Origin of the sequence: Corallococcus sp. AB045 (genome assembly GCF_003668895.1) — a bacterium.
Classification (GTDB): domain Bacteria; phylum Myxococcota; class Myxococcia; order Myxococcales; family Myxococcaceae; genus Corallococcus; species Corallococcus coralloides.
Window position 1 is genome coordinate 1 of sequence record NZ_RAWN01000063.1, and the last position, 48,101, is coordinate 48,101.

38 protein-coding genes are annotated in these 48,101 nt (G+C 69.9%); 17 read left to right on the forward strand and 21 right to left on the reverse strand.

Going from position 1 to position 48,101, the window contains the following annotated elements; all coding sequences use genetic code 11:
* The 4 genes from D7Y21_RS17200 to D7Y21_RS17215 form a co-directional block, all read right to left on the reverse strand.
* Positions 1–4,734 (reverse strand): hypothetical protein (locus tag D7Y21_RS17200; RefSeq protein WP_121714456.1); only part of this gene is annotated, 4,734 nt, incomplete at its 3' end.
* Positions 4,735–4,851: 117 nt separating this feature from the next.
* Positions 4,852–6,222: a peptidase MA family metallohydrolase gene (locus tag D7Y21_RS17205; RefSeq protein ID WP_121714458.1), complete on the reverse strand. Its 1,371-nt coding sequence runs from the start codon at positions 6,220–6,222 to the stop codon at positions 4,852–4,854.
* A gap of 52 nt (positions 6,223–6,274) precedes the next feature.
* The gene (locus tag D7Y21_RS17210) at positions 6,275–7,492 is read right to left on the reverse strand and encodes a threonine ammonia-lyase (RefSeq protein WP_120567669.1); all 1,218 of its coding nucleotides are present in this window, start codon (positions 7,490–7,492) and stop codon (positions 6,275–6,277) included.
* A gap of 87 nt (positions 7,493–7,579) precedes the next feature.
* The gene (locus D7Y21_RS17215; protein ID WP_120567581.1) at positions 7,580–8,809 is read right to left on the reverse strand and encodes a Glu/Leu/Phe/Val dehydrogenase; all 1,230 of its coding nucleotides are present in this window, start codon (positions 8,807–8,809) and stop codon (positions 7,580–7,582) included.
* 68 nt (positions 8,810–8,877) lie between these two features.
* Between D7Y21_RS17215 and D7Y21_RS17220 the strand changes: the two genes are divergently transcribed.
* Positions 8,878–9,372, forward strand: coding sequence for a helix-turn-helix domain-containing protein (locus tag D7Y21_RS17220; protein WP_120567580.1), 495 nt, complete (start codon positions 8,878–8,880; stop codon positions 9,370–9,372).
* A 33-nt stretch (positions 9,373–9,405) separates the two neighbouring features.
* Here D7Y21_RS17220 and D7Y21_RS17225 read toward each other — a convergent pair whose 3' ends face one another.
* Positions 9,406–11,832 carry a DEAD/DEAH box helicase gene (locus D7Y21_RS17225; protein WP_120567579.1) on the reverse strand — a complete coding sequence of 809 codons (2,427 nt, stop codon included), beginning with the start codon at positions 11,830–11,832 and terminating at the stop codon, positions 9,406–9,408.
* Between the two features lie 68 nt (positions 11,833–11,900).
* On the opposite strand from D7Y21_RS17225, the gene D7Y21_RS17230 reads away from it, so the two are divergent.
* On the forward strand, positions 11,901–13,034 hold the full coding sequence (locus D7Y21_RS17230; RefSeq protein WP_121714460.1) for an RNA polymerase sigma factor RpoD/SigA: 1,134 nt from the start codon (positions 11,901–11,903) through the stop codon (positions 13,032–13,034).
* Positions 13,035–13,083: 49 nt separating this feature from the next.
* Here the strand turns inward: D7Y21_RS17230 and D7Y21_RS17235 are convergent, their stop codons facing one another.
* The 4 genes from D7Y21_RS17235 to D7Y21_RS17250 form a co-directional block, all read right to left on the reverse strand.
* Positions 13,084–14,649: a beta-ketoacyl synthase N-terminal-like domain-containing protein gene (locus D7Y21_RS17235; protein ID WP_120567577.1), complete on the reverse strand. Its 1,566-nt coding sequence runs from the start codon at positions 14,647–14,649 to the stop codon at positions 13,084–13,086.
* A 29-nt stretch (positions 14,650–14,678) separates the two neighbouring features.
* Positions 14,679–16,154, reverse strand: coding sequence for a hypothetical protein (locus D7Y21_RS17240; protein ID WP_120567576.1), 1,476 nt, complete (start codon positions 16,152–16,154; stop codon positions 14,679–14,681).
* Between the two features lie 81 nt (positions 16,155–16,235).
* The gene (locus D7Y21_RS17245) at positions 16,236–16,943 is read right to left on the reverse strand and encodes a hypothetical protein (RefSeq protein ID WP_120567575.1); all 708 of its coding nucleotides are present in this window, start codon (positions 16,941–16,943) and stop codon (positions 16,236–16,238) included.
* A gap of 27 nt (positions 16,944–16,970) precedes the next feature.
* A complete protein-coding gene (locus D7Y21_RS17250) occupies positions 16,971–17,279 on the reverse strand; it encodes a molecular chaperone DnaJ (protein ID WP_120567574.1) in 309 nt (102 codons plus the stop codon).
* Between the two features lie 56 nt (positions 17,280–17,335).
* Here D7Y21_RS17250 and D7Y21_RS17255 point away from each other — a divergent pair, with 56 nt between their 5' ends.
* Genes D7Y21_RS17255 through D7Y21_RS17270 form a run of 4 tightly spaced genes read left to right on the forward strand, consistent with a single transcriptional unit; the run spans position 17,336 to position 21,545 of the window.
* A complete protein-coding gene (locus tag D7Y21_RS17255) occupies positions 17,336–18,094 on the forward strand; it encodes a DUF4159 domain-containing protein (RefSeq protein ID WP_121714462.1) in 759 nt (252 codons plus the stop codon).
* 28 nt (positions 18,095–18,122) lie between these two features.
* Positions 18,123–20,402, forward strand: a complete 2,280-nt coding sequence (locus tag D7Y21_RS17260) for a glutamine amidotransferase (protein WP_120567572.1) — start codon at positions 18,123–18,125, stop codon at positions 20,400–20,402.
* A gap of 37 nt (positions 20,403–20,439) precedes the next feature.
* Positions 20,440–20,916 carry a hypothetical protein gene (locus D7Y21_RS17265; protein WP_121714464.1) on the forward strand — a complete coding sequence of 159 codons (477 nt, stop codon included), beginning with the start codon at positions 20,440–20,442 and terminating at the stop codon, positions 20,914–20,916.
* The gene (locus D7Y21_RS17270) at positions 20,913–21,545 is read left to right on the forward strand and encodes a PIN domain-containing protein (protein WP_121714466.1); all 633 of its coding nucleotides are present in this window, start codon (positions 20,913–20,915) and stop codon (positions 21,543–21,545) included. Before D7Y21_RS17265 ends, D7Y21_RS17270 begins: the two co-directional genes overlap by 4 nt.
* Positions 21,546–21,590: 45 nt before the next feature.
* On the opposite strand, the gene D7Y21_RS17275 is transcribed toward D7Y21_RS17270, so the two are convergent.
* From D7Y21_RS17275 to D7Y21_RS17285, 3 genes are all read right to left on the reverse strand, one after another.
* On the reverse strand, positions 21,591–22,148 hold the full coding sequence (locus tag D7Y21_RS17275) for a superoxide dismutase family protein (protein ID WP_199735433.1): 558 nt from the start codon (positions 22,146–22,148) through the stop codon (positions 21,591–21,593).
* Between the two features lie 111 nt (positions 22,149–22,259).
* Entirely contained in the window at positions 22,260–23,837 is a 1,578-nt protein-coding gene (locus D7Y21_RS17280; RefSeq protein WP_121714468.1) for an N-6 DNA methylase, read from the reverse strand.
* 21 nt (positions 23,838–23,858) lie between these two features.
* Entirely contained in the window at positions 23,859–24,713 is an 855-nt protein-coding gene (locus D7Y21_RS17285) for an ion transporter (RefSeq protein WP_121714470.1), read from the reverse strand.
* Positions 24,714–24,903: 190 nt separating this feature from the next.
* On the opposite strand from D7Y21_RS17285, the gene D7Y21_RS17290 reads away from it, so the two are divergent.
* Entirely contained in the window at positions 24,904–26,106 is a 1,203-nt protein-coding gene (locus tag D7Y21_RS17290) for an AIPR family protein (RefSeq protein WP_121714472.1), read from the forward strand.
* A gap of 393 nt (positions 26,107–26,499) precedes the next feature.
* Complete coding sequence (locus tag D7Y21_RS17295) at positions 26,500–27,603, forward strand: alpha/beta fold hydrolase (protein ID WP_121714474.1); 1,104 nt, start codon at positions 26,500–26,502, stop codon at positions 27,601–27,603.
* A 101-nt stretch (positions 27,604–27,704) separates the two neighbouring features.
* On the opposite strand, the gene D7Y21_RS17300 is transcribed toward D7Y21_RS17295, so the two are convergent.
* From D7Y21_RS17300 to D7Y21_RS17330, 7 genes are all read right to left on the reverse strand, one after another.
* Positions 27,705–29,330: a sodium/solute symporter gene (locus D7Y21_RS17300; protein ID WP_121714476.1), complete on the reverse strand. Its 1,626-nt coding sequence runs from the start codon at positions 29,328–29,330 to the stop codon at positions 27,705–27,707.
* 10 nt (positions 29,331–29,340) lie between these two features.
* Positions 29,341–29,619, reverse strand: coding sequence for a DUF485 domain-containing protein (locus tag D7Y21_RS17305; protein WP_121714478.1), 279 nt, complete (start codon positions 29,617–29,619; stop codon positions 29,341–29,343).
* Between the two features lie 44 nt (positions 29,620–29,663).
* Complete coding sequence (gene acs / locus D7Y21_RS17310; RefSeq protein WP_121714480.1) at positions 29,664–31,628, reverse strand: acetate--CoA ligase; 1,965 nt, start codon at positions 31,626–31,628, stop codon at positions 29,664–29,666.
* An 11-nt stretch (positions 31,629–31,639) separates the two neighbouring features.
* Positions 31,640–32,743: a porin gene (locus tag D7Y21_RS17315; protein ID WP_121714483.1), complete on the reverse strand. Its 1,104-nt coding sequence runs from the start codon at positions 32,741–32,743 to the stop codon at positions 31,640–31,642.
* Between the two features lie 177 nt (positions 32,744–32,920).
* Complete coding sequence (locus tag D7Y21_RS17320) at positions 32,921–34,306, reverse strand: sigma-54 dependent transcriptional regulator (RefSeq protein WP_121714485.1); 1,386 nt, start codon at positions 34,304–34,306, stop codon at positions 32,921–32,923.
* Entirely contained in the window at positions 34,303–37,257 is a 2,955-nt protein-coding gene (locus D7Y21_RS17325) for an ATP-binding protein (RefSeq protein ID WP_121714486.1), read from the reverse strand. The genes D7Y21_RS17320 and D7Y21_RS17325 overlap by 4 nt, the downstream gene beginning before the upstream one ends.
* A complete protein-coding gene (locus D7Y21_RS17330; RefSeq protein WP_199724700.1) occupies positions 37,254–37,415 on the reverse strand; it encodes a hypothetical protein in 162 nt (53 codons plus the stop codon). Before D7Y21_RS17330 ends, D7Y21_RS17325 begins: the two co-directional genes overlap by 4 nt.
* 89 nt (positions 37,416–37,504) lie before the next feature.
* Here D7Y21_RS17330 and D7Y21_RS17335 point away from each other — a divergent pair, with 89 nt between their 5' ends.
* Positions 37,505–39,043, forward strand: coding sequence for a GspE/PulE family protein (locus tag D7Y21_RS17335; RefSeq protein ID WP_121714488.1), 1,539 nt, complete (start codon positions 37,505–37,507; stop codon positions 39,041–39,043).
* Here the strand turns inward: D7Y21_RS17335 and D7Y21_RS17340 are convergent.
* Both D7Y21_RS17340 and D7Y21_RS17345 read right to left on the reverse strand, forming a co-directional pair.
* Complete coding sequence (locus D7Y21_RS17340) at positions 39,009–40,610, reverse strand: PAS domain-containing sensor histidine kinase (protein WP_120568398.1); 1,602 nt, start codon at positions 40,608–40,610, stop codon at positions 39,009–39,011. The genes D7Y21_RS17335 and D7Y21_RS17340 overlap by 35 nt on opposite strands.
* Positions 40,611–40,819: 209 nt before the next feature.
* Complete coding sequence (locus D7Y21_RS17345) at positions 40,820–41,392, reverse strand: dihydrofolate reductase family protein (protein WP_120568399.1); 573 nt, start codon at positions 41,390–41,392, stop codon at positions 40,820–40,822.
* Between the two features lie 105 nt (positions 41,393–41,497).
* Between D7Y21_RS17345 and D7Y21_RS17350 the strand changes: the two genes are divergently transcribed.
* The 8 genes from D7Y21_RS17350 to D7Y21_RS17385 form a co-directional block, all read left to right on the forward strand.
* Positions 41,498–41,866 carry a hypothetical protein gene (locus D7Y21_RS17350; RefSeq protein ID WP_147443441.1) on the forward strand — a complete coding sequence of 123 codons (369 nt, stop codon included), beginning with the start codon at positions 41,498–41,500 and terminating at the stop codon, positions 41,864–41,866.
* 14 nt (positions 41,867–41,880) lie between these two features.
* Entirely contained in the window at positions 41,881–43,113 is a 1,233-nt protein-coding gene (locus D7Y21_RS17355; RefSeq protein WP_121714490.1) for an AHH domain-containing protein, read from the forward strand.
* 6 nt (positions 43,114–43,119) lie between these two features.
* The gene (locus tag D7Y21_RS17360) at positions 43,120–43,692 is read left to right on the forward strand and encodes an imm11 family protein (protein WP_121714492.1); all 573 of its coding nucleotides are present in this window, start codon (positions 43,120–43,122) and stop codon (positions 43,690–43,692) included.
* Between the two features lie 39 nt (positions 43,693–43,731).
* Positions 43,732–44,304: an imm11 family protein gene (locus D7Y21_RS17365; protein ID WP_121714494.1), complete on the forward strand. Its 573-nt coding sequence runs from the start codon at positions 43,732–43,734 to the stop codon at positions 44,302–44,304.
* Positions 44,305–44,315: 11 nt separating this feature from the next.
* Positions 44,316–45,521, forward strand: a complete 1,206-nt coding sequence (locus D7Y21_RS17370; protein WP_121714496.1) for a P1 family peptidase — start codon at positions 44,316–44,318, stop codon at positions 45,519–45,521.
* A gap of 80 nt (positions 45,522–45,601) precedes the next feature.
* Positions 45,602–46,789 carry an enhanced intracellular survival protein Eis gene (eis, locus tag D7Y21_RS17375; RefSeq protein WP_121714498.1) on the forward strand — a complete coding sequence of 396 codons (1,188 nt, stop codon included), beginning with the start codon at positions 45,602–45,604 and terminating at the stop codon, positions 46,787–46,789.
* 74 nt (positions 46,790–46,863) lie between these two features.
* Entirely contained in the window at positions 46,864–47,838 is a 975-nt protein-coding gene (locus D7Y21_RS17380; protein WP_120566244.1) for an NAD(P)-dependent oxidoreductase, read from the forward strand.
* A gap of 42 nt (positions 47,839–47,880) precedes the next feature.
* A partial coding sequence (locus D7Y21_RS17385; RefSeq protein WP_121714500.1) for a WGR domain-containing protein occupies positions 47,881–48,101 on the forward strand: 221 nt, incomplete at its 3' end.

Consider the following 48,101-nt stretch of genomic DNA (forward strand, 5'->3'; position numbering starts at 1 on the left):
TCTGCGCATGTCTCGTGGGCTCGGAGATGTGTATACGAGACAGGGGGGGGCCTGCCAGGTGGACGCCGCGGGGGCTGCGTCGGCCATCCACTCGGGCTGGGCCTCCTGGGGCGCGGCCCAGGCGGAGCGCGCGGCAGGGGCTTCAGGGGCGCCCCATTCCGGCGTGGAGGGAGCGGCGCTCCACTCAGGGGCGGCCTCCTCGACCGGGGCGTCCCAGGGCTGCTGGGCGTCGGTGGACGGCTGGGCCCAGGCGGAGCTCGCGGAGGAGTCCTCGGTGGCGGCCCACTCCGACTGCGCGGAGGCGTCCGTGGCGGCCCACGGCTGCTCCGCGCCCGGGGTCACGGCCTCCGGGGTCGCCCATTCGGGCTGAGCTTCGATGGGGGCCTCTTCAGCAGCGGCCCACTCGGGCTGCGCTTCGATCGGGGCCTCTTCGGCAGCGGCCCACTCGGGCTGCGCGGCGACGGGGGCGGCTTCCGTGGTGGCCCATTCGGGCTGCGCTTCGATGGGGGCCTCTTCAGCGGCCCACTCCGGCTGTGCGGCGACGGGGGAAGCTTCCGTGGTGGCCCACTCGGGCTGCGCTTCGATGGGGGCCTCTTCGGCGGCGGCCCACTCGGGCTGCGCGGCGACGGGCTCAGAGGCTTCCGTGGTCGCCCACTCGGGCTGCGCGGCGACGGGCTCAGAGGCTTCCGTGGTCGCCCACTCGGGCTGCGCTTCGATGGGCGCGGCTTCTTCCGTGGTCGCCCACTCGGGCTGCGCGGCGACGGGCTCAGAGGCTTCCGTGGTCGCCCACTCGGGCTGTGCTTCGACGGGCGCGGCTTCCTCGGTGGCCCACTCCGGCTGGGCCTCGATGGGAGCCTCTTCGGCGGCCCACTCGGGCTGTGCCGCGACGGGCGCGGCTTCCTCGGTGGCCCACTCCGGCTGCGCTTCGATGGGAGCCTCTTCGGCGGCCCACTCGGGCTGTGCAGCGACGGGCGCGGCTTCCTCCGTGGCCCACTCCGGCTGGGCCTCGATGGGAGCCTCTTCGGCGGCCCACTCGGGCTGCGCGGCGACGGGCGCGGCTTCCTCGGTGGCCCACTCCGGCTGGGCTTCGATGGGAGCCTCTTCGGCGGCCCACTCGGGCTGTGCAGCGACGGGCGCGGTGGCTTCTTCCGTGGCCCACTCAGGCTGCGCCGAGACAGGCGCGGCCTCTTCGGCGGCCCACTCGGGCTGCGCGGCGACGGGCTCGGAGGCTTCCGTGGTCGCCCACTCCGGCTGCGCTTCGATGGGCGCGGCTTCCTCGGTGGCCCACTCCGACTGCGGCGCCGTGGGCGCGGCAGCTTCCGTGCTCGCCCACTCGGACTGCGCGGCGACCGGTGTGGCGGCTTCTTCCGTGGCCCACTCCGGCTGGGCCTCGATCGGCGCGGCCTCCGTGGTGCTGTCGCTCGTCGCCCACTCCGGCTGGGCCTCGATCGGCGCGGCCTCCGTGGTGCTGTCGCTCGTCGTCCACTCAGGCTGGGCCTCGATCGGCGCAGCTTCACCCGTCGCCCACTCGGATTGCTCGGCGACCGGTGCGGACTCTTCGGTGGTCCACTCGGACTGCGCGGCGACGGGCGCGGTGTCTTCAGCCGTGGCCCACTCGGGCTGGGCCTCGACGGGCGCGCCCTCAGCGGTTCCCCACTGCGGCTGCGTGGGAACGGTGGCGCTGCCTTCAGGGGTGGTCCATTCCGGCTGGGCCTCGAGCGGCGCGGCTTCTTCAGCGGCGGCCCATTCGGGCTGCGCGGCAATGGGCGCGGCTTCTTCCGTGGCCCACTCCGGCTGCGCTTCGATGGGGGCCTCTTCAGCGGCCGCCCACTCGGGCTGCGCGGCGACGGGCGCGGCTTCCTCCGTGGCCCAGTCCGAATGGGCCTCGATGGGGGCGGCTTCTTCCGTGGCGTTCCAGTCGGACGTCTGTGCCGGCTGCGCGGCGTCAGCCTCCGGCGAGGCCCATTCGGACTGGGCCACGATCAGCGGAGCCTCTTCGGACGGGGGCGTCCATCCGCCCTGGGCATCCGCGACGGGCGCCGTCGTGGATGCGGCCCATGCGGATTCGGTGGCCGGGGCATCCCACGCGGGCGCGGCGTTCGCGGTGGGCTGTTCGGACGACGCGGTGCCTGACCACGCCTGCTCCGAACCGGTGCCCTCCGCCGTGTCAGCGGTGGCGGCCCACTCGGGCTGGAGCTCGATGGGGGCGGCGGGCTCCACGGCATCGGCGGCCCACTCGGGCTGGAGCTCGATGGCGGCGGACGTGTCCTGCAAGCCCACGGTGGCGGTGGAGTCCGAGGGCTCACCCTCGGCGGACCACGCCTGCGCATCCTGACCCGAGGTGTTCCACTCCGATGACTCGGTGGACTGCGCTTCGGCGAGCGACTCGGAGGCGGTGGCCAGCGGCACGGCGTCGTCGGCACTGCCGCTCAGCTCACCCCACTGTTCCGATGCAGGGGCCACTTCGGCCGCGGGCTCGACATCGTCCGAGCCGAGCTCCAGCGTGTCGGCTTCGATGTCCGGGCCGACCGGGATGCTGCGGATCCGCAGCGACGGAATGCCCGACTCATTCGCGAACGGGGAGGGCGGCGGAGTGAGCTGCTGCTCCTCTTCGGCTCCCAGGTCGGCCACGTCGAAGGTCTGCGCCTCCACACCGGCCGCGACCGCCGAAGCATCGCCGCCAACGGACCCATCCGCGGCGCCTTCGTAGGCGACATCGTTCGCGTCGAGCGCGATCTCCTCGGCGGGGACTTCCGCCTCAGGGGCGTCGCCGGACTGCCAGTCCGCCGAGACATCACTCGCGTCGAGCGCGATCTCTTCGGCGGGCGTCTCCGTGCCAGCCTGCCACGTCTCGGCGGCGACACCCGCCGGATCATTGGCCTGCCACTCCGTCGCGACGTCATCCGTGCCGAGCGTGATCTCCTCGGCGGAGGTCTGCACCGGAGCCGTGTTGTCGGCCTGCCACTCCGTCGCGACATCACTCGCGCCGAGCGCAATCTCCTCGCTGGCCGGGGCGTTGCCCGACTGCCAATCCGTGGCGACCTCGCTCGAATCGAGCGCGATCTCCTCGGCGGGAGCTTCCGTCGCGCCGGCCTGCCACTCCGTGGCGACATCCTCGGCTCCGAGGGCGATCTCCCCCGCGCCTTCCGGTGAAGCACTCGGATCGGCCTGCCACTCGGTGGCGACGTCATTCGTGCCGAGCGCGATCTCCTCCGCCGCGGCCTCGCCGCCGGTCTGCCAGTCCGAGGCGACGTCGTTCGTGCCGAGCGCAGTCGCATCGGCCGCCGGAGCCTCACCCTCAGCCTGCCAGTCCGTGGCGACGTCGCTCGTGCTGAGCGGGATCTCCTCCGCCTCCGCGGTTGCCTGCCACGCAGCCTCGACCTCGGTCGTGCCGGTCGCCAAGGCCTCTCCACCGGACTGCCAGGTCTCCGCGCTGGCCGTCTCCGGCTGCCACTCCGTGGCGACCTCGCCCGCGTCCAGGGCGATCTCCTCCGCGGGCACTTCCGTGGCCGCGGCGCCGTCGGTCCACGCCTCCGCGATGTCACCCGCGCCGAGCGCGATCTCTCCACCTTGCTCCGGCGCTCCAGCGACAGGGTCCGCATCCGTCCCCCACGCTCCCGCCGTCTCCGTCGCGACCGCCTGGGCCTCCTGCACGGCGGCTTCCACCGGCGCGGAGGACTCCGCCGTCGCGACGTCGCTCCAGTCCCACTCCGAAGCCGCGCCTTCGGCCGGCGCCGCCGGCTCCACCGCGAGCGGCGCGGTATCGAGCGCGCTGGCCCGGGACTCCTCGGACTCCACCGCCAGCGGCGCCGCGTCCCACGCCGCGTCCACGGGCGACAGGTCCTCGGCCATCACCGCCTCGGCGACGGGCTCGGCCTCCAGCAGCTCCGCCTCTCCGACCGCGTGCTCCGCGGAGGCAAGCGCCTCCGCCATCGGATCCAGACCGGACGTCGCCGGGGCCTGGGCCTCCGACTCGACCTCCATCGACAGGTCCGCGAACGAATCCTCCAGCGAGGGCTCCGGCTCGGCGGCGGCCACCGGGGGCGGCGTCTCCGTCGACAGACCGGAGAAGTCCTCTTCGGCGCTCGTGTCCCACGTCTCCGCCGGAGCAGGCGCCGTCGCCACGGGTGCCTGGGGCATCCACGGCGCGGGTTCACTCAGAGAGGGGATGTCGATGTCGTCCGTGCTGAGGTTCAGGCTGTCCGGCTCGGCGGGCGCCTGCGGGGCATAGGCCTGCGGATCCACCGGGGCCGCGTAGCCCGCCGCCGCGTTCGGGTCATACGCTGCGTTCGGGTCGTAACCCTGCTGCGCCCAGGCCGCCGCCGCGTTCGGATCATGGGCCGCGGTGTTCGGATCATACGCCGCAGCGTTGGGGTCGTAGCCGGCGGGGTAGGCGTACCACTGGCCATCCTCGCCGTAGTAGCCCTGGGCGTTGGGGTCGTAGCCGGCGGGGTAGGCGTACCACTGGCCATCCTCGCCGTAGTAGCCCTGGGCGTTGGGGTCGTAGCCGGCGGGGTAGGCGTACCACTGGCCATCCTCGCCGTAGTACCCCTGGGGCTGCTGCTCGGGCTGGGCCCACGCCTGAGCCGCCGCCGCGGTGTCCGCCGCGTCCTGGATGCCCAAAAGGCCGCGCAACTCGACCCAGCGAGCCTCCTCGACAGCGGACAGGCTTCCCAGCTTCCGCTTCTCATCCAGGAAGCGGAACTCTCTCATCGCGGCGCGCGTATCGGACATCCGTCACCTTGCTGCGCCAGCGTCTTGGGGGGACCGCCGCAGCGAAAATCTTGGAGGCCCGCGAGTGTAGGGGACTCCCGCCAGGGGGTAAACCAATCCGCCACGCCCGACCGGCCGCTACCTCCCCGAGAGGGCGGCACGCACCGCCAGATCCAGGCCCGCGAAGTCCTTCTCGTAGGCTGCCTTCAGGGCCTCCTGGAAGGACTCGGCCTGGCCCGCCTTCTGGATGAAGTCCAGGAGCTTCTCCTGTCCCCCCAGCCGCACCAGCTCCCGCACCGCCATGGCGGATGTTCCGTAGGCGACTTCCGGCTGGGACATGGAGATGGGCGCCTGCGAGTCCATGTCCGACAGCTTCGGCAGCCGCCCCTGCTTCGCCTGGCCCTTCATCACGTCGCGCAGGTAGCGCGGGGGGCCGTCCAGCCCCAGGTAGCGCCACTCGATGTACTCGGCCAGGCCCTCGTTGAACCAGCGGGGCAGGGCGCCGCCGCCGCGCGGGCAGATTTCGTCCACCGCCGCGTGCACGTACTCGTGCACCAGGGTGGCCTTCGTCGCCTGTGTCAGCTCCGCCGCGTCGTTCATGCGGATGGCGTTGTCGTGGTACAGGCCGGCCACCCGGGCCGCGTACGAGGGGCCCAGGTGCGTGGCGAACTCGTCGCGGGTGTAGAGCACCACGTTCAGCTGCCGCTCGCGGGCCCGGCCCAGCGTCCGCTGGGTGAAGTCATAGGCTTCATCGAGTGCGGACACGACCTTGCCCTCGTACTCCGCGCGCTGCCCGAAGTCCCGGTCGCTGTTGAAGTAGCGGATGGCGAAGCGGCTGTTCTGGCGCACGCGCATGCCGTCCTTGCCCACGCCGGATTCGTAGCTCAGGCTCGCCGGACGGACCTCTCCGCCCGCGGTCCCCTTCACCTGGCGCGTGTCCCCCGGGGAGGGCTCGCCATTCATCCGCTGCTCCAGGCGCTCCGCCTCGCGCCGCGCGGCCCCTTCCTCCGACACCTGAGCGCGCGCCTGCTGCATCAGCTTCTTCGCCTCCGCGGCCTCCTTCGACTTCGCGGGCACCTGCTGCAGCGTGGCCAGCGCCCCCGCCGAGTCCTTGTCCAGCAACTGCAACCTGCCCAGCTCCAGCGCGAACGCGCCGTCCTTGGGGAAGTTGGCCAGGCCCTTCTTCAGCGCCTCCTCCGCGGAGGCCCGTTGATCCGTCTTCAGCGCGGAGCGCGCCAGGCAGCGCAGGCCGCCCGCCGTCTCCTGGAAGGCCACGGCGCGCTCGCCCAGCGAGTACGCCATCACCGAGTCCTCCGCGAGCAGCGCCTCGCAGCCCTTGAGCAGCGGGCCCGCCACGGACGGCCGCTGCGCCTCCGGGTAGGAGGCTGGATCCGCGGCGGCGAACGCGAGGTACAGCTCCTCCCACTCCTTGTGGGCGGCCAGCTCCTTCGCCTTCTGCGCGGGAGGAGCGGCGGCGAGGAGCAGCAGGGCGATGAGGGGCGTGTTCATGGGTTTCCGGAGTATCGCCGAAGCCCCGAGCGCCCGCGCAAGCCTCCCCGCCCTACGTCCGTGCGACCTGCCAGCCCTGGGCCTCCAGCGCGGCCATCAGCTCCTGGATGTGCGCGTGCCCGGTGGTCTCCAGCATCACCTCCACCGTGGCCTCGCCCAGGCCCGCCTTGGAGAAGGCGCGGTCGTGGTGCAGGTCCACCACGTTGGCGCGCATCTCCGCGATCTGCGTGGTGAGCCGCGCGAGCACGCCGGGCCGGTCCGGCAGCCGCACCTCCAGCTGCACCAGGCGGCCCGCCTTCACGAGGCCCCGCTCGATGATGCGGCTGATGACGTTCATGTCGATGTTGCCGCCGCCCACGATGATGGCGACGCGCTTGCCCTTCGCCTGAGGAATCCGGCCGTTGACGAGCGCCGCCAGCCCCGCCGCGCCCGCGCCCTCCGCCACCGACTTCTCCTGCTCCAGCATCATCAGGATGGCGGCGGCGATCTCCTCCTCGTCCACCGTCACCATCGCGTCCACGTACTTGCGCACGTGCTCGAAGGTGAGCTCCCCCGGCACCTTCACCGCGATGCCGTCCGCGATGGTGGTGCCCGCGTTGGTGAGCTCCGTGCGCTTCCCGGCATCCAGCGACGCCTTCATGCTGGCGATGGTGGAGGCCTGCACGCCCACCACCTGGATGCGCGGGTTCGTCTGCTTCAGCGCCACGGCGATGCCGGAGATGAGCCCGCCGCCGCCCACCGGCACCACCACCAGCTCCAGGTCCGGGCACTGCTCCAACAGCTCCAGCGCGATGGTGCCCTGGCCCGCGATGACGTGCGGGTCGTTGAACGGGTGCACGAAGACCAGGTCCTCCGCGGCCTGGATGCGCAGGGCCTCCGCGTAGGCCTCGTCGTAGTTGGCGCCCTTGAGCACCACGCGCGCGCCGTAGTCGTCACGCGTGCGAGTCACCTTGATGAGCGGCGTGCGCTCCGGCATCACGATGGTGGCGCGGATGCCCAGCCGGCGCGCGTGGTACGCCACGCCCTGCGCGTGGTTGCCGGCGGAGGCCGCGATGACGCCGCGGCGCTTCTCCTCCTCCGTCAGCGTCAGCAGCTTGTTGAGCGCGCCGCGCTCCTTGAAGGCGCCGGTGCGCTGGAGGTTCTCCAGCTTGAAGTACACCACCGCGCAGTCGGTCTTCTCCGTGAAGTAGTCCGACGCGGGGCACGGCGTGGGGCGCAGCGCGGTGCGGATCCGTTCGCGCGCCGCCTGGATGTCCTGCAGGGTGACCATCATGGCCGGGCGTCTAGCGGAAGCGGGCCCCGCACGGAAGCGGCCCGGAGCCCCACGCCTGCCTGGCCGCGTGCGCGGCGGGGTGCGTCAGATGCCGCGCAGCACCGTGGCCTTGCCCACCCGGCCAATGGCCAGGATGTAAGCGGCCGTCCGCATGGAAACCTTACGAGACCGTGCAATCTGCGCCACCCGGTCGTAGGCCTCCTTCATCGTCTTCTCCAGCTCCGCGTTGACGCGGTCCTCTTCCCAGGAGACGTGCTGGAGGTTCTGCACCCACTCCAGGTAGCTCACCGTCACGCCACCCGCGCTGGCCAGGATGTCCGGCACCACGAAGATGCCGCGCTTCTCCAGGATGTCGTCCGCCTCCGGCTGGGTGGGGCCGTTGGCGCCCTCCACCACCAGGCGCGCGCGCACGCTGTTGGCGTTGTCGCGGGTGAGCACGTGGCCCAGCGCCGCGGGGATGAGCACCTCGCAGTCCGCCGCGAGCACGTCCTCGTTGGAGCACGGCGTGCCGCCGCTGAAGCCCGTCACGGTGCCGGTGCGCTTCACGTGCTCGAAGAGGGACGGCACGTCCAGGCCCATGGGGTTGTACATGCCGCCCAGCACGTCGGACGCGGCCACCACCACGCCGCCGTCGCCCCAGATGAGCTGCGCGATGTGGCTGCCCACGTTGCCGAAGCCCTGGATGGCGAAGCGCGTGCCCTTCACCGGCATGCCCAGGTCGCGCAGGATTTCACGGCACACGTAGAGCAGGCCGCGCCCGGTGGCGGCCTCGCGGCCCTTGGAGCCGTACAGCTCCAGGGGCTTGCCCGTCACCACCGCCGGGGAGTGGCCGTGGTAGCGCGAGTACTGGTCCATCACCCAGGCCATCACCTGGGGGTTGGTGTTGACGTCCGGCGCGGGGATGTCCCGCGTGGGCCCGATGACGTCCTGAATCTGATCCACGAACTTGCGCGTGAGCCGCTCCACTTCCTTGAGGCTCATCTGCGCGGGGTCGCACGCCACGCCGCCCTTGGCGCCGCCGTAGGGCACGTTCACCACGGCCGTCTTCCACGTCATCAGCGACGCGAGCGACACGCACTCGTCCTGGTCCAGGGCGGGGTGGTAGCGCAGGCCGCCCTTCATGGGGCCGCGGCTGTTGTCGTGCTGGATGCGGTAGCCCAGGAACGTGCGGATCTCGCCGGAGTCCATCTCGATGGACACCTGGACCTTCACCTCGCGCAGGGGCGTGGCCAGGAGCGTCTCGATGGGCGTGCCCACGTCCATCACCCGCGCGGCCTTGCGGAAGTAGTAGTTGGTGCCGTCGACGGCGTTCATGGTGGGCTTCACTCCTGAGGACAGACGGAAAACCTTAACAGAAGGGGTGCGCTACGATGAGGGCGTCCATGCGCCCCCATTCCCCGGACGACAGCGACGCCGGTTCGTCCCTGCAGGGACTGGCGCGGCGGATCCGCACGTTGCGCGAGCGCCGGGGCCTCACCCAGGAGGACTTCGCCGCCCGGTGCGACATCTCCGTGAGCTTCGTGTCCCTGCTGGAGCGCGGCGAGCGCAACCCCAGCTACGACACGCTCCTCCAGGTCGCGGCCGCGCTGGAGCTGCCGCTGGGGGAGCTGTTCCGGCTGGAGGACGCGGAGGACGCGGGGGCTCATCGGCTGGTGGAGTGGGTGCGGCTGAAGAAGCTGGGGCGCGACGACGTGGACCGCCTGCTGGCGGTGGCGGAGGCGATGTTCAGCGGCGGGCCGGGCGCTTCGACTCCTCCGGCGAAGGTGGGCGGCGAGGCCTGCGCTTCACCGGAGTGCGGCCGGCCCGTGCTGGCCCGGGGGCTGTGCGTGGCGCACTACCACCGGGCCCGCAGGAAGAAGACGGCTCCGGAGCCTTGAGGGAGCTGTGAGCCCCCCCGAGGCACGGAAGCACTACTTACGCTTGGCGCGCTCCACCTTGAGCGTCTTGCCCTCGCCGTGCGGCTTGCCGTGGGTGGACTCGAAGCCCGCCACGTCCTCCTCCGCCACGAAGACATACGCGTACGTGGGGCGCAGGTCGATGCGCAGCACCTTGCCCGCCGGAGCGCCCGCGGCCTCCAGCGCGGCGGTGACGCCCGCCTCGTCCAGGCCTTCCTGACGGCCCAGGCCCACCCACAGGCGCGCCTGGCCGGGGATGTCCTGCAGCGCCTCATGACGGGGGCGGCGCTCTTCACGCTGGCCGCGCGGACGGTGCCGCTCCAGCTTCAGCGGCTTGTCGTTGTGCGCCTTGCCGTTGAGCGACTCGAAGCCCTCGGCGTCACCTTCCGGCACGTAGACGTAGCCGTAGGTGGGGCGGGTGAGGGCCTTGATGACCTTGCCCGCCGGCGCGCCCAGGGACTCCAGCGTGGCGGGCAGCTTCGCCTCGTCCATGCCGTCGTCCATGCCCAGGTTCACCCAGAGCTTCACCTCGCCGGGGCCCGCGTCCGGGGACGGGGGCGGGCGGGTGCTGGTGGCGTCGCGCTCGCTGCGCGGCTTGCTCTTCTCCACGCGGAGCGTCTTGCCGCCGTGCTGCTTGCCGTTGAGCGCCTCGAAGCCCGCGGAGTCCTCCTCCGCCACGAAGACGTACGCGAACGTGGGGCGCAGTTCCGCGCGCACCATCTTGCCCAGCGGCGCGCCCGCGTCCTCCATGGCCGTGGCGATGCTGCCCGGCCCCAGGCCGTCCGCGGTGCCCAGGTTCACCCAGAGCTTCGTCTCGCCCGGGCCCGCCTCCAGCGCGGCGGAACCGGCACCCCGGCGCTCACCCCGGTCCTCGCGGCGCGGCTCGTCGCGGCGCGGACGGCGCTCGCGGTCCGGGTGCTCGTCGCGGCGCGGACGCTCGGTGCGCTCGCCGCGCTCCTCGCGGCGGGGACGCTCGCGGTCGCGCTCACGGTCGCGGTCCTTGCCCCGGCGCTCCATGGGCTTGCGCTCCGGCGCCGGCTCGCGCTTCTCCGTCTCACCGGCGGCCTGGGCCTTCTCCATGCGCAGGCGGCTGAAGTAGTACTTGATGAGGAAGGCGATGAGGTCGTCCGCGTCCGGCCGCTGCTTGAGCTGCGAGGCCAGGGGCAGGAAGCCCTCGAAGATGCTGGAGCCCATGCCCTCGCGCAGCTCGCGCAAGTGGCGCTCGGTCCACAGGTGCATCGCCTCTTCGGGGGCGGGCATCTCACGCATCTCGAACTTGATGCCGAACTTCTTCTCCAGCACGGTGAACGTCGCCAGCTCGCGCCCGGAGAAGAGGTTGATGGCCGTGCCCTTGTTGCCGATGCGGCCCGTGCGGCCCACGCGGTGCAGGTAGACGGCGGGGTCCTCCGGCAGGGAGTAGTTGATGACGTACTCCAGCCCGGAGATGTCGATGCCGCGCGCCGCGATGTCCGTGGCGACCATGAAGGCCACCTCGCCGCGCTTCACCTTGCCCATCACCCGCTCGCGCTCCTTCTGCGGCAGGTCTCCGTTGAGCAGCTCCGCGTCGAAGCCGTTGCGGTTGAGCACCGCGGTCACCAGCGCCGTGTCATCCCGCGTGTTGCAGAAGATGATGGCGTTGGAGGGCTCCTCCTTCTCCAGGATGTAGATGAGGTTGCGCGGCTTGGGGAACTGGTCCGACACGTCGTAGCGGATGTGGTGGATGTGCTCCACCGTGAAGACGTCGCCGGACAACAGCAGCGTCTCCGCGTTCGTCGTGTAGCGCGCGATGAGGTTCTGGATGTCCGTGGGGACGGTGGCGCTGAAGAGCAGCACCTGGCGCGTCTTCGGAAGGCGGTCGAGGATGCGCGTGACCTCCTCGTAGAAGCCCTGGTTCAGCATCTCGTCGGCTTCGTCGAGGATGGCGTGGTCGCAGCCGTCCAGCTTGAGGTTGCCACGGTTGATGTGGTCGAAGACGCGGCCGGGGGTGCCCACGATGATGGGCGTGCCCTCTTCCAGCGCGTCCTCCTGCTGCTTCATGGAGGCGCCGCCGTAGATGGCCGCCACCTTCACGCCCTTGTACTTGGCCAGGGTGGTGAGCTCCTCCGCCACCTGGAGCGCCAGTTCGCGCGTGGGGCAGAGGATGAGGGCGCGCACGCGCTTCTCGTCCGCGGGGATCTTCTCCAGCAGGGGCAGGCCGAAGGCGGCCGTCTTGCCCGTGCCCGTCTTGCTGCGGACGATGAGGTCCTTGCCCGCCATCGCGGGACCGAAGGCCTTGGCCTGGACGGGGGTGGGACTGGTGTAGCCGCGCTCCGCCAGCGCGCGGCGGAGGGGCTCGGAGAGGTTCATTTCTTCGAAGCTGATGTCCGCGATGTACTCGCCGGGACGCGTCGAGGCTTCGTCAGGTGCCGGGGCTCCCGGCGTGGGCTCTTGGATGTCGCTCATCGGGCATGGGCATAGCCCCTGCATTACCCTCTGGCAACAATCGCGGCACTTTGGGGTATGGAGCGCGCATGGCGAATGGGAGGAAGAGAACCAATGGTCCGGCCGCCCCCCGGCCCCGCGCGAAGCGCCCCGCGGCCTCCGCCCGGCCGGGGAAGGCCCGGGAATCCGCGCCTGAGGCTCCGGAGGAGGAGGGGGAGGAGGCCGCCCAGGACCCGGACGCCCTGGAGCCGGACCTGGCGGAGCTGAACGAAGCGGAGGCGGAAATCGAGGAGGTCCCCGCTCCGGCCCGCGCCGCCCGGCCGGCCGCCCTGGTGCGCGCGGAGGGCAGCAGCGCCCTCACCAGCCGGGACCCCCTCCAGGCCTACATGGCCGAGGTGACGAAGCACCCCCTGCTCACCCGGGAGGAGGAGCACCGGCTGGCCAAGGAGTACCAGTCCACGGGGGACGTGCGGGCGGCCTACCGCCTGGTGGCCTCCAACCTGAGACTCGTGGTGAAACTGGCCCACGAGTACCACCGCAACCCCCTGTCCCTGCTGGACCTGGTGCAGGAGGGCAACATCGGGCTGATGCAGGCCGTGAAGAAGTACGACCCGGACCGGGGCGTGAAGCTCAGCTCCTACGCCGCCTGGTGGATCCGCGCGTACATCCTTCGCTACATCATGGACAACTGGAAGATGGTGAAGCTGGGGACCACCGAGGCCCAGCGGAAGCTCTTCTTCAAGCTGCGCCAGGAGCAGGAGAAGCTCGTCTCCCAGGGCTTCGAGGCCAGCCCGCGCCTGTTGGCGGAGCGCCTCAACGTCACCGAGCAGGACGTGGTGGAGATGGACCAGCGGCTGGGGCACGACGAGGTGTCCATCGACGCGCCGCTGGGCAACGACGGGGACTCGGGCTCCACCCGGGCGGACCGCTACCTGCCGTCCAGCGCGGTGCCCGCCGACGAGCGCCTGGGCGGCGAGCAGCTCAAGGCCCTCTTCCGGGAGAACCTGGCCGCCTTCGCCCAGACGCTGGAGGGCAAGGAGCGCTACATCTTCGAGCACCGCCTCACCGCGGACGAACCGCTCACGCTCCAGGACATCGGCGACAAGTACGGCGTCAGCCGCGAGCGCGCCCGGCAGATTGAGGCGGCCCTCATCAACCGGATGCGCGAGTTCATGCGCGAACGCATCCCGGACTTCGACATGGTGGCGGTGCCCAAGGGCTGACCCGGGGGACGCGGGACAACGCGTCCACCGGTGGCCCGGCGCCTCCCGGCTACTTCCAGGGCCGGGAGATGACGCAGGCGTTGATGCCGCCCACGCCCATGGACAGCTTGCCCGAGCACCCCTCGGGCGCCGCCACTTCCTGGTTGAAGACGAAGCGGCCGTGCACCTTGGCGATCTGCTTGTTGAGCTCCGGGGCGGCCAGCGGCGTGGGGTACACCTTGCCCGCCGCCGCGCCCAGGTACTGCGCCGTGAGCTCCCAGCCGCCGCCCGCGGACATGCCGTGGCCGAAGGTTCCCTTGCGCGCGGTAATGAGCACGGACTCCGGCAGCACGTCGCGCAGGTTCTGCACCTCCAGGAAGTCACCAGGGGTGGCGGTGGCGTGCAGGTCCCAGCTGCCCACGTCCTGGGGCTGACAACCGGCGGCGCCCAGCGCCTCGCGGATGGCCAGCGTGGGGCCTTCCTTGGACGGGGTGATGATGTGGTCCGCGTCCGCGGTGACGCCCACGGCGACGGGCTCCAGGCCCAGCGCCTTGAAGCCCTTCTGCGTGAAGTGCTCGTAGTCGCCCACCACCCACACCACCGAGCCTCCGGCGATGTGCGTGCCGCGCAGCGCGGTGAGGGGCTTGGACACGGCGGCGTCCGCGGAGATGACGCGCGCGTTGTAGAATCCGCCCACCACCAGCGGGTTGGGCGCCGCGTCCGTCATGCCCAGCACCACGGCCTTCGCCTCACCCAGGCGGATGGCGTTCATGGCCAGCTTCAGCCCGTAGCCGAAGGACGAGCACGCGGCCACCGGCGCGAAGGTCATGCCGGTGATCTGCCCCAGCATGGACACCTGGGACGCGGGCGTGTTGTGGATGTTCCACAGCACGTTGGAGGACACGGCGTTCCACGGCGGCTCGGGCGCGCTCCACTTCTTCTGCAGGCGCCCGTTGCGCGTGCGCTTCTCCTTGATGACGGCCAGCTTGGCGGACTCCACGTCGCCCTCGTCGGGCACGCCAATGGCTTCAATCTCGCGCAGCTCCTCCAGGTACTCGCGCAGCTCCGGCGAGCGGCCCGCCCAGAAGTGCCACCAGTCGTCCTCCGCCTTGTCGCGCTCCACCTCCTCGATGGTGGAGGGCTCCGGAGGCAGGCCGGGCAGGGGCTCGCGCGTCTCACGCCACTGGCGAACGGCGCCGTTGCGCTCCGGGGAAGCCCAGAAGCGGTCCCACCGGCGCTGGGCGCGGTAGAGGTCCAGGGAGATGTGCTGGATGGTGGGCAGGTCGCCCAGGCCGGTGCCCACGTAGACGTGGGCCTTCGTGCCCAGGGCCTGGAGCTCCTTCTCGATGCCCGGGTTCTGCGACAGCGACTGGATGAAGGCGCCGATGGCGTACTGCGTGGGCTGCCCCATCTTCCGCTCCAGCTGGGAGAAGCGGTTGGCGGGGAAGCGCGCGTCGATCCACGGCTTGTAGTCCGCCAGGTTGAACGTGGGCGTGCCGACGAGGAAGTTGTCCGGACCGAAGCCGTTGAAGGGGGTCAGCCAGGTCTCGGACGACTCGAGGTTCTTCGCGAAGGCCTCGATGTTGGGGGAACGCGGGGCGACCACGCCCCAGCCGAAGATTCCGACTCTGCGCACGGGTGTTTCCTCCGCCGCCCGGGGGAAGGCTACAGCGGCTGGATCTTGAGGTTGTCGAAGTGGACGCGCGTCTGCCAGCCGGAGAACCCGAAGTACTGGTTCCGGGGGCCGTAGAGCGGGGACGCGTCCTGGAGGGTGAGGAAGGGCTTGCCGTCCACTTCCCACGACAGGAGTCCGTCCCGCCGGGTGATCTTGAAGTGGTAGCGCTGGCCGGGCACCACCGCGGCGCCGTCGCGCACGGCGCGGTCGTTGGTGTGCTCGTGCTGGCGCGCGATGATGGACTGGGTGTTCTTCCAGCCGCCGTAGATGAAGACGTAGCCGGTGGCGGTGTACTGCAGGCGCGGGTCGCCCGCGTAGAAGGAGCGGCCGTCGCCCCACGCCTCGACCTTCATGTCGCCGTCAGGGCTGTCACCCCAGGCGTCGAACTCGATGACGGCGTTCTCCGGGAGGGGCTTCTTCAGCCACACCGGGCGGTTGCCCACGTTCTGCACCACCAGCGCCCCGTCCTCGAGCTTCACGGCGGCGGGGTTGGTGACGTTCCACGCGTCACCCAGGGTGTCGCGGTTGAAGTCGTCCTCGGAGGGGCCCGGGGGCAGGGTGGGCTCCTGCTTCGCCACCAGGGTGGCGGGCATGGAGTCCGGCGTGCCGATGCGCAGGTTGTCGAAGAACAGCTGCGACTCCCAGCCGGACAGGCCCAGCCGGTCCTGCCCCTTGCCCTTCAAGGGGAACGGATCGTCCAGCTCCGCGACCAGCTGTCCGTCGATGGCCCACTTGAGCACGTTGCCGCGCCGCTCGATGCGCCAGTGGTACGTGCGGCCGGACTGGATGGGGGCGCCCACGCGGGACTCCACGCGCACCCGGGTGTCCTTCTTGAAGACGCCGGTGGCGACGAGGTCCGCGCCCTGGCCGCCGCCCTTCTCCGCGACGCGCGCGGCCTTGCGCTGGAGCGCGTCCAGCGCGGGGGCGTTGATGTCCTTCCGGGCGATGACGGACAGGCTGTTGTTCCACCCGCCCTGCACCAGCACGTAGCCGGAGGCCGGGTCGCGGCCGTTGCCGAACAGCTCCACGCGGATGTCGCCCTCGGGGTACTCCGGGCGCACGTCGAACTCCACCGCCACGTCGTCCGGCAGCGCGGCCTGGAGCCACAGCGGGTTGTTCTTGGGCGCGGGGCCGAGCAGCTCCCCGTTCGTCACGCGCCAGTAGGCGCCGGTGGAGAAGAAGTCGCGCGCGACGACGGCCGGGTCGTTGAACGACTGCTGGTAGGGCACCGTCGCGGTGACGTCCGCCTGGCCCCGGAAGAGCGCGTAGTGGATGAGCGGGAGCTGGATGAAGGCGACGGCGCCCGCGAGGATGGCCCACCCCTTGCGGCTCATGCCGGCGGGCTTGCGCCACCCCTCATGGGGCACGGCGGGCTGGGCGGCGTCCGGGGAAGACGGGACGGAGGCCGCCGGGGGCGACCCTTCCTGCTTCTGCGTGTCCTTGTCCTTGCGGCTGGCCTGGCCCATCGATGCTCGAGGAAGGGGAGGGGAAAGCCGGCGGAATCTACGCCCCGGCCCCCCCGGCGTAAAGGATTGCCGGGACAGGGGTTACTTGACCCCCCAGCGCTTCTCGAGCGCCTGCTGCTCCGCCAGGCGTTGCTTCTGCCGCTGCTTCTCCGCCTTCTGTTGATCCGACTCCTCGGGCGTGGGGCGCACGGCCAACTGGTAGACACTGCCCGCCAGGGCGAAGAGGAGCGCGGCGATGATGACGCCCCAGGGCCGGCTGGCCACCGCCTCCACCAGACCGCCGAACTGGTGCAGCGCCGCGAGCGCGCCAATCACCAGCAGCCACGCGCCCACCACCGACGCGACGATGCCGCTCACCTGCCGGTGGAGGATGGCGCCCACCAGTCCGCCCACGATGAAGCCCGGCCCGAAGCCGAGCAGGAAGTCGCTGGGGCCGGCAATCTGGCCCGCCAGCAGCCCCAGCGGCACGCCCACGCCCACGAAGGTGACGGCGGGCGGGAAGAGGAAGCCCAGCGCCATCAGTGCCGCGGCCACCAGGGTGGGCATGCGCGGATCCAGGTCGCCCAGGTTCAGCCGCTGGGTGATGGCGCCCGTCCACACCAGGCCCAGCACCGCGCCCACCGGGCCCGCCACCACGCGGAACAGCTTGCCGCCGCCCGCGAGCAGCAGCACCAGCCCCACGAGCGCGACCACCACGCCCACCCACATGGGGAGCAGTCGATAGATGCCCACCCAGCCGGAGGGGTTGAAGGTCTGGTACGACTTGAGCGCCTGGAGGAAGCCTTCCATGGCGCGGCATCCTAGCGGCTGTGGCCGTCAGGAATAGCGGGTCAGGGCGAGCCCCAGCAGCATCGCCAGGATGACGGCGCCCAGGAGCGCGTAACCGTAGAGGGCGCGGGGCGTTTCGGTGGCACGCAGCAGGTCTTCCGCGCGTTCGCGGTCTTCCGGGGAGGGGCTGCCCGCGAGGATGCGCCGCGCGTCCCGCCGGGCTCCGGCCACGTCACCCTGGTCCTTGCGGGCCCAGGCGGCGCGCACTTCTTCGGAGCCTGGGAGGGAGCCGGGAGCGGTGCCGGGAGCTTGGGGGGCGCCGCCGGGCTCCGGGGGCGTCTGTCCGCCTTTCGCCATGGGGCGCGTCTATACCAGGGAATGCAGGCACCCGCCGACGGTATAAGCAGGTCCCCATGCCTGTGCGGTCTCTCTCCCGTCGAAACCTCCTGCTCGCCACGTCCGCGCTCGTCCCGCTGCTGTCCCGGCGTGCGGCCGCCTTCGGTGAGAAGAGCCGCTTCATCCCCGCCGTGGCCCGGCACGGGGGCCGCTGGGACGGCCGGCTGTCGGGGCTGCGCCGGCTCGCGTGGGAGCTGCAGCGGCGCACGTCCGTGGAGGTGGTGCCGGACGCGCGCCCGTTCGCGCTGAACAGTCCGGACCTCTTCGAGTACCCGTTCCTCTACTTCGGAGGGGACGGGCCCTTCCCGCCGCTGAGTGACGCGGAGGTGTCCAACCTGCGCCGCTACCTGACGTACGGCGGCTTCGTGTTCGGGGACGCCAACGACGGCAGCGACGGGGACGGCTTCGACGCCAGCTTCCGCCGGGAGATGGCGCGCGTGCTGCCGCAGAGCCCGCTGAAGGAGGCGCCGAGCACGCACGTCGTCTTCAAGTCCTTCTTCCTGCTGGACGCGGCGCCGGGGCGGCTGCTGCACAAGCCGCTGCCGCTGGTGGCGAGCGTGGGCAAGCGCGCGGCGATCATCTACTCGCAGAACGACGTGGCGGGCGCGTGGAGCCGCAGCGAGTCCGGCGACTACGAGTTCGACGTGTCCCCTGGCGGCGAGCCGCAGCGCGAGCTGGCCATCCGCCTGGGCATCAACCTGTGCATGTACGCGCTCTGTCTGGACTACAAGGACGACGCGGTGCACCTGCCCCTCATCCTCAACAAGCGGCGCTGAAAGTGCGTTTCCTCGCGCGAACCCTCGAATGAACTCCCCGTCCTTCAACGCGTGGAAGCTCGTCAGCCTGTCGCCCCTGCCGGTCTGGGCGTTGGTGCTGCTGGGCGTGGGGTTGGTGCTGGGCATCGCGCTGGCGGCGTGGGGCGTGCGCCGCGAGCCGTCCCGGGGCCGCAAGCTGCTGCTGTGGGGCCTGCGCATCGGCGCGGGCGTGGCGGCGTTCTTCTTCCTGTTGGAGCCCGGCATCCGGCACCTGCAGGTGGCGCGGATGAAGAACCGGGTGGCGGTGCTGGTGGACCGCTCGGCGTCCATGAACTTCCCGTCGGAGCCGGGCGGGCCCACGCGCAGCGCGCAGGTGGCGGCGTTCCTGGAGAAGGCGGCGCCCACGTTCGCGTCCTGGCAGGACCGCTTCACGGTGGAGGTGTACGGGGTGGATCCGGAGCTGGCGCCGGTGACTGCCGCGCAGCTGGCCCAGGAGCCGGCGCGGGCGGGCACGACGGACCTGCTCGCGGCGCTGCGGTCGGCGGCGTCCGGAGGGCAGGGGGCGCGCAAGCTGTCCGGCGTGATGTTGTTCAGCGACGGCGCGGACAACACGGAATTGAAGGCCGGGGCGGTGGGCCGGGCGCGCGCGGCGCTCACGGACCTGGGCGTGCCGGTGTCCACGTTCCTGGTGGGCCAGGAGGCGCTGAAGGACTTGTCGGTGGAGGGGCTGAAGGTGGATGACTTCGCCTTCGTGCGCAACTCGCTGACGGTGGAGGTGGAGATCCACGGCCGCGGGTTCGCCGGGCAGGACATCCCCGTCGTCTTGAGCCAGGAGGGCAAGACGGTGGCGAGCAAGCTGGTGAAGATGACCACCGGCGACGACGTGAAGCCGGTGTCCTTCACCTTCACGCCGGACCAGACGGGGCGGTTCGTCTACACGGTGACGGTGCCCACGTTCCCGGATGAGGCGGTGAGCGACAACAACAGCCGCTCGTTCACGCTGAAGGTGATTCGCGACCGCGTGCGCGTGCTGCTGGTGGTGGGGCGGCCGTCGTGGGACGAGCGCTTCCTGCGCGGGCTGCTCAAGCAGGACGCGAACGTGGACCTGGTGTCGTTCTACATCCTGCGCACGCTGTCGGACGATCCGGGCGTGTCGAACGAGCGGGAGCTGTCGCTCATCCCGTTCCCCATGGAGGAGATCTTCGACACGAAGCTGCACACGTTCGACGTCGTCATCTTCCAGAACTTCGGTTACTCGGACCCTTCGCTGTCCATCGCGGAGTACGAGCGCAACCTGGAGCGCTACATCCACGAGGGCGGCGCGTTCGTGATGATTGGCGGCGACAGCGTGCTGGGCGAAGGGCGCGCGTCGATGCCCACGCTGATGGAGGCGCTGCCGGTGGAGGCCGCGGGCCCCGCGAACGCGGATCCGTTCAAACCGCGCCTCACGCCAGAGGGCCTGCGGCACCCGGTGACGTCCATTGGGACGGGCGCGGCGAGCACGGAAGGCTTGTGGGGCGAGCTGCTGCCCATTCCGGGCGCGAACCTGACGCGGGCGCGGCCGGGCGCGACGGTGCTGATGGACCACCCGTTCATGACGGTGGACGGGAAGAACGCGCCGCTCGTGTCGGTGTGGGACTACGGGCGGGGCCGGGCGATGGTGGTGGCGACGGATGCGACGTGGTCGTGGGCGTTCACGGCGCACCGGGATGGTTCGCCGAACCGGGCGTATGACCGCTTCTGGGGCAATGCGCTGCGCTGGCTGGTGAGGGACCCGGACCTGACGACGCTGAAGGTGACAGCGGATCCGCCGTCGGTGGAGCCGGGGCGTCCGGTGGGCGTGGTGGTGCAGGCGCGGATGGCGGACTACCAACCGGCGGACGGCGCGCAGGTGCGGGTGGAGCTGTTCTCCGTGGCGACGCAGAAGCCGGTGGCGGTGCAGACGGGCACGACGGGGGCGGACGGCGTGGTGCGGCTGGAGTTCGCGCCGCCGGCGCCGGGCCCGTACAAGCTGCTCGCGTCCGCGAAGAAGGGTGAGACGGACCTGGGCAAGGGCGAGGACGCGGTGGCGGTGCGCGCGGTGGGCCCGGAGCTGTCGGACGCGTCGGTGCGGCCGACGCTGATGGAGCAGATCGCCAGCATCACGGAGGGCAAGGCGTACAAGCTGCCGCAGGACGGGATGCCGGACGTGCCGCTGTTGGATCCGCCGGTGGTGGAGGTGGGGCGCGCGAAGGACCAGCCGCTGTGGGACCGCTGGTACTACCTGGTGGCGCTCATCGCGCTCCTGGGCGCGGAGTGGTTCGCGCGGCGGCGGTTCGGATACGTGTGACCCGGTAGGATGTCAGACTGCTCTCCATGATGGGGGAATGATGGAATCGCATTCCGGGCCGCATTCTCATCCTCCGTCGAACTTCGACTTCACGGTCTATGACCGGTCCGGGCAGGCGAAGGTCCAGGCCGATGTCAAAGCGCGCCTCGGCACGACCCGCGAATGGGCGGCGACCTACTGGAGCAATCTGGAGTCCGTCGACCTGCGGCCGCGTGGCGAGTTCTTCCTGCTGATCACACCCGACAAGCTCTATGTCTGGGCGCCATCCAAAGTGAAGGGGCGGGGCATGCCTACGTGGGTGCTCGATGCCACGCACATCCTGGGGCCCTACTACGAGCGCGTCGGGACTGGACCCAAGGACATCCGGCCCCTTGCTTTTGGCATGCTGGTGTCGTGGTGGCTCCATGAGCTGACCTCCGCGGACGACAGGGAGGGCACCCGTACTCCTCTGATGCGGACAGGGCTGCCGCGAGCCATGGCCCATGGAGAGGTGGTGCGAGGTGCACACGCTTGAGGGTCTTCGTCGAGACGAACTTCATCCTGGAGCTGGCCTTCAGACAGGAGCAGTCGCTGGCGTGTGAACAACTGCTCCAACTCGCGGAGACGAAGGTCCTTCAGCTCTGCATTCCTGCTTTTTGCTTCATCGAGCCCGCCGAGAAGCTCCGGCGTGAAATCCCCGACGCCGAGGCCCTTCAGAACCGACTGGTGAAGGAGTTGGAAAAGCGAAGGCGGAGCGAAGGCTTTTCCGAGCCACAGCAGCATGCGTGGAATGAGGTCATTGCCTCTCTCGTGAAGGACACCTCCGACGCGGAGCAGCGACTGGAATCCATCCGAGCGCGGGTACTTCAATGCGCGGACGTGTTCCCTGTCGACGCGGAGGTCATCGCTCGAGCCGCGAGCCTTGAGGCTGAAGACATCCGGCTTCAGTTTCCGGATGCGGTGGTGCTCGCGTCCGTCATGGCGCGCCTGGAAGAGGATGCGGGGCTGGCGCGCCCTCCATCGCTTTTCCTGAACCGGAACTCGAACGACTTCGATGTGTCCAGCGTCAAGCTGGCGCTGAGACAGTTGCACTGCAAGCTGATCACGCGCTTCGACGATGGACTGGGCGCCGTTCAGGCTGGGCTTCGAGTCAGGTCCAGCTGAGACGGGCCGAGGCCTGATGAGCAGGCCCCGGCCGTGATGCAGTGACTACTCTGCCTTCTCCACCACGCCGCAGGCGATGCGGCCGCCGGCGTCGCCGGTCGGGTCGGTGCGGTAGTCGTCCAGCTTGGCGTGGACCATGACGGCGGAGCCGTCCTTGTCGAGCAGCGACTTCACCTTGAGGTCGGCGAGGAAGACGTCGAACTGCACCTTGCCGTCCTGGGGGACGTAGAGGTTCGGCAGGTCACCGGCGTGCTGGCCCTTGGGCGACAGCGCGCCGTGCTGCTTCTTCGTCGGGTTGAAGTGGCCGCCCGCCGTCTTGAACTCCGGCGCCTCGCACTTGCCCGTCTCGTGGATGTGGAAGGCGTGCTCGCCCGCGGGCAGGTTCATCAGCGTGCCCTTCACCAGCACGCCCTTGGGGGCCTGCTCCATCGTCACCTCGCCCACGTCCTTGCCCTGGGCGTCCTTCAGCGTCGCCTTCACCGTCTCGCCCTTCTTGATGGCGGGCTTCGCGCCCGCGTCCGCGGGGGCCGGCGTCCCGGCGTCCTGGGCCAGGGCGGGCGTGGTGAACAGCGCGGCAGCGACAAGCAGGGGACGAATCGTCATGGTTTCAAAGACTCCTGGAATGGGTAATGCAGCGGCGCTGGACACTACCCACCCGCCGCGTCCTTCGCAGGGGAATGTCCACTCCCGCATGCGTCCGGTGATGGGGAGTCATCACTCCGGCAGCGGGCCCTCCAGTGGCACCGGCACCACCCGGGACGCTCCGAACGCGGGCGCCCATACACGCTGCACCTGCGTCCCGTTCAGGAAGCGCATCACCGCGCGGAACGCCGCCTCCGGCCCTCCCAGTCCTTCCGCCCAGGCGATGCCGCGGGGTGACAGGTTCGGCACCAGCGGGCCCAGGGACTCGCGGGACCTGGCGCCTCGGGTGATGCCCAGGCCTTCGTCCCGCACGCGCTGGGGCACGTACAGCGGCGCGAACCGCGCGTGGCGGTGGTCGTGCACGCAGCCGGGCTCCTCCAGCAGCGCCGCGGACAGGGGCAGCTCGCGCACGTTGAACAGGAGCTTCACCGCCTCCTCGTGCGGATCATACGGACCGCGCAGCCGGTGGTCTCCTCGGGGAATCAGTCGCCGGTCCAGGTAGCAGAACGCCTTTGCCTCCGGAGGCACCGCGCCCCGGTGCCTCGCGCCGCCGTAGCGGAAGAACGGGCGCACGTGGCTTGTGTCCACCTCCAGCGCTGGCCCCTGCTTCAGCGCGCGCAGCTTGGGCAGCAGCGCGGGCTCCAATCCGTGCTCCCGCGCGAAGTCCTCCAGCGTGTCCTGTGTCGCGGAGCAGAAGGCCCGGAGGCGCGCGAGCATCCGCTCCCGGTCCGCGTCCACCAGCAGCTCGTCGAAGCGCGTCTTCACCCCGGGCAGGCTCACCGGGATGAGCGTGGTGAGCAGCTCGCCCCGGGCCCGCCAGTCCGCGTCCAGCGCGGCGGCCTCCCGCGCGATGGGGGAGAGCCGCCACTCGGGCGCCTCGGGTGTGAAGCACTGGCCCACGCCCTTGTGCTCGTAGCGGGGCGGAGAGGCGTCCGCGTTGGAGCGCGACGTCCACACCGTGATGCACGTACGCACCTGCGTGCCCGTGAAGATGCCCGGGCCCAGGTCCACCACCTCTCGCAGGTGGAGCGCTTCCAACAGCGCGTGGCGCAGCGGCGCGTAGATGAACGACTCCAGCAGGCTCGCGGGCGTGATGAAGGCCAGCACTCCCGGCCGGGCCATCAGCCGCTTCATGGCGACAAGGAGAAAGAACGCGAAGTCATCCCGGAGGCTCGTGCCCGGCGGCATCTCCAGAGGCACCAGGGCGCGCAGCCGCGCGTAGCAGGCCGCGTCCTTCAGCACCGCGGACGTGCCGTTGTAGGGCGGGTTGCCCACCCACAACTCAGCGTGCCCCTCCGGCGTCTCCGCGAGCAGCGGCTCCAGCCCACCCCGGAGCGCGTCCCCCACGCGCACGTCCGCGCCCGGCACTCGGGCCTGGCACAGGCGCGCGACACCGGCATCCAGCTCCAGGCCGCACAGCCTCGCGTCCGGACGGTGCCGCGCGGCGGCGGCGAGGAAGGCCCCCGCGCCACAGGCCGGATCCACCACCGTGAGCGGCCCGGCCCCAAGGTGTGACAGCGCCAGCGCGAGCGTGCGCTCCACGATGGGCGCGGGCGTGTAGAACGCGCCCACCGCCTTGCGGTTGATGTCGGGGAACTGGTGGACCAGCCGTTCCTCGTCCAGCTCGGGCGTGTCGATGGCGCGGGCCATGCCGGGCCATCCTAGACAGATTCACCCGGTGGTCCGCGAGGGGGCCCAGTCCAATGCCGTGCCGCAGCGTTTGCAAAAGCGCGCATCCAGGTCATGACCCTGTGCGCCACAGCCCGGACACGCCTGGGTATTCAGCGGCTGACGCGTAGCGGCGGCGAGCTCCACCGACACGATGCCCGTGGGCACCGCGATGATGCCGTAGCCCATCACCATCAGGATGGACGCGAGGAACTGCCCCGTCACCGTCTTGGGCGTGATGTCCCCGAAGCCCACCGTCGTCATCGTCACGATGGCCCAGTACATGGAGCGGGGGATGCTGTCGAAGCCGTGCTCCTCACCCTCCACCATGTACATGACGGCGCCCATGATGACGTCGATGCTCAAGACCGTGCCCAGGAAGACGATGATCTTCGGGCGGCTCGCGCGCAGCGCCGTGAGCAGCACCTCCGCCTGACCCAGCAGGTGCCCCAGCTTGAGGATGCGGAAGACGCGCAACAGGCGCAGCACGCGGATGACCAGCAGCGTCTGCGCGCCCGGGAACAGCACGCTCAGGAACGACGGCAACAGCGCCATCAGGTCCACGATGCCGAAGAAGCTGCGCGCGTAGTGCAGCGGTTGGCGCACCGCGATGAGCCGCAGCACGTACTCCAGTGCGAAGAGGATGGTGAAGACCCACTCCGCGACGTGCAGCGCGTGGGCATGCTCCGCGCGCACCTGCGCGACGCTCTCCAGCCTCACCGCCGCTACGCTGAACATGATGGCCCACAGGAGGGCCACGTCGAACGCCTTGCCCGCTGGGGTGTCCGCTTCGAAGATGACCATGTGCAGGCGGGTGCGAAAGCCGCTCGGGGAGCTCTGTTCGGAGGAACGGTCCACAGGCCGCGCAGCTTGGTCCTACATCGTTACGGAGTACTTGACTGCGGCTCTCCTCTTTTGCTAGGATTTGATCTGCCACTACGTGATTTGCCTGCACAATTGGGTGCGGCGGGGAACGTATGGGGCACGGCGACGACTTGAGCTGCCTTTACTGCGGCAGTGGTCTGTCCCAAAGGATGGTAGCACCCTTATGGTAGAGCTTCGTATCCCGACGCAGCACCTGCGCAAACTGCCAGTCCCGGAGAGCGCGACGCAGAATGTGGTGTTCTTTCTGGCCCGCGTCCTGGATCTCCCTGTGGACGTGTTGGAAGACTGGAAAGACGTCAATCCCCGCGACGTCAAAGAAACCACGGCCACCTTCAAGAGCATCATCGATACGCTGAAAAACGCGCCTGCGAGATTCTACATGCGGAACCGCGGGATTACGCTCAGTGCGAAGGACCTCCGGTTTGACGAGAAGCTCAAAGAGGTCGTGGTGGTTGTCGACAACAAGGACCTCCACGGCGTGCTCGATGGCGGACACACCCTCCGCGCTTGCCGCAGGTTGGGCGAGGCTGTCGCGGATGAGATGGTGGCCGAGAAGGACGCCTCCAAAGCCTTCGTCACGATCAAGGTAATGCTCGGCATTTCGGAGTCCGAAATCGCCGAGGTGGCCGGTGGACTCAACACGAGTCAGCAGGTCGACCTGAAATCGCTGGAGAATCTGCAGGGCCACTTCGAGGAGTTCAAGAAGCGAATCGCGAGTGAGCCCTACGCCGAGAAGATTGCCTTCCGAATGAATGAGGAGAAGCCGATCGACGTTCGCGACGTGCTCTCGTACTTGGTGGTCTTCGACGCCCACCGCTTCACTGCGAACAAGCACCCGGTTTCTATCTTCGGTCGGAAGGAGGGAATCATCAGGGAGTTCGCCGCTGAGATGGCAAAGAAGGACTCGGAATACAACTTCAAAGTCCTCATCTCAAAGGCGCCGGAGATCCTGCGGTTCCGCGATGAGCTCGTGAAGGAGATCCTCAAGCCGGAGTACGGCATCGGCCGATTCAAAGCCTCAGCGAAAAAGGATGTGCGTGTCCGCTCTGCTCGCAATAAGCAGACCGAGCTTTATTTCCTCGACGAGAAGGTAGGTGGGGACGTCTCGCTTGGCTGGATCATGCCAATGCTTGGTGGCTTCCGCGCGAATGTTGTTTGGGACAAACCCAAGGGCAGCTTCTCGTGGAGGGTTCCGCTCAAGAAGCTTTTTCCGTTGTGCATTGGGACGCTCGTCGACCGAATCAAGGAAATCCATCAGTCTGAAGATGCACGGCCTGAGTATGTGGGTCGGAACGCCATGTCTTGGCGCACGTGCTACGAGGCCGTCGAGCTGGCGATCCTCAGATACGAGGCAGGTAAGGCGTAGGAGGCATCGTCCTTCAACGTCAGATTGGTTTATAGCCGCCAGCGACGTGCTCTCGGTCTGGTTCAGCTCCGCCCGGCATTTGCCTCGGGCGGGGCTGTCCGTTTGATGTTCCAGATGACGCATGACAGGTACTGTTCGCCGCCACAGCAACACGCTTGTTTCCTGCTTTCCACCGGGCCGTGGCGAGGATTGCATTGCCGCGTGGGGCTGCCCACCAACAGTGCGGCTAACACGTGGGTCGCCGTGATGTTCACCCTCCTGGACCTGGATCTCCCCACGCGAGGACGCATCCGCGTGGATCAGGGGCCGCTGCGGTCGCTCCAGGAATCGCTGCGCACCCGTCCCTGACCCACGTCCAGGCAATGGGCGGTAGGGGTCGTCCGTTCAAGGGACATGCGGACACTGAACGGCACCTCGAAGCGCGTTTCCTTCTCCCTGCTCGGCCTGTCACTGGCGGCCCTCCCGGCCGCCGCGGGCGAAGCGCCCACTCCCCAGGCCGTGATGCGCGAAGCCCGCCGCAGCGTGCTCACGGATGGCATCGAGAAGGCGGAGGCCGTGCGCATCGGCGGCATCGACCAGTGGATTTCGGTGCGCGGGCGCCACAAGGACAACCCGCTGCTGCTCTTCCTGCACGGTGGGCCGGGCTTCACCGCGCTGCCCACCGCGTACTTCTACCAGGGCGAATGGGAGGAATATTTCACCGTCGCGCACTGGGATCAGCGCGGCGCGGGCAAGACGTACGCCCTCAACCCGCCGGACAAGGTGCGCCCCACCATGACGGTGGACCGCATGGTCGCGGACGCGGAGGAGGTCGTCGCGTACCTGCGCAAGACGTACGGCAAGAAGCGCATCGTGCTCGTGGGCCACAGCTGGGGCACGGTGCTGGGCGTGCGGCTCGCGCAGAAGCACCCGGACTGGTTCGACGTGTACGTGGGCATCGGGCAGGGGGTGGACGTGCCGAAGAACGAAGTCCTGGGCTACGAGGCCACGCTCGCCGCGGCGAAGGCGGACGGCAACGCGAAGGCCGTCGCGGACCTGGAGTCCATCGCCCCGTTCCCGGACCCCAAGGACCCCGCGCGCACGCTGGCCAATCTGCACAAGGAGCGCCGCTGGCGCACGCACTATGAGAGCCACGGCTGGCGCGCGCCGGACTGGCACGGCGCACAGGTCTGGCGCTACAGCCCGGACGTCACCGACAAGGACATGCAGGCGCGCGACGAGGGCCTGGACCTGAGCCTCGCGGCGTTCTGGGGACCCATCACCCAGCTGAACCTCACGAAGGCCCACCGCTTCGCCGTGCCCGTCGTCTTCTTCCACGGCCGGCATGACCGCACCACGTCCGCGCAGCTGCTGGAAGCCTGGTACCCCACCGTCCAGGCCCCGTCCAAGAAGCTCGTCTGGTTCGAGGACTCCGCGCACATGGTGCACGAGGAGGAGCCCGGCAAGGTGCTCGTGCACCTGGTGAATGACGTGCTCCCGCTCACGCGCGGGAAGTAGTCACGAAAAAGAAAGGCGGAACCCGAGCCCCTTTGGAAACTCCCGGGTTCCGCCCTGTCCTTCACGTCGAGGAAGAAGCCGTGAAGGACCGCCGAGCAGTTTCAAACTTTCTGGGGTGCCTCCGGGATGCCGGGGGGCACCGTGCCCGCCACACCCGTGGGGACCGTCACCGGGGGCACCACCGCCGCGCCCACGTGCATGCGGTGCTCCACCTCCGCGAACCGCGCGGACGCCTCCGCCTCCGGCGCCAGCACCGACACCACCCAGCCGACGATGAAGGACAGCGGGATGGTGACGATGCCCGGGTTCTTCAGCGGGAAGAGGGCGGACGCGTTGCCCAACAGCTCCACCTGCACCGTGGGCGACAGGAAGATGAGCAGCACCGCGCTGATGGACCCGGTGAGCATGCTGGCCACCGCGCCCTTGGTGGTGAAGCCCCTCCACAGCATGGACAGCAGCAGCGCGGGGAAGTTCGCGCTCGCCGCGATGGCGAACGCCAGTCCCACCATGAAGGCCACGTTCTGGTTCTTGAAGACGACGCCCAGGATGATGGCCAGGATGCCCAGCGCGAGGCTGGCGAGGCGCGCCACCTTGAGCTGCTCCGCCTCCGGCGCGTGTCCCTTGCGCACCACGCTGGACCACAGGTCGTGTGACAGCGCCGCCGCGCCCGACAGCGTCAGGCCCGCCACCACCGCGAGGATGGTGGCGAAGGACACCGCGGAGATGAAGCCCAGGAAGCCCGTGCCGCCCACCACCTCCGCCAGCATGGGCGCCGCCATGTTGCCGCCCTTGTCCACGCTCACGATGGCCTGCCGGCCCACCAGCACGGACGCGCCGAAGCCCAGGATGAACGTCACCAGGTAGAAGAAGCCGATGAGGCCCGTGGCGTAGAAGACGCTCGTGCGCGCCGCCTTCGCGTTGGGCACCGTGTAGAAGCGCATCAGGATGTGCGGCAGGCCCGCCGTGCCGAACATCAGCGCCAGGCCCAGGGAGAGGGTCTCCAGCGGGTTGGACACCAGCTTGCCCGGCGCCAGCGCCTCCGGCCCGTAGCGGTTCACCGCCTCGCTGAAGAGCGCCGCGGGGCTGAAGCCGAACTGCCACAGCACCGAGATGGCCAGCGCCGTCGCGCCGCCCAGCAGCAGCACCGCCTTGACGATCTGCACCCACGTGGTGGCGATCATCCCGCCGAACAACACGTAGAGGATCATCACCGCGCCCACGATGACCACGGCCGTCTCATAGGAGAGGCCGAACAGCAGGCGGATGAGGTTGCCCGCGCCCACCATCTGGGCAATCAGATAGAAGACGACGACGGTGAGCGTGCCCACCGCGGCGGACAGCCGCACCGGGGTCTGCTTCAGGCGGTAGGCCACCACGTCCGCGAAGGTGTACTTGCCCAGGTTGCGCAGGGGCTCCGCGATGAGGAAGGTCACCACGGGCCAGCCCACCAGCCAGCCCACGGAGTAGATGAGCCCGTCGAAGCCGGACGTGGCCACGAGCCCCGCGATGCCCAGGAAGCTGGCGGCGCTCATGAAGTCGCCCGCCAGCGCGAAGCCGTTCTGCCCCGCGCTGATGCCGCCACCGGCGGCGAAGAACTCCGACGTCGTCTTCGTCTTGCGTGCCGCCCACCAGGTGATGGCCAGCGTGATGCTGACGAAGAGGAGGAAGAAGACGATGGCCGTGGTGTTGGGCTGGCCAATCTGCGTGCCCGTGGTCGTGGGATTCATGGGTGGCCTTTCAGCGGCGCAGTTCGTCGAGGGCGCTGTCGTACTTGCGGTTGGCCCAGCTCATGTAGACGCCCGTCAGCACCCAGGCGCAGAGGATGGTGAGCGCCCCCAGCACGATGCCGACGGACAGCCCCGGCACGAACTGGTGACCCATCAGCGGCCGGTTGAAGGCCACCAGCAGGATGAAGCCCAGGTAGACCACCAGCATCGCCATCGTCAGCGCGCCGGCCACGCGCCAGCGCCGCGCGGCGAGCGCCTTCAACGCCTCGTCCTTGGAATTGCCGTACATCGGTGTTCCTCCTTGCGAAGCGTGAAAGGGACCGCGAGGGGACTTCAGCGGCGCGGGGCGGGAGGCAGTCCCTTGGTGAGCAGCTCATCCAGCACGGTGGGGTCCGCGAGCGTGCTCGCGTCGCCCAGGTTCTCCGTCTCGCCGCCGGCGATCTTGCGGAGCATGCGGCGCAGAATCTTCCCGGAGCGCGTCTTGGGCAGGCCCGACACCAGCACCACCCGGTCCGGCGTGGCGATGGGGCCAATCACGTGCCGCACCTGCTCGCGCAAGCTGCCCACCATCTTCTCGTCCGGGGTGCGCAGGAAGTCCGGCTTCACCGTGACGAAGGCGCACACGCCCGTGCCCTTCAAGTCATGCGGGAAGCCCACCACGGCGGCCTCGGCGACGGCCTCGTGGGCGACGAGCGCGCTCTCCACCTCCGCGGTGCCCAGGCGGTGGCCGGACACGTTGAGCACGTCGTCCACGCGGCCGGTGATCCAGTAGTAGCCGTCCTCGTCGCGGCGGCAGCCGTCGCCGGTGAAGTACAGCGGCAGGAAGCGCGCGTAGTACGTCTCCACGAAGCGCGAGTGGTGGCCGTACAGCGTGCGCGCCTGGCCCGGCCACGAGCGCGCGAGGCACAGGTTGCCGCTGACGCCGTTGCCCTCCAGCTTGCGGCCCTCTTCATCCACCAGAACCGGCTCCACGCCGAAGAAGGGCAGGGTGGCGCTGCCGGGCATGCAGGGCGTCGCGCCCGGCAGCGGCGCGATGAGGATGCCGCCCGTCTCCGTCTGCCACCAGGTATCCACCACGGGGCAGCGGCCCTCGCCCACCACGTCGTGGAACCAGCGCCAGACCTCCGGGTTGATGGGCTCGCCCACGCTGCCCAACAGGCGCAGCGACTTGCGGGACGACTTCGTGACGAAGCTGTCGCCCTCCTTGATGAGCGAGCGCAGCGCGGTGGGCGCGGTGTAGAGCGTGGTGGCCTTCAGGTCGTCCACCACCTGCCAGAGGCGGCTCGCGTCCGGCCACGTCGGCGTGGACTCGAAGAGGACCGTGGTGGTGCCAGTGGAGAGCGGGCCGTACACGAGATACGAGTGGCCCGTCACCCAGCCCACGTCCGCGGTGCAGAAGTGCACGTCGTCCGGCTGCGTGTCGAAGATGTAGCGGAACGTCGTGTTCGCGTAGACGAGGTATCCGCCCGTGGTGTGCAGCACGCCCTTGGGCTTCCCGGTGGAGCCGGAGGTGTAGAGGATGAAGAGCGGGTCCTCCGCGTCCATCCACTCCGCGGGGCAGACGCCGCGGTGTTTCTGGACCTCCACGTCCAGCCAGTGGTCGCGCCCCTCGCGCATGGGCACTTCCTTGGGCGTGCGGCGCGCGACGAGTACGGACGTCACCTGGGGCAGCCCATCCAGGGCCTCGTCTGTGATGGCCTTGGTGGCCACGCTCTTGGGGCCGCGCGGGCCTTCGTTGGCGGTGATGACGACCTTCGCGCCGGAGTCCAGCACGCGCTCGCGCAGCGAGTCCGCGGAGAAGCCCGCGAACACCACCGAGTGCACCGCGCCGATGCGCGCGCACGCCAGCAGCGAGTACACCAGCTCCGGAATCATGGGCAGGTAGACGATGACGCGGTCGCCCTTCCTCACGCCGTGCGCCTTGAGCACGTTGGCCAGGCGGTTCACGTGGTGCGCGAGGTCGCGGAAGGTGATGGTCTCGTACTCGCCGGGCGTGTTCTTCGCCCAGAGGATGGCGGCCTTGTCCGGGCGCGCCTTCGCGTGGCGGTCCACACAGTTGACGGTGACGTTGAGCTTTCCGCCCACGAACCAGGCGAAGTCCGCGGCCTGTTCGTTCACCTCGCGGATGGACTCCGGCGGGTGGAACCAGGTGAGCTGCCGGGCCTGTTCGCCCCAGAAGGCGTCCGGGGCATCCAGGCTCTGACGGTAGAGGCGCTGGTACTCCTCCAGGCTCTTCACGTGCGCGGTACGGCGGAAGGCTTCCTTCGGCTGGAAGAGCGAGTCCGTGTCGGTGGCCATGGGGGGAGTCCTCAGTAGAAGAGCTGGAGCTGGGCGGTGCCGGTGATGCCCGTGGTCGTATGGGCGATGTCTCCCACGCGCGACACGGCCACCTCCGTCTTCAGGTTGAAGGTGTGCTTCTGGAACCAGAGGTTGAGGCCGGGCTTGAACGTGAGCAGGTCCGTCGACGGCACGCGCCCGTTGAAGTACTCGCTGCTGAAGACGGGCTCGACGATGCCGATGCGGTAGCCCAGCTCCACGAAGAAGCCGGTGCCGCTGCGCACGTTGTCGAAGCCCTGCTGCCAGGAGAAGACGTTGCTCTGGAAGACGAACTCCTGGTTGTCGCCGATGGGGATGTCCAGGAACACGTCCGCCGCCATGGCCACCGCGGAGTGGATGCCGGAGGCGGTGGCGATGGCGCCGTACTGGTAGTCCCCGCCCACGCCAAACGACAGCATGGGCTGGTCCGTGAAGTAGATGCCGCGCAGGAACTGGTCGTACTCGTGGCCCCAGACGTTGTAGCGGGCGTGGCCCACGACGCGCGGCAGGTCGTCCGCGTTGACCGTCTGGCCGTTCTCCAGCTTCGCGCCCTCCACGCCGTTGAGGATGGCGGCGCGGTACGTCCAGGGGCCCGCGAAGCCGCGCACCTGCACGCCCATGTCGCGCCACACCTTGCCCACGCCTGGCGGGTAGCGGATGAGGTCGGAGTGGTAGTCCACCGTCTGGAGCGCGATGGCGCCCTGCAGCGCGTGGTGCGACAGCGGCGCGAGGATGAAGCCCGCCTCCACCCACGTCTTGTCGGCGAACTCGTACGCGACCGTGGCGTCCTGGATGTAGAAGGCGACGTTGTAGTCGCCGTTCTTGCCGAAGTTCGGCTGGTCCGTGTCGATGAAGAACGACAGCTTCTTCGTGATGGACCCGAAGACGAGCAGCCGCACGCGGCGCAGGAAGAAGTCCGTGCCCACGCCGCCCGTGGGCGCGCCGTCCTTGACGAGCTGCATCTGCGGATGCAGCAGCACGTCCACGTTGAGGACCGCGTCCTCGGTGATTTGAATCTTGCCCGCCGCCGCCGGCAGCGCGGTCAGCAGGGCCGTGAGCACCAGAAACCGCGGCAGGAGATGGAGGACGGGGCGCATGGGTCCCCATCCCCTGAGCAACGCCCGTTCCACCCGGGCGCGCTCCGGGTTTCAGGACCTTGGAGGTTGGCTCGCCGCGTCAGGATGTGGCGGAAGGTGACAGGGCGTTACCCCCCGTAACGATTCGTGCACTGCGTCGTAACACCGGCCCGGGGGCTCGGGTGACGCACCGGAGCTTCAGGCGCGGGTGCGCGGGATGCCCAGCCGCTGGCGCTTCTCCCAGAGCGTCTTGCGGCTGATGCCCAGCCGGCGCGCCAGTTCCGTCTCGCCCATGCGGTCCTGGTGCTCCATCACGAAGCGGCGGAAGTACTCCTCCATGGAGTCCGGCGAGCGTGGATCCTCGCTCGCCGGGACGGTTGGGAAGTCCGTCTCCTCCAGCACGGGCGGGCTGCCGTCCGTGCCCGGTCCGCCCGGTGGCTCCAGCGCCAGCAGGTCGGCGGTGAGGAGCGGCCCGTCCGCGAGGATGACCGCGCGCTCGATGGCGTTCTCCAACTCGCGCACGTTGCCCGGCCACGGGTGCTGCGCGATGGCCGCCAGCGCGTCCGGGGACAGCGAAGCGGGCGGGCGCCCGATGCGGCGGCTGGCCCGCTCCAGCAGGTGCTTCGCCAGCGCGGGCACGTCCTCGCCGCGCTCGCGCAGGGGCGGCAGGCGGATTTCCACGACGCGCAGGCGGAAGTAGAGGTCCTGGCGGAACAGCCCCTCTTGCACGCGGCGGGGCAGGTCGCGGTGCGTGGCCGCGAGGATGCGCACGTCCACCTTGCGCGAGCGCGTGGCGCCCACCCGCCGCACCTCGCCGTCCTGGAGCATGCGCAACAGGCGCGCCTGCGCGGGCGCGGGCAGCTCCCCAATCTCATCCAGGAAGAGCGTGCCGCCGTGCGCGGCCTCTACAAGTCCAGCGTGCGCGGCCTGCGCGCCGGTGAAGGCGCCCTTTTCGTGGCCGAACAGCTCGCTCTCCAGCAGGCCTTCCGGGATGGCGGCGCAGTTGACGGCGATGAGGGGCCCTTCCGCGCGCGGGCTCTGCGCGTGGACGGCGCGGGCCACCAGCTCCTTGCCGGTGCCGGACTCGCCCAGCACCAGCACGGTGGCGGCGGAGGGGGCCACCTTGCGCACGCGCTCGAACACGTCGCGCATGGCGGGGGAGTTGCCCACCATGCCGCCGGGGGACCAGGTCTGCTCCACCTCGCGCTTGAGGGCGGCGTTCTGGCGGGTGAGGCGGCCCTCGCGCAGCACGCGCTCCACCTGGAGCAGCAGCTCGTCGTGGTCGAAGGGCTTCGCGATGTAGTCCACCGCGCCCAGCTTCATCGCGTCCACGGCGGACTTCACCGTGGCGAAGCTGGTCATGATGAGCACCGGCACGCCCGGACACAGCGCGATGATGTCCGTGCCCGGCGGCCCGGGCAGGCGCAAGTCGGAGATGACCAGGTCGAAGGCATCCAACGTGTGCTCGGCAGCGGCCTCCGGCACGGCACCGGCTTCCGCCACGTCGTGGCCCGCGCGGGTGAGCAGCCTTCGCAGCTCCGTGCGGATGATGGGTTCGTCCTCGATGACCAGGATGCGGCTCAAGCGGAGGCCTCCTGCTTCAATACGTCAGCGCGAGGCAGGCTCAGCGTCACGCGGGTGCCGCCGTCCTGGCGGGCCTCGATGCGCAGCGTGCCGCCGTGCTCGCGCACGATGCCCTCCACCAATGTGAGGCCCAGGCCGGTGCCTTCGCCGGGCTGCTTGGTGGTGAAGAACGGCTCGAAGATGCGTTGCGACAGCTCCGGGGCGATGCCGTGTCCCCGGTCCTCCACCTGGATGCGCACCTGGTCTCCAGAGGCTTCCGCCAACAGGTCCACGCGCGAGCCCGCGGGCGACGCGTCGATGGCGTTGGTCAAGAGGTTCACCAGCACCTGCTCCAGCCGCTGCGCGTCGCCGCGCACCTCCAGCCCGTCCGGGCTCTGGTGCGTGCACGCCACGTCGCGCGCCTTGCGAGACAGCCGGGCCAGCTGCGCGGCCTCCGCGAGCAGCGGGCCCACCGCCACGCGCGTGAAGGGCCGGGACTCGCCGCCGACCGTGCCCGAGTGGCCGAAGCCCACCAGCGCCCGGACGATGGTGTCGATGCGGCGGCACTGCTGGAGGATGAGCCCCACGCGCTCGCGCACGGCCTCCGGATCCTCCAATTCATACTTGAGGTTCTGGCTGATGCTGGCGATGGCGGTGAGCGGGTTGCCAATCTCATGCGCCACGCCCGCGGCCACCCGGCCCAGCGACGCGAGCCGGTCCTGGTGCGCGAGCCGCGCGTCCACCGCCTTGCGCTCCGTCCAGTCCTCCACCAGGAAGGTGATGCCCGTCTCCCCGCCGCTGGTGTCGTCCGAAGGCGCCAGCCGCGAGCGGTGCAGACGCAGCAAGCGCTGCTTTCCGCCCACGGTCACGCGCACCTCGTTGTCGCCGCCAGGGGCCCGCGCGAGCTCCGCGAACAGCGGCCCCCAGGGCTCCGGCAGGCGCGCGAGCGGCACGCCCCGCGCGGAGTCCATGGGCACGCCCGACAGCGCCTCCAGCGCGGCGTTCCAGATGACGACCTCGCCGTCAGGACCCATGGCGCACACGCCCAGGGGCAGGTCCTCCAGGATGCGGTAGAGGTAGCGGCGCACGACCTCCAGCTCGCGCAACGGGCCGCGCATGTCGCGCGCGTCGCGCAGCCGCTCCTCCACGAAGCGCAGTTGATCCGCCAGGGCCGTGCGTGCGCCGGGGTCCAGCCGCAGCGCTTCGCCCACCGCGAGCCGCGCCAGCACCGGACCGATGAGGCCGGAGAGGTTGCGCTCCACGCCGTCGCGCAGGCGGCGCAGCTCCGCGGGCCGGCGCTCGTCGGGGGACATCTCCAGCGCCTCGCGCGCGCGGTCCACCTCCGCCGCGGCCACCTGCGCGCCCAGCACGGGCTCCAGCTGCCGGCGGAACTCGTCGGGGGAGCTGGCCGCCACGCTGCCCTTCGCGAGCCCCGGCGCCTCGCGCGTGCACACCCGCGCGGCCTCCTTCTCCTCCACCGACTGGCGCGTGACGAGCGACACCGCCACGAAGCACAGGGAGTTGAGGGCCAGCGAGGTGAAGGTGGCGAAGCCCCAGGGCTCCTCCGCGCTGAAGCCCAGGTTCACGGAGACCTGGTTGGTCCAGGCCACCAGTGACGGCGGCTCCCACAGCGGGGCCAGGAGCGTGAGGGCCCACGTCGCGCCGCCCGCCAGCAGCCCCGCGAGCAGCCCCGCGCGCGTGGCCTTGGGCCACATCAGGAGCCCCAGCACGCCCGGCGCGAACTGCGCGGTGGCCACGAAGGACACGAGCCCCAGGTCCACCAGCCCCGTCGCCCGCGCGTTCAGCAGCCGGTAGAAGCCGTAGCCCGCGAGGATGATGGCGGCGATGAGCACGCGCCGGGCCCACAACAACCACCCGTAGAGGTCGTCCCGTCCGCGCGTGGTGCCCAGCGGCAGCACCAGGTGCGTCAGGCACATGGGCGCGAGCGCGAGCGTGGTGACGATGACCATGGCGCTCGCCGCGGACACGCCGCCCAGGAAGGCGATGAGCGCCAGCAGCGGGGCGCCCTTCGTGATGGGCACGGAGAGGACGTGGAAGTCCGCGGGCCAGGGCAGACCCAGCGCCTCGCCGGACCACAGCAGCACGGGCACCGCCGCGTTGATGAGCAGCATCAACAGCGGGAAGGCCCACGCGACGGTGGCCAGCCCGTCGCGCTCCGGCGCTTCCGTGAAGGCCACGTGGAACTGCCGGGGCGTGAGGAACGCGGCGATGGTGGAGAGCACCAGCAGCGGCGCCCAGGACGCGTCGCGCGCGGGCCGCTGGAGGGCCTCCACCGCTTCGGGGTGGCGGGTGAGCCAGTCATTGAGCCCGCCCAGGCCGCCGAAGACGGACACCACGCACCAGCCCGCGACGATGAGCAGCGCCAGCAGCTTCACGCCGGACTCGAAGGCGATGGCCAGCATCAGCCCTTCATGCCGCTCGCGCGGGGCAGGGTGGCGGGCACCGAAGAGGAGCGAGAAGACGATGAGCACGCCGCAGAAGCCGGGCCCCACCAGCGCTGGGGCCGCCGCGGGGCTCAAGAGGCGCGCGGACTCCACGACGGCGCGAATCTGGAGCGCCAGGTAGGGCAGGCTGCCGGCCAGCGCGAACAGCGTCACCGCCGTGCCCGTCACCTGGCCGGGGTAGCGGAAGGCGAGCAGGTCCGCGAGCGAGGTGAGCTGCAGCTCGCGCGTCAGCCGCAGCAGCGGACGCCACAACACAGGGGCGAGCAGGCACGCGAGCGTGAGGCCCAGGTAGATGCCCAGGTAGCGGAAGCCATGGCGGGCCGCGTAGCCCACGCTGCCGAAGTAGGACCAGGACGTGGCGTACACGCCCAGGGCCAGCGCGTACGTCAGCGGGTGCTGCGTGATGCGCGGGGAGATGCGGCCCTTCTCCGCCGCGTAGGCCACCAGGAACAGCACGCCCAGGTAGGCCACGGAGGCGACGACGAGCGGGCCTGGCCCCAGCGTCATGGGCGCAGGCTCCGGTGCGCCACCCACCCGCCCAGGGCGATGACGCCCAGCCACACGATGAAGGGAAGCGAAGCGGGAGCCCCTTCAGCCAGCCACAGCCGGCGCAGCGGCGAGCCGAACAGCAGCACCGCCACGGCGAACACCAGCAGCGACGGCATGGCGGGAGGGTCCGCGGGGGGCCGCGACATTCCGGGGAGGATAGCAGCCCTGTCAGGCCGCCAGGGGCACCGTGATAAGCCGGCGGGCCATGGCTCCCCCGGACGTACCCCCGTTCTCCGAACTGCCCCAGTTCACGCTGGACCGTGAATCGCTGCGCCTGCTCCCCGAGTCCTTCTGCCGCCGCCTGGGCGTCGCGGTGATGGGCAAGGTGAACGCGGCCCACGACACGGAGGCCGTGACGGTGGCGATGCTGGACCCGGAGGATGAGTCCGTGCGCTGCCGCATCGCGGACTTCCTGCGCCGGCCGGTGCGCCCGGTGCGGCTCAACCGCTACGAAATCGACTCGGCATTGGAGGTGGGCTTCGGCGCGGGGGAGCACGCGTCGGTGGACGTGGTGCTGAAGGCGGGCACGGAGCTGTCCCCACGGCCCACGGCGGTGGAGCTGGTGAACCACGTGCTCGCGGTGGCGGTGACGCAGAACGCGTCCGACATCCACCTGGAGAGCTACACGGACGACGTGGACCTGCGCTACCGCGTCGACGGCATCCTCCACCAGTCGTACACGGACATCTCCCCGGACTCGCTGCCGGAGGTGGTGAGCCGCATCAAGGTGATGGCGGGGCTGGACATCGCGGAGAAGCGGCGGCCCCAGGACGGCCGCCTGCGGGCGCTCTACCAAGGGGAGGCCGGGCGGAAGTTCGTGGACTTCCGCGTGAGCGTGGTGCCCTCGCCCGCGGGCGAGGACATGGTCATCCGCCTGCTCGATGCCACGCTGGGCCTGGTGCCGGTGGAGAAGTTGGGGATGACTCCGGAGCTGCAGGCCACGGTGCTGCGGCTGCTCGGCAACCCGGAGGGGCTGGTGCTGGTGACGGGCCCCACGGGCAGCGGGAAGACGACGACGTTGTACGCGGCGCTGGCGCGGCTCAACGACGGGCGCAAGAAGATCATCACCGCGGAGGACCCGATTGAATACGTGGTCCCCAAGGTGAACCAGAAGCAGGTGTCGCCGCAGATGCCGCACCTGACGCTGTTGCGCGCGCTCCTGCGGCAGGACCCCAACGTGATGCTCGTGGGAGAGATTCGAGACCTGGAGACGGGCAGCACCGCGCTGATGGCGGCGTCCACGGGGCACGTGGTGCTGGGCACGCTGCACACTGCGGATGCCATTGGCGCGGTGAGCCGCCTGCGCGGTTTGAAGCTGGAGGACGGCGACATCGCGGAGGCGCTGCTCGCGGTGCTGGCGCAGCGGCTGGTGCGGCGCATCTGTCCGGAGTGCTCCGCGCCCACCACGCCGACGGCGGATCAGCTGGCGCTGCTGGGGCCGCTCCTGGACGGCGTGCAGCCCCGGGCGGGGCACGGCTGCGAGGCGTGCCGTCACACCGGCTTCAAGGGGCGCGTGGGCCTCTTCGAACTGCTGGTGGTGGACCCGGAGCTGCAACTGCTCATCGCCACCGGGGTGCCGGGCGTCCAGCTGCGCCGGCACGCCCGGGCGCGGGGCTTCCGCACGCTGGTGGAGGACGCGCTGGCGAAGGTGGCGGCCGGGGTCACCACGCTGCACGAGCTGACGCGCGTGGTGCCCTACCGTTACATCCTCACGGCTCGGGAGGAACGCCAGACGCCGGGCTGACGTCCGGCCCCGGGGGCAGCATCACGGTGAAGGTCGAGCCCGCGCCGAGGATGCTGCGCACCTGGACGATGCCGCCGTGGGCCTCGATGATCTGCTGGGTGATGAAGAGGCCCAGCCCCAGCCCGCCGTAGTTGCGCTCGGAGACGGCGCGCACGAAGCGCTCGAAGACGCGCGGCTGGTCCTCGAGCGGGATGCCGATGCCCTCATCCTTCACGCTCAGCACGGCCAGCCCGGAGTCCATGCGCACGCGGACGTGGATGGGCTTGCCCGCGCCGTACTTGAGCGCGTTGGTGAGCAGGTTGGTGATGACCTGATCCATCCGGGCCCGGTCCCAGTGGCCCCTGATGGGCGTGGTGGCCTCCATCGTGACGGTGCACCCCACCTGCGCGGACTGGGGCGCGTAGCGGGTCACCACGTCCCGCGCGAGCGAGGTCAGGTCCATGGGCGCCCGGTCCAAGCGCAGCTGGCCCATGCTGATGCGCGACACGTCCAGCAGGTCCTCGATGAGGTCCGACAGCTTGCGCACCTGGCGGCGGGCCACCTCCAGGTCGCGGGCGATGCGCTCCACGGGCAGGGTGGCGGAAGGGTTGTTCTCCACGGTGCGCAGCAGGGCCGTGAGCTTGAGCTGGAGCGGGGTGAGCGGCGTCTTCAGCTCGTGCGAGGCGACGGAGAGGAACTCGTCGCGGGCGCGCACGGCGTCGCGGAGCATCTCCAGCTCGCGCCGCTCCTGGTTCTGCTTGCGCTGGGTGATGTCGCGCGTCACCTTGGCGAAGCCCCGGAGCTTGCCTGCCGGGTCGTGCAGCGCGGTGATGACGACGCTGGCCCAGAAGAGGCTGCCGTCCTTGCGGACGCGCCACGCCTCCTCCTCGAAGTGCCCTTCGCTGGCGGCCACCTGGAGGGCGTACCAGGGCTTGCCCCGGGCCACGTCCTCCGGGGGGAAGAAGCGGCTGAAGTGCTGGCCGATGATCTCCTCGGCCTTGTACTGCTTGAAGCGCTCGGCGCCGGCGTTCCAGGTGGTGACGCGGCCATCGGGGTCCAGCATGTAGATGGCGTAGTCCTGGATGTGCTCGACGAGCAGGCGGAAGCGCTCCTCGCTCTGCAGCAGCTGCTCCTGGGCGAGCTTGCGCTCGGTGAAGTCGCGCGTCACCTGGCCGTAGCCCACGAGCTGGCCCTGGGCGTCGCGCATCGCGGTGATGACGACGTTGGCCCAGAAGAGGCTGTGGTCCTTGCGGACGCGCCAGCCCTCTTCCTCGAAGCGGCCCTCGCGGTTGACGATCTCCAGGTCCTGCTGGGGCTTGCCGCGGGCGATGTCCTCGGGCGGGTAGAAGCGGCTGAAGTGCTGGCCGAGGATCTCCTCGGACCGGTAGCCCTTGATGCGCTCGGCGCCGGTGTTCCAGCTCATGATGTCGCCCGCTGGATCCAGCGTCAGGATGGCGTAGTCCTTCACGCTGTCGATGAACAGGCCCAGCTGCGCGCCCATGTCGCGAGCCGCGTGGGGGGTCGCGTAGGCGATGTCGCCACCGCTGGCGGACGAGGGGGGCTGACTGTCGTCCAGGGGACTCCTCATAGACGGTCCAGCGTAACGCAGGGTACGGGGACTTCGGGGAGGAACGACAGGGTGGATCCATCCACCACCCAACCCTGCCGGCTGACCGGGCTTCCGAGCAGGGCGGAAGCTCACACCCTGCGTGGAGAACTCGCCGGTTCTCGGGGGGGCGCATTGGCCCCAGGTCCAATGCGTGGGCCGGGTGCCTGCGTGACGCGCGGCCGGCCCGGCTAGGGCTTGCGGTGGTCGTAGCTCAGGAAGACGACGCCACAGTCGAGCGTGCGCGTGCCCGTGTGGCGCAGGCGGTGGGGCGCGAAGCCCGCTTCGACGAGCCGGATGCCCTGGCCGACGATGACGGGGCTGACCTTGATGATGAACGCATCGATTTCGGGAAGCAGCTCGGCCGCGAGCGCGCCGCCGCCGCACAGCCAGATGCCCAGGCCGTCGCGCGCCTTCAGTTCGCGCACGGTGGCGAGCGGCGTGCTGGAGAGGTTGACGGCGGGGTCGGGGCTCTTCGTGAGGGTGCGGGAGAAGACGTAGTGTTCGAGGTGCGGGTACGCGTTGGTGACGCCCGCGTCCAGACCGACCTGATAGGTGTTGCGGCCCTCCAGCACGGTGTCGAAGTGCTTGCCCGGGCCGGTGATGCCCTTGAAGGCGCGGTAGCCGCCGGGGAGCGTCTCCGGGTACTCGGCGGCGATGGCGTCCAGGTACTCCGGCTCCGTGCTGAAGTAGTCGTACGCACCGGTGGGCGAGGCGATGAAGCCGTCGAGCGAGCTGGCGACGTAATAGGTCAGTTTCCGCATGGGCGTGCTTCCTCCTGAAGCCTGGGCTTAGCACGGGTATGCGGACGCACCTGTTAGAACGGCGGCGTTGGTTGCCTGCACGGCAATCACAGATGAGGGAGTGCCATGAGATTCCTATGGGTGCTGGGAGGAGTGGTGCTGGGTTCGGTCCTGACGCTCATCACCGGGGTCGCGCTGTGGCTGCACGACACGGGGCCCGCGCGAGCGGGGATCGAGGTGCGCGTGGAGAACCGCACCGGCCAGGACGTGCGCGAGGTGCGAATCGAGCACGACCGCGGGCAGGTCATCTACCGCGCCATGGGCAAGGGGGACACCGTGGCCCTGAGCTATCCCGTCCGAGGTGAGTCGTCGTACCGCCTCATCGCCGTGTTGGAGGACGGACGCGAGCTGAGAGGCGGCGCGGGCTACATCGAGCGTGGGGCGCGGACTCGGGAGGTGCTGGAGCCGGAGCGGGTCGTTTCGTCGGATCCGTGAGCCGTGGAGGGCACATGAAGCTCTGGGCAATGGCCGTGCTGCTGTGGCTGACGGCAGGCTGCGCGACGACGCGCGTGGTGAACCTCGACACGGGGCGGGGCAGGCCCATCGCCTATACGCCGGTGGAAACGAAGCCGGTGCGTATTGACGAGGATGCATTCAGGGACGCGGTCACGCAGCTCGTGCTTGAACTGAAGCTGGTTGTCGCGGTCCGGGATGACGGCCGGCGCTCCCTGCTCGCGTCGGCGGGAGGCATCGTCGATGGCGTTCGAGGCCGGCAGGCGCTCCGCCTGGGGAATGACTTCCCCCTGGAGCCGATGGCGCGGCGGACGATGGCGCTCTCCTTCGCGCTCGATACGGTTTGGGAAGGCGTGGCGGACGCGGTGGAGGACCTGATGGACCCCGCCGCGCTGCGGACCATGGTCACTGCGATGATTGGCACCGCGATGGTGATGCTGGTCGCACCCGAGCCCGTGTCCAAGTTTGTCGCGGTTGTTCTGACGGCTTCGCTCATCGCGTATCTGGGAACCGGACCCGTGTGGAACATCGGGCAGGCCTTCTTGCGGCTCATGGATGAGTCGCGGGATGCCAGGGACGAGGCTTCGCTGAAGGAGGCGGGACATCGCTTCGGACGCGTCCTGGGGGACAACGGGGCGCGGGTGCTGGTTATCGTCGCGATGACGGCGCTCGGTGGCAGGAACGCGGTGGCGGCGCAGGGGCCCCGGATGCCGGGCTTCCCGCAGGCGGCGCTGAGGGCGGAGGTGGAGGGTGGGTTCCAACTGTCGCGCGCACTGGCCGGTGAGGTGCGTTCCATCTCCGTGCCGTCAGCGGGAGTGCTCAACGTCACGTTGGCGCCCACCGCCGTGGCGGCCGTTGCCATGGGGCCCGGGGGCGGAGGGATTCAGGGTGACCCGGAGGGAGATGTTCATCACATCTGCACGGACAAGAACGAGGTGTCGGAGCACTCAGGCGGCCCCTGGACGCCCATCTTCGAAGACCTCTTCCAGACCGCTGGAATGAAGCTCTCCGACACCGCGAATCAGGTGCGTATCCAGGGACACCGGGGACCGCATCCCCGTGAGTACCACGCAGAGGTCCTGCGTCGGCTCCGGCGTGTAATGCTGGGATGCCAGGACGCCGGGCAGTGCCGTGCCGCATTGGTTGACGAACTGGCGACGATCGCGAAAGAGCTCGTGACTGCTGGGACCAAGCTGCGGAAGCTCATCACGAAGGACCCCCAGGGTTGAGCCACCATGCCGCGACACTTCTTCGAACTCGACATCGACATTGATGCACCGGGCCGCTGGTATCTGCGGGAGCCCACCGATGTGGATGGGAAACCGGTTCCGGACATCTGGGCGTTCGTGTCCGGGAAGACGGTCATGGACCCTGGGCCCCTGCGTGTGCCGCTATCCCGGCCGGGACAGTCGCTGGACTTCGATAAGACGACAGTGGCTGGAACGCCCATCGTCAGTGGGCGCATCGCTTCTGTATTCCGCGAGCTGGCATCAAACGACGTGCAGCTCTTTCCAGTGGAAGTCCAGGGCCAAACCGAGCCGTTCTACCTGCTCAATGTGATACGCGTGATTCGCTGCATCGACGATGCCACCTGCGAAGAGGCCCGGCTCTGGACACCCGACGATGGTCGTCCCGACAAGGTGGGGGAGTACCACGTCGTTTCCGGCTTGCGCATCGACACCTCGAAGGTGGGTAGCGCCACCGTCTTCCGTCCTTGGGGATATCTGCTGCCCATCATCCTGGATGGACAGCTCAAGTTCGCACTGGAACAGACCGGCATCGTGGGAGGACAGTTCGTCGAAGTGTAGAACCGGGTGGTCTTGTCGGATCCGTGAGGTGGAGGCGCAATGGAACGACGGTTCTTCGACCTGTTCATTGACGCGTACGTACCGGGGCGCTGGTACTTCAAGACACCGACCCATGCTGACGGTCGACCATTGGAGGATCCCTGGGTGTTCACAGATGGGGTGTTCATCCCCGACCCAGGCCCGCTGCATATTCCACTCTCCCGTCCTGGGAATCCCCTGGACTTCACCTCCGCTGGCGTAGGGGTCACGCCCGTTCTCAGTACTCGGGCCGCAGAAGTTTTTCGGACGCTGGCCCCCAACGACGTGCAGCTCTTTCCCGTGCAGGTCGAGGGGCAGGTCGAGCCCTATTTTCTTCTGGTCGCGGCGCGCACGGTCCGCTGCATTGATGAAGTGGCGACTGAAGAGGTCCAGTTCTGGAGACCTGAAGACGGTCAGCCCGAGAAGGTGGGGGAATATCGAGACATCGGCGGGTTGCGCATCGATAAGGGAAAGGTCGTTGACGAGCGCGTGTTCCGCCTCTGGGGATGGCGGCCCGCGCTCATCGTCGATGAAGTCCTCAAGGCCGCACTGGAACAGACAGGCATCGTGGGAGGAAAGTTCGTCGAGGTGTAGAACCCAGGCCCATGGAACTTCGTCCCGCCGTCCTCCTGGGCCTGCTGTGCCTCCTGCCAATCACAAGCACTGCCCGTCCTCGGTCCAGTGACCTGGGCATCCCCTTCGGCGGACAGCCCGGTGCGCTCAATGCCATCACCGACGTGAAGGGCGTTGAAGTAGGCCACGTCACGCTGAACACGGGTGCCTCCGTCCGGACCGGCGTCACCGCAGTGCTGCCCCGGGGCCGCGAGGCCGTGGCGCAGCCTGTCTTCGCGGCGACCTTTGACCTCAATGGCAGCGGTGAGATGACCGGCACCCATTGGGTGAAGGAGTCCGGCCTGCTCTCCGGTCCCGTGATGATCAGCGACACCCACGCCGTGGGCGCCGTGCACGAAGGCGTCATCGCCTGGGCTCAGAAGCGCGACCTCACCTGGGAGCTGGGCCTGCCCGTGGTCGCGGAGACCTGGGATGGCTTCCTCCACGACATCGATGGCTTCCACGTCCGGCCCCTGCACGCGATGCAGGCGCTCGACGCCGCGCGTCCGGGCCCCGTCGCGGAAGGCTCCGTGGGCGGCGGCACGGGCATGATCTGCCATGGCTTCAAGGGCGGCATCGGCACGGCCTCCCGCAAGCTCCCGGCGGAGCAGGGCGGCTACACCCTCGGCGTGCTCGTGCAGTGCAACTACGGCAGCCGCCGCCTCTTCTCCGTCGCGGGCGCTCCCGTGGGCGAGGAGATCCCCGACCTGCGCTCCTGCTACTTCGGAGACGCCCCTCCCAAAGGCCCCTACCGCGTCAACCTGCCGCCCTGCTCGCGGCGAGCCAGCGCCGGTCCGCCTCCTCCGGAAGGCATGGGCTCCATCATCATCGTGGTGGCCACCGACGCGCCGCTCCTGCCGCACCAGCTCGACCGCGTGGCCCGGCGCGTGCCTCTCGCGATTGGGAAGATGGGCGGCCTGGGAGAGAACTCCTCCGGCGACATCTTCCTCGCGTTCTCCACCCAGCCCGTGAGCTCCACGGAGGTCGCTCCGGTCTCCATGCTCGACAACGAGCGGATGAGCCCCCTCTTCGAAGCCACCGTGCAGGCCACCCAGGAGGCCATCCTGAACTCGATGCTCGCCTCCGACACGATGACCGGCTTCCAGAGCGTCCGCGTCCATGGCCTGCCACCCGAGCGGCTGGTGAAGGCCCTGCGGAAGTACGGACGCCTGCCGCCGGCCCCGAAGCCCACGAAGTGACAGCGGATCCGCCCGGCCTTTCCCGTGCTCCCTCCACTGCGCCATGCTGCGCCGCCTGACGCAAAACAAGGGGATGCGGAATGGAGACGGACGCCTACGGACCGCCGAAGGATGAGCAGGAACTGGCCGCCATCGCGGACATCACCGCGCAGGCGTTCGCCATGCCGCTCGCGGACTCCGAGACCGTGGTGCGCAAGAACTTCTCCGAGTCCTCGCTGCGCATCCTGCGCGTGAACGGTGACGTGGCCGCCACGCTCACCCTCATCCGCATGGGCCAGTTCCTGGGGGGCCGCTCGGTGCCCCTCATCGGCGTGGGCGGCGTGGGCGTCGCTCCCGCGCACCGGGGCGCCGGCGCCGCCACGCGCCTCTTCCATCACTTCCTGCGCGAGATGCGCGACGAAGGCGCACCCCTCTCCGTCCTCTACCCCGCGACCCAGCCGCTCTACCGGCGCGTGGGCTACGAGGTCTCCGGCGCGCGCTACGAAATCCACGTCGAAGCAGCCTCGCTGGAGCTGGGGGAACGCTCGCTGATCCTGCGTCCCATGCGCCCGTCCGACGACGCGGCGGTGGAGGCGTGCTACCGGCGCTTCGCCTCCCAGCACCACGGCTGGCTGGACCGAGGGGACTACATCTGGCGGCGCGTGCGCACGCCCCGCGGCGACACCGCCTATGGCTACGTCGTGGAGGGCGCGTCCGGCGTGGAGGGCTACGTGTACCTCGTGCGGAGCCTCTCGCCCCAGGGCGCCGTGCCCACGCAGGTCCTCAAGCTCACGGACTTCACCGCCACCACACCCGCCGCCGCGCGACGGCTCTTGCGCTTCCTGGGCGACCACCGCTCGCTGGCGCGGGACGTGATGTGGTTCGGCGGCGCGGACGAACCGCTCCTCGCGCTGCTGCGCGAACAGACCTACCAGGTGAAGCTCTCCATGCACTGGATGACTCGCCTCTTGGACGTCCCCCGGGCCCTGGAGGCGCGCGGCTTCGCTCCCGGCCTGTCCGGCGCGCTCCACCTGGACGTGGAGGACGACCTCCTCCCGGAGAACACGGGGCGTTTCGTGCTGGAGGTGGAGGGCGGCACCGCCCGCGTCCGGCCCGGCGGCGAGGGCCGCCTCAAGCTGCACGTGCGCACCCTGGCGCCGCTCTACACCGGCTTCCTCACGCCTCGCGCACTCCAGCTCGCCGGCATGCTGACCGGGGACGACGCGTCGCTCGACACCGCCAGTGCCCTGTTCTCGGGCCCCGCCCCCTCGCTGCGCGACATGTTCTGACGGACAGGCGCGGGCTACCCGGCCCGCGCAGGGAGTGGTAGGAGCGGCGTCCTCGGACGGAGGAGACTTCACACGTGCGCGCGTTCGTCACCGGTGGCTCGGGGTTCGTCGGGAAGCACCTGCTCGCGGCGCTCGCGAAGCGCGGGGAACCAGCGCGTGCGCTGGCCCGTTCTCCAGAGGCCGCGCAGGCCATCCAGGCCGCGGGCGGCGAACCATGGGAGGGCGACCTCTCCGACCCGGAGCGCCTGCGCCTGGGCATGGAGGGCTGCGACACCGTCTTCCACGCCGCCGCGCACGTGAAGATGTCCGGCCCCCGCGCGGCCTTCTACGAAACCAACGTGCGTGGCACGGAGGCCGTGCTGGAGGCGGCGCGCGCGGCAGGCGTGAAGCGCTTCGTGCACGTGAGCACGGAGGCCGTGCTCGTGGATGGCGGCCCCATGGTGAACCTCCACGAAACGCACCCGCTGCCCGAGCGCCCCGTGGGCCCGTACCCGTCCACCAAGGGCCAGGCTGAACGGCTCGTGCTCCAGGTCAACTCGCCGGAGTTCACCACCGTCGCCGTGCGGCCCCGCATGGTCTGGGGGCCGGGGGACACCACCGTGCTGCCCGCGCTGGTCGCCGCGGTGAAGTCCGGGCGCTTCCGCTGGATTGGCGGCGGGCACTACCTGACGTCCACCTGCCACGTGGCCAACGTCGTGGAGGGCATGCTGCTGGCCGCGGAGAAGGGGCACGGCGGTCAGGCGTACTTCCTCACCGACGGCGCGCCCGTGGAGTTCCGCGCCTTCGTCACCGCGCTCCTGAAGACGCAGGGCGTGGAGCCCGGCGACAAGACCCTGCCCACCGCGCTGGCCGCGACGGTGGCCGTGGTCAGCGACTTCGTCTGGGACATCCTGGGCCTCAAGAGCTCTCCGCCCCTGTCCCGCACGGAGCTGCTGCTCGCGGGCCAGGAGGTGACGGTGAGCGACGAGAAGGCCCGGCTGGAGCTGGGCTACACGGGCAGCGTGTCGCGCGACGAGGGGCTGCGCTCGCTGGCCACGAACGCGGGCTGAAGCGCGGGAAAAGTCCCCCCGGGTGGAGTAGCCTCCCGGGTCATGCGCAGGTTCGAATTCGTCGACGGCAACAGCTCCAAGTTCTGGATGCCCGAGGTCCAGGGCGCCACGTTCATCGTCACCTACGGTCGCATCGGCACCGCGGGGCAGCGCAAGGAGAAGGCCTTCCCGGACGAGGAGGCCGCCCTGCGCGAGTACAACAAGAAGGTCGCGGAGAAGGTCCGTGAGGGCTACGCCGAGGTGAGCACGGGCGATGCCCCGCC

Coding starts and splice junctions, on each gene's coding strand:
- D7Y21_RS17205 (WP_121714458.1), bottom strand. CDS start 6,222: ATGAACACGCCCCTCATCGCCCTGCTGCTCCTCGCCGCCGCTCCTCCC.
- D7Y21_RS17210 (WP_120567669.1), bottom strand. CDS start 7,492: ATGGTCACCCTGCAGGACATCCAGGCGGCGCGCGAACGGATCCGCACC.
- D7Y21_RS17215 (WP_120567581.1), bottom strand. CDS start 8,809: ATGAACGCCGTCGACGGCACCAACTACTACTTCCGCAAGGCCGCGCGG.
- D7Y21_RS17220 (WP_120567580.1), top strand. CDS start 8,878: ATGCGCCCCCATTCCCCGGACGACAGCGACGCCGGTTCGTCCCTGCAG.
- D7Y21_RS17225 (WP_120567579.1), bottom strand. CDS start 11,832: ATGAGCGACATCCAAGAGCCCACGCCGGGAGCCCCGGCACCTGACGAA.
- D7Y21_RS17230 (WP_121714460.1), top strand. CDS start 11,901: ATGGCGAATGGGAGGAAGAGAACCAATGGTCCGGCCGCCCCCCGGCCC.
- D7Y21_RS17240 (WP_120567576.1), bottom strand. CDS start 16,154: ATGGGCCAGGCCAGCCGCAAGGACAAGGACACGCAGAAGCAGGAAGGG.
- D7Y21_RS17245 (WP_120567575.1), bottom strand. CDS start 16,943: ATGGAAGGCTTCCTCCAGGCGCTCAAGTCGTACCAGACCTTCAACCCC.
- D7Y21_RS17250 (WP_120567574.1), bottom strand. CDS start 17,279: ATGGCGAAAGGCGGACAGACGCCCCCGGAGCCCGGCGGCGCCCCCCAA.
- D7Y21_RS17255 (WP_121714462.1), top strand. CDS start 17,336: ATGCCTGTGCGGTCTCTCTCCCGTCGAAACCTCCTGCTCGCCACGTCC.
- D7Y21_RS17260 (WP_120567572.1), top strand. CDS start 18,123: ATGAACTCCCCGTCCTTCAACGCGTGGAAGCTCGTCAGCCTGTCGCCC.
- D7Y21_RS17265 (WP_121714464.1), top strand. CDS start 20,440: ATGATGGAATCGCATTCCGGGCCGCATTCTCATCCTCCGTCGAACTTC.
- D7Y21_RS17275 (WP_199735433.1), bottom strand. CDS start 22,148: ATGACGATTCGTCCCCTGCTTGTCGCTGCCGCGCTGTTCACCACGCCC.
- D7Y21_RS17280 (WP_121714468.1), bottom strand. CDS start 23,837: ATGGCCCGCGCCATCGACACGCCCGAGCTGGACGAGGAACGGCTGGTC.
- D7Y21_RS17290 (WP_121714472.1), top strand. CDS start 24,904: ATGGTAGAGCTTCGTATCCCGACGCAGCACCTGCGCAAACTGCCAGTC.
- D7Y21_RS17295 (WP_121714474.1), top strand. CDS start 26,500: ATGCGGACACTGAACGGCACCTCGAAGCGCGTTTCCTTCTCCCTGCTC.
- D7Y21_RS17300 (WP_121714476.1), bottom strand. CDS start 29,330: ATGAATCCCACGACCACGGGCACGCAGATTGGCCAGCCCAACACCACG.
- D7Y21_RS17305 (WP_121714478.1), bottom strand. CDS start 29,619: ATGTACGGCAATTCCAAGGACGAGGCGTTGAAGGCGCTCGCCGCGCGG.
- acs (WP_121714480.1), bottom strand. CDS start 31,628: ATGGCCACCGACACGGACTCGCTCTTCCAGCCGAAGGAAGCCTTCCGC.
- D7Y21_RS17315 (WP_121714483.1), bottom strand. CDS start 32,743: ATGCGCCCCGTCCTCCATCTCCTGCCGCGGTTTCTGGTGCTCACGGCC.
- D7Y21_RS17325 (WP_121714486.1), bottom strand. CDS start 37,257: ATGACGCTGGGGCCAGGCCCGCTCGTCGTCGCCTCCGTGGCCTACCTG.
- D7Y21_RS17330 (WP_199724700.1), bottom strand. CDS start 37,415: ATGCCGTCGCTGCTGGTGTTCGCCGTGGCGGTGCTGCTGTTCGGCTCG.
- D7Y21_RS17335 (WP_121714488.1), top strand. CDS start 37,505: ATGGCTCCCCCGGACGTACCCCCGTTCTCCGAACTGCCCCAGTTCACG.
- D7Y21_RS17340 (WP_120568398.1), bottom strand. CDS start 40,610: ATGAGGAGTCCCCTGGACGACAGTCAGCCCCCCTCGTCCGCCAGCGGT.
- D7Y21_RS17345 (WP_120568399.1), bottom strand. CDS start 41,392: ATGCGGAAACTGACCTATTACGTCGCCAGCTCGCTCGACGGCTTCATC.
- D7Y21_RS17350 (WP_147443441.1), top strand. CDS start 41,498: ATGAGATTCCTATGGGTGCTGGGAGGAGTGGTGCTGGGTTCGGTCCTG.
- D7Y21_RS17355 (WP_121714490.1), top strand. CDS start 41,881: ATGAAGCTCTGGGCAATGGCCGTGCTGCTGTGGCTGACGGCAGGCTGC.
- D7Y21_RS17360 (WP_121714492.1), top strand. CDS start 43,120: ATGCCGCGACACTTCTTCGAACTCGACATCGACATTGATGCACCGGGC.
- D7Y21_RS17365 (WP_121714494.1), top strand. CDS start 43,732: ATGGAACGACGGTTCTTCGACCTGTTCATTGACGCGTACGTACCGGGG.
- D7Y21_RS17370 (WP_121714496.1), top strand. CDS start 44,316: ATGGAACTTCGTCCCGCCGTCCTCCTGGGCCTGCTGTGCCTCCTGCCA.
- eis (WP_121714498.1), top strand. CDS start 45,602: ATGGAGACGGACGCCTACGGACCGCCGAAGGATGAGCAGGAACTGGCC.